The sequence below is a fragment of the Paenibacillus sp. A3 genome (genome assembly GCF_001399685.1).
Taxonomy (GTDB): Bacteria; Bacillota; Bacilli; order Paenibacillales; family NBRC-103111; genus Paenibacillus_G.
In genome coordinates this window covers 1-52,868 of record NZ_JTHN01000040.1, presented here as the reverse complement: position 1 = coordinate 52,868, position 52,868 = coordinate 1, and the positions used below count along the sequence as shown (strand labels likewise).

Annotated in this window: 45 protein-coding genes and 4 pseudogenes; 24 read left to right on the top strand and 25 right to left on the bottom strand. The window is 54.1% G+C overall.

Annotated features, from left to right (window positions below; genetic code table 11):
- Positions 1–289 (bottom strand): annotated as a pseudogene (locus QJ48_RS05800) (GNAT family N-acetyltransferase); the annotation flags it as partial.
- Positions 290–473: 184 nt separating this feature from the next.
- Here QJ48_RS05800 and QJ48_RS05795 point away from each other — a divergent pair.
- The 5 genes from QJ48_RS05795 to QJ48_RS05775 all read left to right on the top strand — a co-directional run bounded on the left by QJ48_RS05795 (position 474) and on the right by QJ48_RS05775 (position 5,162).
- Positions 474–1,385 carry a polysaccharide deacetylase family protein gene (locus QJ48_RS05795; RefSeq protein ID WP_054972698.1) on the top strand — a complete coding sequence of 304 codons (912 nt, stop codon included), beginning with the start codon at positions 474–476 and terminating at the stop codon, positions 1,383–1,385.
- Between the two features lie 247 nt (positions 1,386–1,632).
- Positions 1,633–2,499 (top strand): polysaccharide deacetylase family protein, encoded by an 867-nt coding sequence (locus QJ48_RS05790; RefSeq protein ID WP_054972697.1) that lies wholly within the window; start codon positions 1,633–1,635, stop codon positions 2,497–2,499.
- A gap of 88 nt (positions 2,500–2,587) precedes the next feature.
- Positions 2,588–3,151: an RNA polymerase sigma factor gene (locus QJ48_RS05785; protein WP_054972696.1), complete on the top strand. Its 564-nt coding sequence runs from the start codon at positions 2,588–2,590 to the stop codon at positions 3,149–3,151.
- Positions 3,145–4,710, top strand: a complete 1,566-nt coding sequence (locus QJ48_RS05780) for a hypothetical protein (protein ID WP_054972695.1) — start codon at positions 3,145–3,147, stop codon at positions 4,708–4,710. Before QJ48_RS05785 ends, QJ48_RS05780 begins: the two co-directional genes overlap by 7 nt.
- Before the next feature lie 233 nt (positions 4,711–4,943).
- Positions 4,944–5,162: a helix-turn-helix domain-containing protein gene (locus QJ48_RS05775; protein ID WP_054972694.1), complete on the top strand. Its 219-nt coding sequence runs from the start codon at positions 4,944–4,946 to the stop codon at positions 5,160–5,162.
- Positions 5,163–5,234: 72 nt separating this feature from the next.
- Here the strand turns inward: QJ48_RS05775 and QJ48_RS05770 are convergent, their stop codons facing one another.
- Positions 5,235–6,314 carry a copper amine oxidase N-terminal domain-containing protein gene (locus tag QJ48_RS05770; RefSeq protein WP_054972693.1) on the bottom strand — a complete coding sequence of 360 codons (1,080 nt, stop codon included), beginning with the start codon at positions 6,312–6,314 and terminating at the stop codon, positions 5,235–5,237.
- A 196-nt stretch (positions 6,315–6,510) separates the two neighbouring features.
- Between QJ48_RS05770 and QJ48_RS05765 the strand changes: the two genes are divergently transcribed.
- The gene (locus QJ48_RS05765) at positions 6,511–7,356 is read left to right on the top strand and encodes a DUF5643 domain-containing protein (protein ID WP_054972692.1); all 846 of its coding nucleotides are present in this window, start codon (positions 6,511–6,513) and stop codon (positions 7,354–7,356) included.
- A gap of 118 nt (positions 7,357–7,474) precedes the next feature.
- On the opposite strand, the gene QJ48_RS05760 is transcribed toward QJ48_RS05765, so the two are convergent.
- The 3 genes from QJ48_RS05760 to QJ48_RS05750 form a co-directional block, all read right to left on the bottom strand.
- Positions 7,475–8,488, bottom strand: coding sequence for an iron ABC transporter permease (locus QJ48_RS05760; protein WP_054972691.1), 1,014 nt, complete (start codon positions 8,486–8,488; stop codon positions 7,475–7,477).
- Positions 8,485–9,447 (bottom strand): iron ABC transporter permease, encoded by a 963-nt coding sequence (locus QJ48_RS05755; protein WP_157261532.1) that lies wholly within the window; start codon positions 9,445–9,447, stop codon positions 8,485–8,487. Before QJ48_RS05755 ends, QJ48_RS05760 begins: the two co-directional genes overlap by 4 nt.
- 149 nt (positions 9,448–9,596) lie before the next feature.
- Positions 9,597–10,622: an ABC transporter substrate-binding protein gene (locus QJ48_RS05750; RefSeq protein ID WP_054972689.1), complete on the bottom strand. Its 1,026-nt coding sequence runs from the start codon at positions 10,620–10,622 to the stop codon at positions 9,597–9,599.
- A 223-nt stretch (positions 10,623–10,845) separates the two neighbouring features.
- Here QJ48_RS05750 and QJ48_RS05745 point away from each other — a divergent pair, with 223 nt between their 5' ends.
- A complete protein-coding gene (locus tag QJ48_RS05745) occupies positions 10,846–12,498 on the top strand; it encodes a stalk domain-containing protein (protein ID WP_054972688.1) in 1,653 nt (550 codons plus the stop codon).
- A gap of 91 nt (positions 12,499–12,589) precedes the next feature.
- Here QJ48_RS05745 and QJ48_RS05740 read toward each other — a convergent pair whose 3' ends face one another.
- The 11 genes from QJ48_RS05740 to QJ48_RS05695 all read right to left on the bottom strand — a co-directional run bounded on the left by QJ48_RS05740 (position 12,590) and on the right by QJ48_RS05695 (position 24,866).
- Positions 12,590–14,674, bottom strand: a complete 2,085-nt coding sequence (locus tag QJ48_RS05740) for a septation ring formation regulator EzrA (RefSeq protein WP_054972687.1) — start codon at positions 14,672–14,674, stop codon at positions 12,590–12,592.
- 167 nt (positions 14,675–14,841) lie between these two features.
- Positions 14,842–15,861: an AI-2E family transporter gene (locus QJ48_RS05735; protein ID WP_054972686.1), complete on the bottom strand. Its 1,020-nt coding sequence runs from the start codon at positions 15,859–15,861 to the stop codon at positions 14,842–14,844.
- 168 nt (positions 15,862–16,029) lie between these two features.
- Entirely contained in the window at positions 16,030–17,037 is a 1,008-nt protein-coding gene (locus tag QJ48_RS05730) for an S-layer homology domain-containing protein (RefSeq protein WP_054972685.1), read from the bottom strand.
- 44 nt (positions 17,038–17,081) lie between these two features.
- Complete coding sequence (locus tag QJ48_RS05725) at positions 17,082–18,116, bottom strand: hypothetical protein (RefSeq protein ID WP_054972684.1); 1,035 nt, start codon at positions 18,114–18,116, stop codon at positions 17,082–17,084.
- Positions 18,117–18,142: 26 nt separating this feature from the next.
- Positions 18,143–18,286, bottom strand: coding sequence for a hypothetical protein (locus tag QJ48_RS39345; protein ID WP_157261531.1), 144 nt, complete (start codon positions 18,284–18,286; stop codon positions 18,143–18,145).
- Between the two features lie 198 nt (positions 18,287–18,484).
- Positions 18,485–19,903: an ATP-binding protein gene (locus QJ48_RS05720; RefSeq protein WP_054972683.1), complete on the bottom strand. Its 1,419-nt coding sequence runs from the start codon at positions 19,901–19,903 to the stop codon at positions 18,485–18,487.
- Between the two features lie 3 nt (positions 19,904–19,906).
- Positions 19,907–20,782, bottom strand: coding sequence for a tetratricopeptide repeat protein (locus QJ48_RS05715; protein ID WP_054972682.1), 876 nt, complete (start codon positions 20,780–20,782; stop codon positions 19,907–19,909).
- A gap of 19 nt (positions 20,783–20,801) precedes the next feature.
- Positions 20,802–21,248, bottom strand: coding sequence for a hypothetical protein (locus QJ48_RS05710; protein WP_010493105.1), 447 nt, complete (start codon positions 21,246–21,248; stop codon positions 20,802–20,804).
- Positions 21,249–21,357: 109 nt separating this feature from the next.
- Positions 21,358–22,530 carry an acyl-CoA dehydrogenase family protein gene (locus QJ48_RS05705; RefSeq protein ID WP_237762820.1) on the bottom strand — a complete coding sequence of 391 codons (1,173 nt, stop codon included), beginning with the start codon at positions 22,528–22,530 and terminating at the stop codon, positions 21,358–21,360.
- 348 nt (positions 22,531–22,878) lie between these two features.
- Positions 22,879–23,346 carry a DinB family protein gene (locus QJ48_RS05700; protein ID WP_054972680.1) on the bottom strand — a complete coding sequence of 156 codons (468 nt, stop codon included), beginning with the start codon at positions 23,344–23,346 and terminating at the stop codon, positions 22,879–22,881.
- Positions 23,347–23,396: 50 nt separating this feature from the next.
- Positions 23,397–24,866, bottom strand: a complete 1,470-nt coding sequence (locus tag QJ48_RS05695) for a glycosyl hydrolase (RefSeq protein WP_054972679.1) — start codon at positions 24,864–24,866, stop codon at positions 23,397–23,399.
- 225 nt (positions 24,867–25,091) lie between these two features.
- Here QJ48_RS05695 and QJ48_RS05690 point away from each other — a divergent pair, with 225 nt between their 5' ends.
- Positions 25,092–27,083, top strand: a complete 1,992-nt coding sequence (locus QJ48_RS05690; protein ID WP_054972678.1) for a methyl-accepting chemotaxis protein — start codon at positions 25,092–25,094, stop codon at positions 27,081–27,083.
- 174 nt (positions 27,084–27,257) lie between these two features.
- On the opposite strand, the gene QJ48_RS05685 is transcribed toward QJ48_RS05690, so the two are convergent.
- Positions 27,258–27,584, bottom strand: a complete 327-nt coding sequence (locus QJ48_RS05685; RefSeq protein WP_025845022.1) for a helix-turn-helix domain-containing protein — start codon at positions 27,582–27,584, stop codon at positions 27,258–27,260.
- Between the two features lie 410 nt (positions 27,585–27,994).
- On the opposite strand from QJ48_RS05685, the gene QJ48_RS05680 reads away from it, so the two are divergent.
- The 4 genes from QJ48_RS05680 to QJ48_RS05675 all read left to right on the top strand — a co-directional run bounded on the left by QJ48_RS05680 (position 27,995) and on the right by QJ48_RS05675 (position 30,036).
- A complete protein-coding gene (locus QJ48_RS05680) occupies positions 27,995–29,344 on the top strand; it encodes a helix-turn-helix transcriptional regulator (protein WP_054972677.1) in 1,350 nt (449 codons plus the stop codon).
- A 1-nt stretch (position 29,345) separates the two neighbouring features.
- Entirely contained in the window at positions 29,346–29,489 is a 144-nt protein-coding gene (locus QJ48_RS36690; protein ID WP_157261529.1) for a hypothetical protein, read from the top strand.
- 137 nt (positions 29,490–29,626) lie between these two features.
- On the top strand, positions 29,627–29,794 hold the full coding sequence (locus QJ48_RS35650) for an aspartyl-phosphate phosphatase Spo0E family protein (RefSeq protein WP_082420366.1): 168 nt from the start codon (positions 29,627–29,629) through the stop codon (positions 29,792–29,794).
- Positions 29,794–30,036 (top strand): hypothetical protein, encoded by a 243-nt coding sequence (locus QJ48_RS05675; RefSeq protein WP_054972676.1) that lies wholly within the window; start codon positions 29,794–29,796, stop codon positions 30,034–30,036. The genes QJ48_RS35650 and QJ48_RS05675 overlap by 1 nt, the downstream gene beginning before the upstream one ends.
- 451 nt (positions 30,037–30,487) lie before the next feature.
- Here QJ48_RS05675 and QJ48_RS38545 read toward each other — a convergent pair whose 3' ends face one another.
- From QJ48_RS38545 to QJ48_RS05660, 3 genes are all read right to left on the bottom strand, one after another.
- Positions 30,488–30,643, bottom strand: coding sequence for an IS3 family transposase (locus QJ48_RS38545; RefSeq protein WP_237762821.1), 156 nt, complete (start codon positions 30,641–30,643; stop codon positions 30,488–30,490).
- 518 nt (positions 30,644–31,161) lie between these two features.
- Positions 31,162–31,782 carry a PH domain-containing protein gene (locus tag QJ48_RS05665; protein ID WP_054972674.1) on the bottom strand — a complete coding sequence of 207 codons (621 nt, stop codon included), beginning with the start codon at positions 31,780–31,782 and terminating at the stop codon, positions 31,162–31,164.
- A 122-nt stretch (positions 31,783–31,904) separates the two neighbouring features.
- Positions 31,905–32,906, bottom strand: coding sequence for an ABC transporter substrate-binding protein (locus QJ48_RS05660; RefSeq protein WP_054972673.1), 1,002 nt, complete (start codon positions 32,904–32,906; stop codon positions 31,905–31,907).
- A gap of 245 nt (positions 32,907–33,151) precedes the next feature.
- On the opposite strand from QJ48_RS05660, the gene QJ48_RS05655 reads away from it, so the two are divergent.
- The gene (locus tag QJ48_RS05655) at positions 33,152–33,952 is read left to right on the top strand and encodes a M48 family metallopeptidase (RefSeq protein WP_237762819.1); all 801 of its coding nucleotides are present in this window, start codon (positions 33,152–33,154) and stop codon (positions 33,950–33,952) included.
- Between the two features lie 262 nt (positions 33,953–34,214).
- Positions 34,215–35,714, top strand: coding sequence for a stalk domain-containing protein (locus QJ48_RS05650; protein ID WP_054972672.1), 1,500 nt, complete (start codon positions 34,215–34,217; stop codon positions 35,712–35,714).
- Positions 35,715–35,793: 79 nt separating this feature from the next.
- Here QJ48_RS05650 and QJ48_RS05645 read toward each other — a convergent pair whose 3' ends face one another.
- Positions 35,794–36,591, bottom strand: a complete 798-nt coding sequence (locus QJ48_RS05645; protein WP_054972671.1) for a helix-turn-helix domain-containing protein — start codon at positions 36,589–36,591, stop codon at positions 35,794–35,796.
- 269 nt (positions 36,592–36,860) lie between these two features.
- On the opposite strand from QJ48_RS05645, the gene QJ48_RS05640 reads away from it, so the two are divergent.
- From QJ48_RS05640 to opp4C, 6 genes are all read left to right on the top strand, one after another.
- The gene (locus tag QJ48_RS05640) at positions 36,861–37,271 is read left to right on the top strand and encodes a VOC family protein (protein WP_054972670.1); all 411 of its coding nucleotides are present in this window, start codon (positions 36,861–36,863) and stop codon (positions 37,269–37,271) included.
- Between the two features lie 492 nt (positions 37,272–37,763).
- Entirely contained in the window at positions 37,764–38,780 is a 1,017-nt protein-coding gene (locus QJ48_RS05635) for an ABC transporter ATP-binding protein (RefSeq protein ID WP_054972669.1), read from the top strand.
- The gene (locus QJ48_RS05630; RefSeq protein WP_054972668.1) at positions 38,777–39,763 is read left to right on the top strand and encodes an ABC transporter ATP-binding protein; all 987 of its coding nucleotides are present in this window, start codon (positions 38,777–38,779) and stop codon (positions 39,761–39,763) included. Before QJ48_RS05635 ends, QJ48_RS05630 begins: the two co-directional genes overlap by 4 nt.
- Positions 39,764–39,787: 24 nt before the next feature.
- Positions 39,788–41,524, top strand: a complete 1,737-nt coding sequence (gene opp4A / locus QJ48_RS05625) for an oligopeptide ABC transporter substrate-binding protein (RefSeq protein WP_054972667.1) — start codon at positions 39,788–39,790, stop codon at positions 41,522–41,524.
- Between the two features lie 22 nt (positions 41,525–41,546).
- Positions 41,547–42,512 carry an oligopeptide ABC transporter permease gene (gene opp4B / locus QJ48_RS05620; RefSeq protein WP_054972666.1) on the top strand — a complete coding sequence of 322 codons (966 nt, stop codon included), beginning with the start codon at positions 41,547–41,549 and terminating at the stop codon, positions 42,510–42,512.
- Between the two features lie 18 nt (positions 42,513–42,530).
- A complete protein-coding gene (gene opp4C / locus QJ48_RS05615; protein ID WP_054972665.1) occupies positions 42,531–43,430 on the top strand; it encodes an oligopeptide ABC transporter permease in 900 nt (299 codons plus the stop codon).
- Positions 43,431–43,631: 201 nt separating this feature from the next.
- Here opp4C and QJ48_RS36685 read toward each other — a convergent pair.
- A pseudogene (locus QJ48_RS36685) lies at positions 43,632–43,748 on the bottom strand (transcriptional regulator); the annotation flags it as partial.
- A gap of 207 nt (positions 43,749–43,955) precedes the next feature.
- On the opposite strand from QJ48_RS36685, the pseudogene QJ48_RS36680 reads away from it, so the two are divergent.
- From QJ48_RS36680 to QJ48_RS05600, 4 genes and pseudogenes are all read left to right on the top strand, one after another.
- Positions 43,956–44,114: pseudogene (locus QJ48_RS36680) on the top strand (DUF6530 family protein); the annotation flags it as partial.
- A 69-nt stretch (positions 44,115–44,183) separates the two neighbouring features.
- On the top strand, positions 44,184–45,392 hold the full coding sequence (locus QJ48_RS05605; RefSeq protein ID WP_054972663.1) for an MFS transporter: 1,209 nt from the start codon (positions 44,184–44,186) through the stop codon (positions 45,390–45,392).
- A 99-nt stretch (positions 45,393–45,491) separates the two neighbouring features.
- Positions 45,492–45,729, top strand: a pseudogene (locus QJ48_RS38540) (hypothetical protein); the annotation flags it as partial.
- 279 nt (positions 45,730–46,008) lie between these two features.
- Positions 46,009–46,488, top strand: a complete 480-nt coding sequence (locus tag QJ48_RS05600) for a DUF6530 family protein (protein ID WP_054972662.1) — start codon at positions 46,009–46,011, stop codon at positions 46,486–46,488.
- A 259-nt stretch (positions 46,489–46,747) separates the two neighbouring features.
- Here QJ48_RS05600 and QJ48_RS05595 read toward each other — a convergent pair whose 3' ends face one another.
- From QJ48_RS05595 to QJ48_RS05585, 3 genes are all read right to left on the bottom strand, one after another.
- Positions 46,748–50,116, bottom strand: coding sequence for a GH36-type glycosyl hydrolase domain-containing protein (locus QJ48_RS05595; RefSeq protein WP_054972661.1), 3,369 nt, complete (start codon positions 50,114–50,116; stop codon positions 46,748–46,750).
- 102 nt (positions 50,117–50,218) lie between these two features.
- Positions 50,219–51,172 carry an acetylxylan esterase gene (locus QJ48_RS05590; RefSeq protein ID WP_054972660.1) on the bottom strand — a complete coding sequence of 318 codons (954 nt, stop codon included), beginning with the start codon at positions 51,170–51,172 and terminating at the stop codon, positions 50,219–50,221.
- A gap of 28 nt (positions 51,173–51,200) precedes the next feature.
- A complete protein-coding gene (locus QJ48_RS05585) occupies positions 51,201–52,721 on the bottom strand; it encodes an extracellular solute-binding protein (protein ID WP_054972659.1) in 1,521 nt (506 codons plus the stop codon).
- Positions 52,722–52,868: the final 147 nt, after the last annotated feature.

The following is a 52,868-nucleotide window of genomic DNA, read 5'->3' as shown; positions in this document are numbered from 1 at the left end:
GCTTGGCGACGCCAAGCCTACGGTGCGACACAGTGACGGCTGTTCCTCCGTTCCAGACCGTTTTGACGCCGTTCATCGTACGGATACCGTTCAGAATGATCCCCACCGGCTCGTCCCCGTCAAACGCGACAAAGGAATAGTCCGCCGACAAGCTTTCGGCCACCATTCGCGCCAAGAATGCATCGACCGTCATGACGATCTGGACATAGTAATCCTCGAATCCTTTGTTCCATACCTCTACCGCTTGATTCAACGTACATTCGGACAGCCGCTTCACCGAAAGCTCCATTGCCATTCCCCCATTACGTATGACTTAGGCGGAACATCACGTTCCCCTCTCTACTCCCTAGATTCTCACACCGCTCCCTGAATTGCAAGATGCTGGAATTCTCTTTTCCTGTAAGGGAACAGCGGAGCGCTTTCCCGCGTCTAAACCATGTGCGCACAACATATCAATGCATAGGAGACCACGCATGAAAAGATTTATCCTAAGTATCGCTATCCTTCTGGGTATCGTTTTCCTTCTGCTCTTGCTGATCGCAAACAAGCTATCCGACATCACAGTGACCGGGCAGCCGGAAGCCAAAATCCATTATGAAAACAAAGTGATTGTCCTGCTGTACCATGACGTCCAAGAACCGGATGCGGCCGGCATGCCCCGCCTCTTGACGGTCACGCCAAACCAGTTCGATGCTCATCTCAAGGCCCTGAAAGATCACGGTTATCAGATCATCGGCATGGAAGACTACGTCCGCTTCGCCCGGCAAGGAAAACCAGTTCCCCCGAATGCCGTCGTCCTCACCTTCGATGACGGATACGAATCGTTTTATACCCGCGCGTACCCGATTCTGCAAAAGCACAGCGTCCCCGCATCCAATTTCGTGATCGGAGCGCCGTCGGATACGAACGATCCCAAAAAGGGACAGTATTTGACGTGGAGCCAGATGCGCGAGCTGATCCGGGCCGGGCATGGCATTTACAGCCATACCTACGATTCGCACCGCATGGTCGATACTGCGCCGAAAGGCCCGCAGCAGCCGGCTCTCACGCATCCCGTCTATCTGGCTCAAATGAAACGGGCAGAATCGGCCGAAGAATTCCGCAAGCGAATTCTCAGCGATTTGACCTTCATGAACGAGCGGCTCCGCACCGAGCTTGGCGACCGTTCGAAGTTGCTCGCTTTTCCGTACGGGGCGTACGATAGAGAAACGCTGCAAGCGGCGGATGAAGCAGGCATCGAGCTGCTGTTCACCACCCGCGAAGGCATTAATACCGCCGCAGATCGGCTGGTGCACCGGATCGACGCAGGCGAGCCGTATATAACCGCGGACGCCTTGATCGCAACGATAAGCAAGTACCACAAAATGAATGATAACAATCTTTAAAAATATGGAGGATGTCCGGAAGCCGGCAGTAAAAGTCTTAACCTTGCCGGCGCTGGCACATTCGCTTTTATTAAAGCTTCCCCGTGTTTTGAACGGCGGTCATGACGGAATCGATAAGGTAAGTTTTGACCGTCATGACACGTTCCCCTCTCTGCCCCCCTTGATTCTCATTTGAACATTTGAACCGCCCGCCGCTTTCGTTCGCCTATATCACGTGCGCACACCACATCAAGCTTAGGAGGCACGCATGAGAAGGCTTATCCCGGGCATCGCCTTTCTGCTGCTCTTGCTGACCGGGGTCACGCTGACCGGACACACGCTGCAGTCGGAGGTCGAAGTCCATTATCAAAATAAAGTTATCGTTCTGCTGTACCATGACGTCCAAGAGCCGGAAGCCGCCGGTTTTCCGCAGCCGTCGACGGTTACGACCGTCCAACTCGACGCTCATCTGCAAGCGCTGAAGGGCCACGGCTACCAGATCATCGGCATGGAAGACTACGTCCGCTTCGCCCTACAAGGAAAATCCGTTCCCGCCAACGCCGTCGTCCTCACCTTCGATGACGGGTACGAGTCGTTCTATACCCGCGCGTATCCGATTCTGCAAAAGCACGGCGTTCCCGCATCCAACTTTATGATCGGAGCGCTATCGGATACGTATCATCCCGACGCGGAGCCGCATCTGACGTGGGACCAAATGCGGGAGCTGGTACGGGCGGGATACGGCATTTACAGCCATACCTACGATTCGCACCGCATGCTCCATACCGCTCCCAGCGGCCAGCCGCAGCCAGCGCTCACCCATCCCGCCTATCTAACCCAGCGGAAGCGGGCCGAAGCGACCGAAGAGTACCGCAGGCGGATTCGCAGCGACTTGACGTTTATGAACGAGCGGCTCCGCGCCGAGCTTGGCAATCATTCGAAGTTGCTTGCTTTTCCGTACGGGGCGTACAATGAAGAGACGCTGCAAGCGGCGGAGGAAGCAGGCATCGGGCTGCTGTTTACGATTCGCGAAGGCATCAATACCGCCGCGGACCGGCTGGTATACCGGATCAATGCGGGCGAGCCGTACATGACGGCGGACGCCTTGATCGCGACGATACGCAAGTATCATTAAAGAAAACTCAAAATTTTTTGCGGAATCAATGAACCGGAGCCCCGTTTCGTTCGCCTATAAGGTAGAGGAAGTCAGGAAGGTGACGTAAATGGATCAGGAAAAGCTATATATGAAGCAGTGCAGGAACGGAGATAAAGAAGCTTTTTTCAAGCTGATCGAGCCGTTGTTAAGCCGCGTCTACAGCACGTCGGCCGCGATACTGCGTTCCTCGCATCTGGCGGAGGATGCGGTACAGAATGCGTTGCTCGAGGCGTATCAAGCCATTATGAACGGCAAAAATATCCGCAATTTCAAGAGCTGGTTCAATCATTTGACCGCCTGCCGCGCGCTCGATCTGGCCAGGCAGCGTTCGAAATTGGCCAGCCGGACCGGCGATCTGGAGGAGATTGAAGTCCCGGACGAGCACGCCTCCCCGATCGACGCGCTCATCCGCAAGGAAGCGGGCCATGAGCTGCTGGAATCGGTGATGTCGCTGGACATCAACCACCGGACGGTCGTTATTTTGTACTATTACCAAGAACTGTCTCTTGACGAAATCGCCAATGTGCTTAGCGTGAAGAAGGGCACGATCAAATCGCGGCTGCACGCCGCCCGCTTGAAATTGAACGAAAAAATGATGCAACCTAATCCAAAGCAGGTGATGGAATGTTGAAATCGGTACGCGATAAACAAGTCAAAGAAGAGCTCACCCAATCGCTTCAAGAGCTTCCGGTCCCGGCATCGCTGCTTCAATTCGCCAAGGACGTTCCGGACATGACGGAATCGATGCCTACAGTCCCGGCCGGCAGGCCGATCCGACGGCGCAGCAGGAAGGCGCGTTTCACCGTCGCCGCAGCCTGTGCCTTGGCCGTAGTCGCTTCGGTCGGCGCGACGCAAGTTTCCCCAACGTTCGCCAATATGGTAAAGGGCCTTCCGGGCTTTTCCGGCGTGTTAGGCTGGCTGGATGAAGTACGGGGCTATGACGGCGTCCGCAATGCGCACTCCTATGGTTATGAACCGACCGAGCCCGTCGTGAAGCAGTTCGGCGACGTCACCATCGGCATCAGCGATGTTTATTTAACCGGCGATAAGCTTTCCTACAAGACGTTCATCAAATCCGACGAAATCAAGAAAAACGCGATCAAACGGGATAACGGCTATTTGGATGTGGACCAGAGAAAAATCACGAATTATACCATCAGTAGCTATGACTTCGAGGAAGCTATCGGTCAAGGCAGCGGGGGCACCATCGAGTCCGTTGACGCAACCAAGGAACCAACCCAAGTCGAAACTTCCGAATTGTCCCTAACGCCGCAGCAAGTCATGGATTTTATAAACAAGAACCCGAAGGAGCTGCGGTTCCGCGTATCCAAGGTTCAACCGGGACAACAAAATTCGGAGTTCTTGTTCGAACTCAGCGTGCCGTTCGATAAGTCGCAATGGCGCGAAGACCTTATTGTTCCGCTTCGTCAGCAGGTTGAGGTGGCCGGGGACTCGGATCTTCCGTCGTTTACCTTGGATCAGATCAAGATTACGCCTACGAATACGCACCTTGATGTGAAGATCCAGCAGGGTGCAAACCATTATTTGGAGTTTAGGCAGACTGGCGATAATGAGAATAAATTGCAACCTTATCTTACCGATGACAAGGGGAACAAATACCCGTTAAAGGTGGATAATGTGCAGAAAATGTATGACAGCCTTGCTCGGCCTGGCGATTGGGACGGCAACAAGATGGAGTTCATGTCTTCGCCTTATTTCGACCCGTCCGTGAAGCGGCTAACCTTGCACCTGAACGGCTTCCAGCTTACCGAAAAAACGCCGAGCGCCTCATTTACGCTCTCGCCCGGCGAGAAGCTGCCGAAAACGGTACGCTTTAAGGATAAACAATTTACGATCGTCGGGACCTCTTATAAAAAGGGTTACCTGTGGCTCAAAATCAAGAAGGATCGTCCGGAAGACGTCCGCTTGGGCGTCCAGTTCGGCATTCCTCGGGACCTCGGGCAAGCATATCAAGAGAAAATAAAAAATACACCGGAATTGAAGGAATTGTACGAACCGCGTCCCGGCGTTGCGTTAATCGACGGGGTGGCGCGGTCCGAGCGGCCGGAGGAAGACTATTTCGAAGCCGGCATCATGACGCCCGAGCAGGACTCTTACGAAATTACGATGCTGCGTAACGCCAACCCGATCCCGCTGAAAAAAGAGATCACGTTTGAAATTAGAAAGTAACAGTTTTAATGTTGCCGATACTCGGCGCCACCACTTTTGTTGAAGCTTCCCCGTGTTTTGAACGCGTTCATGACGGAATCACACCGGCATGATGCGATCAAGACACGGGTGTTTTTTTGGGGAAATAGCAGCATTACGGTTCCATAATAATGGCTACCCATGGATGTTCTCCAGTACCGGCTCTACCTTTTGAATATGGTAAGAGATGCCTTTATGCTATTAAGGAGAATCTTATGCCTACCATTGCCGAACGACTAAAAGATCTACGCGAGCAAAATCAAGTCAAACGAGAGGAACTCGCCCAAGTCCTCGGGGTTTCCGTTCGTTCAATCAGCCATTATGAGTCGGGCAACAGACGGCCGGATTATGAAGGTCTTCTTGCTCTTGCAGATTATTTCAACGTTAGCCTGGATTATCTCGTTGGCCGCTCCAATGATCCAGAGAAGCACTAACGGATGTGAAAAAACCTTGATTCGGGTACGACCAGCTGCGACCCAAACCAAGGTTTTATTTATTTTACCTCGTTATTTATTCGTAATAATAACTGTTTGGGACGAAGGCTCCCACTTCACTTCCGCCCCCAGCGCCTCGCCGATGAAACGGACCGGAACCATCGTATGGCCGTTCACGATCTGCGCCGGCACTTCCAGCGTTTTGGCCGAACCGCCGACCGTGACATTTTTATCGCCGATTTTCAAATACACCGTCGTCGTTCCTTTTTTGGCGGTCACGGACTGTTCCTTTTCGTTCCAATCGATCGTGGCGCCCAGCTTTTCAAAAATCGCCCTTAGCGGCACAAGCGTGCTTCCTTCGACGATAACCGGCGGCTGTTCGAAGCTTTGCGCGGCACCGTCAATGGTTACCTTAATGGCGTCGGTGCCGCCTGTGGACGCTTCGAAACGGAAGGTATCGCTACCGAATACCGGCGTGAAATCAACTGACGTTACGACACTCTCGCTGCTGCCGCCACGCGGATCGGTTTTGGTTTCTTTCAGCAATATGCCGGTTTCTTTGTCGAACCATTGCTCTCTGGCCGGGGCGATCCCCTTTTCCACTCTCTCGATCCCTTCGGCATCCGTGAATTTTCGATTCAATGGCTTGCTTGCACCCGACAGGTGATAGGCGGTCCGGCCAAGGAGCGTTTCTTCTCCTTTAAAAACCGGAGCTTCGTTATATTCTAACAACGCCTTCAGTTCTCGCTTGGACATCTTGGAGAAGCCGTCCCATTCCATCCCGTTCAGCTTTACTTTGCTTGTTTTCCCTTCCGTGATGAAAACTCCGTCGTCTCCGTTGATGATCGAAGTGCTCATCGTTTTGTCGCTTCCGTCATAGTTGACCTCCGATCGGTACCGGGCATTCGGCACATCCTCCCATTGCTTGTATGACACAACCTTGCTCGTTCCATTTTCGATCGTGGACGTCTCCTTCCATTCCAAGTAAAACGGGCTCGGCTTCTTCCCTTCGATTTCCTTGGCGACCTGCTTAAGGGTTAATGCGCCGGTTCCGGCTCCTGCCGGGGCAGCCGTCGCTCCGTAAAGAGGCAGCGCCATGGCAAGCAATGCGAGACCTAGTCCTGCGGACACCCATTTTCGATTGTTCAACATCATCATATCCTCCATCTTTCCATATAGGATTGCGGCGGTGCTGAGATTTCGCCCCGAATCATCGCCACTTGGGCCGGACGAAAACACCTCCTTATCTTAAGGCGAAGCAAAATCGAATTCGGTTCACCCATGAACCGACTCGCCGGTTCGTTCGCCTATAAGGTGTACGACCCAAAAAGAGGAGGAGCAAACCACAATGAAAAAAACAACCATTGCCGTATTAAGCGCAGCCGTATTATTAGGAGGACTCGCACCGCTGGCCGTTCGAGCCGATGCAACCGCCGTTTCCGCAAACCAAACCGCCGCAGTGCCAGTTGCGACGCAAGACGCAGAAACCTTCAAGTTGAACCCGGCCATCCAAAAGCAGTACCGCGGGGCCACGTTCACGTTGAAGTCGCTGTCGGCCTCTCCGGAGACGACCGAATTTGTCTTGGCCCGCCACGTCCCGGACGGGATTGCAAAAGAAGTCGATGAACAGCTCATGAAAATGAGTTATTTGGTCACGGACGACAACGGATGGATTTACGAATACCAAAAGGCTAAAGAGCAATTCCAAGAGCAGCCGGACGGCTCTTTCGTCCCCCACTATACCGAAAATGTGATGCCTTTGCAGGGGAAGCCCAAGGAACTGAACATTAGGCCGTATGTAGGAGGCTGGTACGACGATACAAGCACGATGTTCTCGGATAAAGCAAATGTGACCGCACCATTGACCGGCCAATATCCGCTGACGCTCGATCAAGGCAAAATCGGCAGCATGTCGGTAACCGGCGTGGACTTCGGCAAGGATAAAACCATTCTGAAACTGGCGATCGCCGGAGAAACGGCATCCGTTCAGAAGACGGGCACTTGGCTTGTACAAAACGGGAAACAGCTTGATGTGACCCGCACCGAATTAGTTGGAGTAAAGGACGGCGTCTACCAGTACGAGCTGGAATTTCCGGCCGTGGACCCGGCAGCACAGCTTGAGGTGCTGACCAAGCGCATGACGCCTGTGACGTTCCTGAAGGAACTGGAGATGAAGGTTCAGCTTCCGCAATAACGACAACAACCCGCGAGGAGGTTACGCTCCGCGCGGGTTGTTGTTATGCTGCTTCGTGAAAATGTTGGCGAGACCCCAATGAAAGCCACGGAACATTTACCTGATCGTCAACTATCCCTCATCGTCTCGACTGACGCCAAAGCAGATACAGAAAATAAGGGCCGCCGACGGCCGAAACGACCAGTCCGGCGGGAACTTCCACCGGCGGTACGAGCCCCCGGCCGAGCGCGTCTGCGACGAGAACGAGCAGCCCGCCCAGGAGAGCCGCCGTGGGGATCAAGATGCGATGACGCCCCCCTACAAGCTGCCTGGCGGCATGAGGCACGATCAGTCCGACGAACCCGATGGTGCCCACCACGGCTACGGCCGAACCGGTCAGCGCGACAGCCATCGCCAGCAGAGACGCCCGCAGAAGCTCGACTTTGACACCGAGTCCGAGGGCTACCGGGTCTCCGAGACGGATCACGTCCAGATGAACAGCCAGCAGCCAGGCGAGCGGAATAAGGAGCAGCATCCAAGGCAGCACTTGCAGCACCTGGTCCCATGACCTGCCCCACAAGCTTCCGCTGAGCCAAATAAGCGCCGTGTTCACGTTGGGCGTGGCCCGCGACACCAGCAGGTGAACGCCTGAGGAGCAAAACGCGCTGACGGCCACCCCCACGAGTGCCAGCCGGACGGGAGCGACGCCTCTGCGATAAGCAAGCAAATATACGGCAAATGCGGCGGCGATACCGCCGCCGAAGGCCGCTGCCATGAGCGCGGAAGGCGCAGACAGCGGAAACAGCAGCGTCACGACGACCGCAGCCAGCCCCGCGCCTCCCGTAATGCCAAGCGTATCGGGAGCGGCGAGCGGATTGCGCATGACGCCTTGGGCGATGACGCCGGCGACGGCCAGACCGGCACCGGCCAGCAGCGCGAGCGCGATGCGGGGCAGCCGGTAGTCGAAAATAATCGCAGCCGTATTCGGATCGCCTTGGCCGACGAGCGACGCCAGGATCGGCCCGATTCCAAGCTTCGCATCCCCGATGCCGATATTGGCGATGGCGAGAAGCAGGGTCGCGAGCGCCAGCAGGCCGAGGACGCCGGCGTTTCGCCGTCTGCCTGCCGCAACCGGAGCATGCTGTCGATTCATTCGGCATTCCCCTCCTTGCGCCTGCGACGGGCCAGATAAATAAAGAACGGCGTGCCGATCAGCGCCGTGACGACGCCCACCGGGGTCTCATACGGAAACAGCACGAAGCGGGAAGCGAGGTCCGCGAGCAGCAGCAGCACCGCCCCGAGCAGGGCGGACAGCGGGATCACCGCCCGGTAGTCCGCGCCGGTCAAGTAACGCACGATATGCGGTACCATCAGCCCGACAAAGCCGATCGGACCGGCGACGGCTACGGACACGCCGGCCAGCAAGATCACAACAAGCGTGATCAGGCTCCGGGTCTTCCATACGCGCTGGCCCAGTCCGCGGGCCATATCTTCGCCCAAGCTGAGGATGGAAGCGGAGCGTCCGAGCGCGAAGGCGGCAGCAAGCGCGGGAACGCCCCACCAGAGGAGCGTTTGGACGTGCTCCCACTTTCTCCCCGACACCGATCCCGCGAGCCAGAACAGCACGCTATCGGTTTTCGTTTCGTTGAAAATAAGCAGCGCCTGCGTTGCCGCCGACAGGATCGCTTGGATGGCCACCCCCGTCAGGGCCAGGTTGACCTCCATATGTGCTCCTTTAAAGGCGGAAGCCATCGCGAAGACGACGACCGCCGCTGCGGCTCCCCCTGCAAAAGCGGCAGCCACCGTATATCCGCCCGCCACAAACGGATACGTGACGGCCAGAAAGACGACCGCCACCGATGCCCCGGCGTTGATCCCGAAGACGCCCGGAGAAGCAAGCGGATTGCGCGTCACGGCTTGCATCAATGCGCCCGCAACGGCTAGATTCGCCCCGGCGAACGCCGTGACAACCGTGCGGGGAATCCGGATGTTCCGGATAATACTGTGCGTCCGCGACCCGTCATCGTGAAGCAGCGAGGCCAGAACGGACGATATCGGCATCGACGTTGAGCCGACGGCGACGGACAGCAAGAGCGCCGCCGCCAGCAGCATGAAACCGGCCGCCGCCACCAGAGCGATCCGAGCCGCGCGCCTGCGGAGCGCTTTGGTTTCCGTGAGCGGCTGTACGGAATAATCCACTAGTACCCGACCCCTTCGCTATCGAATCTGACGAACTCGTTCCAGAGAGCATCAGGCCGAGGTTATTTGGCTGCGAATAGCAGCTTATCCGCTTGGTCGATCATCACATTCGCCCCCTGCACACTGCGGCGGAGCGACCAGGCATACCGGTCCACTTCATATACCTGCTTGTTCTTCACCGCCTTGAGGTCCTTCCACAGCGGGTCTTTCTGAATGGGCCGGCCGCCCTCCTTGTCGCGCTTGTCGCTGTCGGCGGACATCAGCACGATCGTGTCGGGATCGATTTCGAGAAGCTGCTCCAATGTCAAATTGGCGTTCGTCGAGGTAGCCGCATATTTCGAAACATCCTTCAAAGCATACGTATACCCGAATTGCATCAGCAGCTGCGAGGTGAAAAATTCCGGGCTGCGCACGGCGATTTCGTTGTCCGTATTGCCGATGAGCAGCACGCTCGGCTTCCCTTGCGGCGCCTTGGCCTGCAGCGCTTTGAGCTTGGCCTTGTGGGCTTCGATCACCTTCTCCATCTCGCTGCGTTTCCCGACCGCCTCGGCGACCGTAAGCGCCGTCTTCAGCGTATCGTCGTAATTGGCGTTCAAGTTTTTCAAGGCGATCGTCGGCGCGATTTTGGACAATTCCGCATATACGTTTTTATGCCGGTCCGTGTCTGCGACAATCAGATCGGGCTGCAGTATCTTGATCTTCTCCAAGCTGGGCTGGGCGCGGGTGCCTACCGGGGTGTAGCCCTCGATTTTTTTCAGCACCTCGGCAGCGATCAGATTCGGTTTATTGTCGTCGGCGACGCCGGTCGGCTTCACGCCGACATCCAGCAGCGCGTCGATGAAGCCCAGCTCCAGCACGACAATCTTCTGCGGGGAGCTTGGAACCGGCGTTTCGCCTAGGTCATGCTTGATGGTTAGAGCGGCAGCGGAGCCTGCGTTTTTCGTCTCGGCCGATGCGGATTTCGTCTCTGTCGAAGCCGGTTTGGCTTCGGCCGACTTGTCCGGTGTGCCTTCTTTGGAGCAGCCGAACAGCAAGGCGCTGATCAAGGCGATAACAGCCAGCAGGAAAAGAGGCTTAAGAAGTTTCACGTTATGTATCCCCTTTGCATAGGTATGATATTCCGGTCGGCACTCATTATAGCAAATCGCCATTCCAGTGACAATGATAATCATTATCATAATTTTCCGCGACCTTTTATCCCCACCCTTCGTTCCCCCATTTTTTTTGAAGAAGGGTTTCCCCAGCAAATGCCGAATAATTTAAGAGAGAAGTCCGCACCCCTAAAATTCATTGAGTAAGGAGGAATTTCCCTTGAATTCAACCGCCCGCCTGGGCAAATCTCTGATGCTCTTATCCTTGGCGCTGATGCTCTGGTGTATCGGTCTTACGCTTCCCGTACCCCAAGCCCAAGCGTCCTCCTATTCTTACGAGGCGGCTCCCAAAGGAATCGTCGGCGTCACCAAGCCGAATCTCACGTTTTATTTCGATACCGATTTGGCCTTTGCGCCCTCGTCTTACACCATGACGCTGAACGGGCAGAGCGTGCCTGCCAGTTACGACCATGACAAAGGGACGTTCGCGTATACGCCCGACAAAGATCTCGCGCCCGGAAATTACAACGTGCAAATGTCGATCACCTATCCCGGCTATAAGCCTATCGAGCAATCGTGGTCGTTTACCATAGCGAAAGACGCGGTCAGCCGCTTTGAGGCTCCTACCCCGGAGGACCAGACTGGGCTCGCCGCCATAAACGACTACCGGGTGCTGTACGGACTCCCCCAGCTTCAAATGAACGAGCGGCTTTTCGCTATGGCGAAGGCGCATGCGAAATATTTGGATACCAACAAAATCGCCCAAAGCGAAAAAAGCCAAGAGAGCCTGCATGATCAGAACCCGAACAAAACCGGATTTTTCGGCCAATCGCCGCTGGAGCGCGCCGCTTACTACGGGTATTCGGCCAAGCTCGGGGAAGACGCCGCGTATCACGTGGGATCGATCGGCGAGACGGTCGACGTGCTGTTTGACGCGCCGTACCACCGTTCTCCGTTCTTGAACCCGGATGCCAAAGAAGTCGGTATTGCCAAAGTGGGGGATTACACGATCATCGAATTCGGCTTCGGAACGAGCGACTCCTCGCCCATCGTCGTCTCGCCGGCGGACGGGGAACGGTATGTGCCAACGTCCTTTGACGGGAACGAAGCTCCAGACCCGCTGCGTATGCATACGAGCGGCAAATACCCTGTCGGCTACCCGATCATGGCTCAATATTTCGGCGAGAATGTGGACAAAATCAAGCTGCTGAGCGCCGAACTGACCGATAATGCCAAGCAGAAGATCGACTTGTTTACGAATTCGCCCGAAAACGATGACAAATTGACCAATGCCGTCATTATGCTGCCGCGCAAGCCTCTGCAAGCGGATCAGACTTATCTCGTCAAGCTGAGCCTGCAGGTGACCAAAAAAGACGGCACCACGACCACCGAGTCGAAAGAATGGAATTTCACGACGGAACCGGTGCCGCAGCTCGGAAAAACGAAGCTGCACCGGAATGCGTCCGATTACCTCAAGCAGGCGGTCACCGTCCTGCCGATTCAGCGTAAAGCAAGCTTCGGGCTGGACGACAGCAGCTATTCGGTCGACGGCGTCTCCTTCCCGATGCAGCGGACGCCGGTCATCGTCGACGGCTCCTCGTACTTGTATATCCGCGACTTGGCCGCGGCGCTCGGAGCGAACGTGGAATGGGACGAGCAGCAGCGCGCAGCCGTGTATACGAAAGGAACGCTTAAGGTCACGCTGCACACGACGAAAAACGCGTACGAAGTGAACGGCGACCTGCGGCAAACCGATACGCCTGCCCGGCTGGTCGGCGATAACACGATGGTCCCGGTGCGACTGCTGGCCGAAGTGCTGGGGGCTAAGGTAGATTACGCCGAAGCCACTCGGACGGTCATGATTACTTACTGATAGGGGCGGCCCTGTCAGAACCGGACCCATCCATGCAAAAGACACCGCATCCTGCCACAGCAGGAGCGGTGCCTTTTTTTTCATGCGCATTCTATTCGTCTTCGTCTCCGCTATCCCCTCCGCCGTCATCGTCATCGGAAGCGCGGGAAGTGCGGGAGGAGCCGGAAGAACCGGAAGAACCGAAGAAGCCCGAGCTTGAGCTTGAAGCGCTTGCCCGGCGTGCCGCCGCTTCTCTTCTTTCTTCGTCGATTTCCCGCTGATACAGCCGTTTCATCTCGCCTACGATTCTATCGATATCATGGCATTCATTGACAGCTTCGATGTAACGGCCTCCGGCAATATGGCCTTCTACGCGCTGAATAACAGATGTATAAGGACCTTCGAACCTTCGAATCTCGATCCTGGATCTTACCTTGGCGCGTGTAGAGCGGTAGCTCGATTGCGCTCGATTGAGCGCTTTCTCCGCCTGCCGTTTCTGATCCAGCCTCTGATTGACGGTTCCGGCAAACTCATTCGCGAGATCGGTTAAGCGGACAACGTGCTGCTCAATCGCTCCGAGACGATAAGGCGGGACGAACAGCCGCTGATTCAGCTCGTTATTTAACGAATCCGCCCTTGCGAGCATCATGTCGATCTGGTCTGCCCCGAGGAAGCGCAGGCTGTTTTGCTTCACCAGCTTCACTGCCGCGTCAAGCGCCGACCGCGCCTGCTCCTGCCTGCTTTTCAAGCTGCCGTAGCCCCGGTCCAACTGCTCGATGGCGCTGCGGCAATTCCGCTGCATCTCCTCGGCCTCGCGAAGCCGTGCAAGCATGTCGTCCAAGGAGCTTCGGGCGGTATCGTAATCCTGGTGCTCTTCGTCGGATTGCCGTTTCACCTCGGGCAACTGCTGTTCCATCTGCTTCACATGCCGATCGATTATCCCGTAACGACTCCACATGTCCTGCCAATGCTCTTGAGCATAGCATTGGCGCGTTCTCGCAAGCGCCGGCGCGAGCGCCGCGTCCGTTGTCCGGTATTCCCACAGCTTCTTCTGCACATGCTGAATGTCTTTCGGGTTCTTCCGCCGGAACGCCGCATGCCGCTGCGTCATCTCGACTGCAGCCTTTAAAAGGCTGCTGACTTGCGCGGCGGTAGTTCTGACTTGTTCAAGGTTGCCGGCCTTGAGCTCTTCCAGCATGTCCTCGGATAGCCTCCGGGCGTCGGCAAGGCTCCCGTAAGGATCGATATGAAGCAAATTCAGACGATGCTCTTCCACGAGCTTCTTCACTTTGGCCTTAGCTTGGTCCAGTCGGCCCGGGAAAGCCCGGTATTCGTTCAAATAGACACCAATGTCCTTCACGTCCCGACTGATGCTTTGCAGCCGGGCTTCGGCTTGCGACGCGATCCGCTGCGCTCCGACCGGGTCGGGCCGCGATGTATCGGACGCTTGCTGCAGCTCCTGCCGAAGCCGCTCCAGCTCTTCGTACGTTTGGTTCAGCGGAAACGCAAGCTCCGCCGTCCGGGTCTTCGCCTCAGCTTCTACGGCGGCGCGCTGATCGGCAAGCCGCTGAAACCGCGGCGACAGGGCTTGGGCCGCTTCCAGAACGCGGCGGACCTCGGCACGAACCTCCTTGAAGGACGCCCTCAGCCGTTTGAGTTCGCCCTTCGAATCACGGATAAACCGCGAGAGCTTAATGAAGCGGAGAAAGAAAATCTTCGTCTCCATTAACACAGTCAACCGCCGACTGACGGCCACCGTCAGATTCGCCAACCGTTCGTCCGCCTGCTTCACGATCGATTTGGTGTTCCCCTCTGCATTCCCTTCGTAAGGTCTTAATTTCTCCGCTGCGCTCATCACGTTCACCAGCAGCCGCTGCGCCCTGCGGCGAAGCCATCCGATCCTCAGCTTGTAGACAAGTCCGCATCCGAGCACAACAAGTAAAACCGGTACAGTAACCAGTACCAGGAAGAACGTGCCGGCGGAGATGGTAATCTTCCCCGAATGCGGGGCATCCGCCGGAGCAGGAACTGCAGCCGGCGGCTCCTGCGGCTTCTCTGCGGGCGGCTGCACCGCCTGAGCAGGCTCGGCCGGAGCGTTCTCCGAAAGCACGCCGCCTGCAGGAACCGGGTCGGCCAGCGCGTTCTGGTGGATCAGCAAACCTAGCGCCAGTATGACGCCGAGTAGTATTTTTTTCATCCTTCCACCTCATCCGTATCGGTGCTTTTAGGAAGATTATACTAGAAACGGCGGCCGGCCAACATCCTTTTTGTCGGATTATGGCACTTTTAGAGTAACAAAAAAGGCACCCGAAGGCGCCTTGTCTTTAGTTCAAGTTTTATGGCTCTACCCGACCGGCTTACCGCTCATCCCTTGCCGGAGCGTTCATCCACGTTCACGTCGAGAATGTCCAGCAGGAAGACGAATACCGGAATCCCGATAATGAGCCCCCATACCCCGAAATAATGCTCGGAGAAGATGAGGATGATGAACGTGTAGAACATCGGAAGATTCGTTTTGGACGACATCAGCTTCGGGTTCAGGAAGTATCCTTCCAGGAAGTGCAGGATGGTAATCATCACGATCACATAAACGACCATCAGCAGGCCGCCCAGCGTGTAGCCGATAATGCAAAGCGGAATAAGCGAAATAATAACGCCCGCCACTGGAATCAAGCTGAGCAGGAACACCATGATCGACAGCGCGAATAAATACGGATAACCCAGTATCCATAACCCGATCATCGTAAAAATCGTATTAAACACGGCGATCAGCAGCTGCGCTTCGATCACCTTGCCGAAGGAAAGCACGAACTTCCGACCGAAATACTCCAGCTCGTTATAGAGCCACGCGATTCTGCTCGTTTGAAATTTGGAGGTAAACCGGACGATGCGGTTCTTTTCCAGGATGAAGAAGAGGCTGAGCAGCAGCGCGAAAATAAACGTCGTTCCCCAGTTGCTAATCTTGAGCACATATTCGAAGCCTTGCTTCACATAAGATTGCAGGTTCAATTCCTTCAAGATGCCCGCGATCCATCTGGACAGCTCGTCATCCGGCTGAGGCGAGTTCATCAGTGTAAACACGACGTCGTACAGCTGCTTGATTTGGACGATAACCTTAGGCAGATTGTAAGCAATCGCCCAGCCCAACAGGCTGCAAATGATCAAATACAGCAAGATCACGACCGTCTTGCTGTTGATCCGGATGACGCGGTTCAACTGTGCCGTGACATACCCTTGCAGACGGTACATGATGAAGGTGAACAGGAAGGTCAGCAGCACCAAATTCAGCATATCCCGAATTTGGAACAGCAAAAAGCAAAGTATGAGCAATATGGCGAATCGTCTTACCGTCAGATTGGAAAACATCGTTTTAAGCCATTCCATACATCTAATCTCCTGTCGCCGCCGGAATAAGGAATAAAACTTCCCATGCAGTATACGAAGCAAAGGGAGCGAAAGTTTCAGGGAAACGCACCCGATTCGACATAAATATTTCAAAAGGCAACAAGAGACAGCATGGGAACGTGTCCCGCTGTCTGGGTATCGCTGCTGCTAGAACCGGATTTTTTTCGCCAAATCGTTAATCGGCTTCACGTCTCCGGCTTGCACCGATCCGGTAAAATATTTGTCCGCCTTGCCGAGCCGGACGCTCCGGGCGTCGGCAGCCAGCAGATCGCCGGTCGATTGAAAATAGTAATAGGTCGTATCCAAGCCTTGGAATACCGCGGCCCCGGTCAATGCTTTCTTGCCGGCATACAGCTCGGCGTCGGCCGCTTTGTACGTTACCTCCTTCACCTGATCGTCCATATAGATCACGATGAAATTTTTGTACATTTCCATGGGATTGTTGTTCACTTCGTCCTCGCCTTGGAAGAAAGGCGTGCCGAGGACGGCTTTCACCTGGGCGCGGCTCTGGCCCAGAGCCAAACCGCCCACCGATACGGTCCCTTGATCCGCCTTCACAGCCGCCGTGTCGAACCGCTTGCCGTATTTGCCGTTCTTCTCGAACAGACGGTCGATGATGACCGCCGACTCCGCGCGCGTGACCTTCTCCTTCAGCGCCAGGTCTCCGCCGCTGCGGCCCTGCAGAATGCCCGCGTCCTTGGCGATGGAAGCCGCCTTCGCCTCGTCTACCTCCTTGAACCGCAGGGAAGTATCGAGCAGCCGGGCAACGATCCGGGCGATATCGAGCCGCGTAATCGGTCGGTCGAGCGCCTCCTTGGACAGCGAGCCGTCTACGAACCCTTTGCTTTTCTGCGCTTCGTTCACGTACGGCTCCCACCATTGTTCGGACGGCGCGCCCGGCCGATAGGCCGGATTGTCGGTCATCACGATCATTTTGACGAACTGCGCCCAGGTGACGCTGCTCTCCGGATCGAACCGGTCCTCGGATACCCCGTCGACGACCTGCATCTGATACGCGTTAATAATGCTATTCTGTGCCCAAGTGACGTTATCGATATCTTGGAACAGCCAGTGGGCTTGCGTGCCCGAGGAGAAAGAACCCCATAAGATCCCGCAGCCGGCCAACGTGATAATCGCCTTCTTCAAAGGTTTCATTAGCTTTTATCGTCCTTTTTTCGTTTTTTATTCAGTTTTGTTGTTTATTCCGCCCCCGAGTGCTGCTTCGCTGCCTGGAATGCGGCATCGATCCGGCCCCGGAGCCCGCTCCAGAACTCGCCGATATTTCGCTTCGGGTCGCCGATGAGACTCTCGCCTTTTTTGCCGGGATGGTAGATGACGTCCTTGTTCCGGTTGATCTCCTCCAGGTAATCCTGCACAATCTGCGCCGTCTTCGTATCCGGGTGCTGCTTCACCAACTGCTCGTAGCTGCGCTTGACCGCCGGAAGCAGCTTCATCGTGCTTTCATCGATGGAATCGTACCGGTATCCATGAATGTACTGCTCCATATAATCGACATACAGCGCTTTGATTTCGGTCCTTCGATGGCCGGAGGGGTAGCCCGTCAAGTAATTCTCCGCCTGCAGGATGCGATCCGCAAGCTCGCTGCGTCCGATCAGCAGACGGCCGTCGTCGAAGAACGTCTTGTTCGACTCCGCCGCCCGGATGGCGAGGTAAGCCTTCACATCGTCGGACGCGAAAGAAGCGTACGCTTTCTTCAAAGCCTCATAGTCAATTTTCCAATAAAAATCGCCTTCGCCGCTCATGTCCAGCGCAAGCTTCCCTTCGGTTTGCCGCAGGAGCCACTGCTTCAGCGTGTCGTCGTTTTGGATTTTATTGAAATCGAGAGGAAACCCGAGCTCGCGCAGCTTCTCGGCCGTTCCCGGCTGCTCCAGCATCCGCTTGAAATTGGCGTTCACGCCCGGCAGCAGTTGATCGTAATACTGCTCCAGCCGCAGCAGCATTCTGTCCGCCGTCTTCACGTCGGCCTTCTTCAAGTTGGCGTCCAGAAACGCCGTGATTTCCCGGGCTTCCTTCGCCCCAGAAGCGTTCATGTCCAGCTGCTTCAGCAAGTCCTTGCCGCGAACCGGTTCCGAACCGGGCGTCCCCGGCTGCGGGGAAATTGGCTGCCCTTGCGGCTCCTTCACGGTCAACGAGTTGTCGCCGCTTCCGCACCCCGTCATGACCGTCACAGCAAGCAGCGCCTGAACGGCCATCTTTCCAGCACGTTTCAACATCTGTACTCCACCTCATGTTGTTTTCTCTACGATTTCAAATCATACACCATGGTAAAGGCGTCTTCACCGGACTTTCCGGTCACCCGCTCGGCGACCAACAGCCGGCGGCCGAGGTCTTTGCGGCGCTCCAGCTTCCGGCACAGCTCGAAGCCGCTTAATCGGGGCATCATGACGTCGAGCACCAGCGCATGCGGGCGGAACGTCTAAGCACTCTGAAGTCCATGCGCCGCCTCCTCCCGGGCCGGTTTTACAAAAAAGAGAAGCCCGAACGACGCACAATCGGGCTCCTCTTCCATAGATGATGAGAGTACTTAAATGATAGCATTCCGGACTTCCACTTTCAACTGTTTCGGAGCGTGCCAAACCGGTCAAATATGTTTCCCGTGCTTGCGCAAGTACCGCTCGATATCGTTGTACATCCCGCCCTGATTGGCGTATTTGACGTAGTTTTTAGCCGTCCGCAGCCAGTCCAGCGTCGAGGGCTGCACCTCCGCCAGCGCTTCCTCCATATCCCGCATCCGGACCGGACGCTCGACGCCGGTTTCGAGAATTTCAATCAGCACCTGCTCTACCGCACGCTCGCACACGTTCGCGATGTCCGCGCCGGAGAAAAATTCCGTCGCCTTCGCCAGCTTGGCCGTGTCCAGCTTCTCGGCATACCGACCCTGCATCTGCAGCGCGAACATGTGCTGCCGCGCCTCCACATCGGGAGGCTCGACGAAGACGAGACGGTCGAACCGGCCGGGACGCTTCAGCGCGTTGTCGACGTCCCACGGCATATTGGTCGCGCCGATGATCAGCAGGTGGTCCGTATCGCTGTCGATGCCGTCCATCTCGTGCAGAAACGTATCGACCAAGCCTCTCGTGAGCGAGGACGACTTGGAACGGTTGAAGCCGATGGCGTCGACTTCGTCGAAAAACATGACGCTAGGCCGCTGCGCCCGCGCTTTATCGAACATTTCCTTCAGATTGCGTTCGCTTATCCCGATGTACGGGTCTAAAATATCCGTAATGTGAACCGTAATAAACTTCGCCCGGCATTCTCCCGCGGTCGCCCGGGCCATATAGGTCTTCCCGCAGCCAGGCGGTCCGTACAGCAGCACGCCGCCCCCCGTCTTCTTCCGAAACTTGGCGAACAAGCCTTGATTGAAAAACGGGCTGATGATCTTCATCTGGATCGTTTTCTTCAAGTCCTTGAGGCCCGCCACGTGCTCGAACGTAATGACCGGAACGTCGGCTTTCCGCTCGGGAGCCGGTTCCTTGCCGCCGGCCACCACCTGCAGGCCCGGGTGGACCTTCGGACGGAACGCCGTCGACTGCCTGCCCGGAACGCTGGGGAAATTCGCCGCGTCCGCCTCGTCTTCGTCCGGGCCGTCTTCCTCCGGCTTCGGCTCCCCGAACAGCTCGTCCTGCCAGTCCGCACGCTCCTCGGACAGGTCCCCGCGCTCCGTGACCTCCGGCCCCCGGCCGGGAAAGAGCTCCGTCACGGTGCCGTCGCCGGAAGTGTCCGGCCGGTCGTCGGCCCAAAACTCCGCCGCCCCCGCCTTCTCCGGTGACGGAGCGCTTGCCGCCGCGCTCTGCTGCAGCCGAGCCGTCACCTGGGACAACGCGGCGACGATTTCGCCGCGCAGGGCGTCGTCCTGGGCATACGTCAAGCCCTTGGAGAACGCCTGAATCGCATCAAGCCAGCGCTCCGCGGCCTCGTATTCCTTGCCGAGCCAGAACCAGGTCTGCGCATCCTCCGGCTGCTTCTGTGTCATTTGCTCCAGCCAATTTATCTTATCCATACGCTACCCTCGGATTCTCGTTAATAATTTCGCCAGCGGCTTGGCCGTCCACGAATAGATCAAGTATGTAAAATACAGAACAAGCAGCACGATCGTCGCCTGCTCCCACCCGAGCGCCCGGGTCCCCAGCATCGCGCCGAGGCCGACCACGTAGACGACCATGGGCCCGCCGATTTTTTCGACCAGCCGCAGCGGGACGAGCACCGGATGCCGCCCCCAATCCAGTTCCTCCAGCAGCGCCGCAAGCTCCTTATTCGTCGGGTCGAGCAGGAACGCTTGCCGGAAATGGTCGCGGGCGTCGGTCAGGCGGTCGCGGTACAAGGCATCCAGCCCGAGATGCACCTCGATGGCGATCTGGTCGCCTGATACCTGCATCAACCGCTCCAGCGATTGGATTTGCTGCAAACGGCTGTCCTTCGTCAGCGCGAACATGTAATGGGAACGCACCACGTAATCGTCCTCCGGGTCCAGTTCAAGCGCCTTCCGCATCAATTGCTCCGCCTTGTCGTTATGCCCCGTCTCCCTCATGAGCATCGCATAAGACGCATGAACCCGCGCGCTCTCGGGGTTATCGCTCAGCGCATCCAAATACGCCCGCTCCGCCTCCACCCAGCGCTTCGTCTTGGTGTAGACGTCTCCGAGCCATTCGAATACCGCTTCTTTATCGTAACCGAGCACCAGAGCTTCCTGCAGATTCTCCTCCGCTTCGCGATAGCGCTCCAGAGAATAGAAGCAGACGCCGAGATAAAAATAATACTTCGGCTGGCCGGGATGATCGGCCAATCCTTCCTTCACCAGCTCGATCACTTTGGCGTAGCGCCGCATACCCAAATAATGGTCGATTTTCGAATCCAACGCCCTGCTTGCTCTCTCGTCCACGAACCGCAGCCCCCCAGCCTTAAAGTGCGATCAACAGCACGATCGAAACGATCTCGATCCCGGCGGAAATCAGGCACCATACGATCCCGCTTTTCTTGAGCGGTTCGCTCTCTCCGACGGTCAGCATATGCTGCCGGTACGGCTGGCGCAGCGCCAGATAGTACCCGCCGAACAGCAGCAGCTCCGCGGCCCGGGCGATATATTTTACATAAACGCGCTCCAGCTCGATCATGTGATGAAAATAAGCGTAGTAGAACCCCATTTTGCCAAGATACAGCAGGGCAGCCACGAGGATGAAGCCCCTTAGGACGTTTGGATTCACATGCAGCCAGCGGCCGGTCCGGTTCGCCAGCACGGTAAGCGCAATGACGCCTCCGAAAAACGCGACATAAAACAAATTGCCGATATCGTAGGATTTGGTGCGGCGTATCGTTTCCTGCGACAAACTGGCTTCGTACAAACTCACTTCGAATGCCCCCATCGTTCGTTCTTGGTTTACGTGTGTTTCTCTTACCAATATCGGCTGGCGGCTTACAAAAATTTACCCGAATTTTGCAGAGGCTCGCCGTCTGCGTTTACTCCGCTAATGCCCGATTGGCCAGCCGCTCCAGCGCGACATCGTCCATCGGCGGATTGTGCAGCCCGGCACGGACGTCGCGGTACATTCGCTCCAGCGGCAGCTTGCGGGACAAGCTCGCGCCGCCTACGATGCGCATCGCGGTATCGACGATCCGGATCGCATGGTTCGTCGCGACGAACTTGACCAGCCCGAGCTCCGGTTTCAGGGCAGGCCGTCCGGCCTCATCCCGGTCCCACCGGTCCGCCATCGCATACAGCAGCGTGCGGGCCGTGATCAGGTCCGCCTCCATCTGGCCGATCTGCTGGCGGATGTGGGGGAGCTCCGCGATCGGTCCGGGCAAGCTGTTCGGCCGGTAATCCCGGGCGAAGCCGACGGCAAAGTCCCTTGCCGCATGAGCGATGCCGATATAGCAGGCGGGAATGTGAAGCAGCCAGCCGTCGCCGTCGTCGACACGCGGTCTGCCCGAGTCCGAGCGGCCAAGCAGCTCGTCCTCCGGCACGAAAGCATGCTCCAGCACGAGGTCGTGGCTGCCCGTCGCCCGCATGCCGATCGTATCCCACGTCTCTTCCACCCGGATGCCAGGACCCCGCCGGACGAAAAACACGCCGGTCGCGTCCTCCCCTTCGATTCCAGCCGTTACCGTAAAATGGTTCAGCGCCGGGCTCAAGGTGCTGTAGGTTTTGCGTCCGCTCAGCAGCCAGCCGCCTTCGGTCCGGACCGCCGTCGTCTGCGGCTTGCCGCCCCGGCTCGGACTGCCGGTCGCCGGCTCCGTCCCGAAGTGGTTGATCATCGCCCCCTCGCGCACCACCTCGCCGCAAAACCGGGCGAACAACGCTTCCGGCCACAACCGGGCACAGCGGAAATGAAGCATCTGCCCAACATGCCAGCCGACCGCCAGCGCCGTCGAACCGTCACCGCGCGCCAAACGCTCCTGGGCCAGCACGAGCTCATAGAGCGAAATCCCATCGCCCCCGTACTCCTGCGGCACGGTTAGCCGAAGGTAACCGCTTTGCCTCAGATCGGCGAAATTGTCAAACGGGAAGCTCCCTTCCCGGTCATGCTCCGGCGCCCGCTGCGCGAAGCGCGCCGCCAATCGGTCCGCCAGCGCGGCAAGTTCAGCCTCACGCTCGCTGCGGATGAACATATCCGAAGGTTGATTTGGGTTCACCTGATGCACACCCCTTTTTACCATTATTCACATGAGAATAATATGCTTTGAGACCGGGTCAGCTTACGGATTTTCTGCGAATGCCCGTCCCGGCTTCTATTCTCCATTATAGTTGGATTTATTTGGATGTCATAGCTGGGCGTTAAACTTTCTTGCCCGCATACGAGAACGGGACGATTGCAATCTTTTATGAGCTCCGGGCGCAAGGAGCGCATAGCCGAAGATACCCGTGACGACGAGCAGCACGCCGAATCGGAGGGTACCACTGCGGACCGTCCGGTTTTCCGTCCGGGAACAGACGAAAGGCCGCCCCATGGCAAAATCTGCTTGCCGGGACAGCCTCTTCTCTTATGTGCCATTTCTTTCTCTAACAAAGGTAATGAAGTCTACGTTCACAGGCTCCGCGCCGCCCGCTCTGAGCATGGCATTGATTTGGCCGCGGTGGTACTGTCCGTGCAGAGCCACGTGAGTCAAAATATCCCCGACCGAATTGTGGAACACTTTGCCGGACTGATTGCCGTAACGAAAAACGCGGTCCCATTCGGCAACGGTCAGGCCCGCCAAATAAGCGGTGTAATCTTCATGATTCCGCTCGGCCGTCCGGCCGCAGAAGTCCAGGTCGGCTTCGGGCCAGACCGTCAGCGCCGAGCTGTCCTTGCCCTGCAGCCGAGTCAGCCAAATCCGCTCCGCCTGCAAGATATGAGCAAAAAGTCCAACCAGCTTCGGATGGCTGCCGGCCTCCCCGCTTCTCAATTTTTCCAAGATCCGAAGATTGGCCCAGTTCAAATGCTCGAACAGCTTTAGAATGTTTTGCATGAATCCCACCCCTTATACGAGAAATTGGAGTTCTTGCCTTGCCGCCCCGCTCAATGAGCGGGAACCGGCTGCGGCGCTTCCTTGCGCGCCGGGTACGGATAGGGCTGCGGCGGCTTGCCGTATACCGTTTGCGACGGGAATTTGTCCAGCGTGACCACATACGGATGATTGTAGACGATTCGCAAGTGATGCTCGGCGTTGACCTTCCCGTCCATCAGAAATTTGCCGTTCCACGTGTTGAAATACATCCAGCCGACCTTATTTTTTTTGAGCTGCCGGGGGTCCGGGATCGGGCCGTTCTCCAAATAGGCGACCAGCTTCTTCCCGCTGGTCATATTCACGAGCGTATCGTACACGCTGAGCAGCGGGCTGTAATCGCCGTCCTTGATATACCGGTCCACCCCGATAATATCGACTTTGTCGTCGCCGGGGTACCAGTCCTTCGAATGGATCGTATCGGACGTCGTCCATACCCAAATCAGGTTATCCAGCCCGTGGTAGCCGGTAAACCGGTCGAACATCAGATTGTACAGCCGCTTCGCGGTTTCCGGCCCCTTGGCTCCCCACCAGAACCAGCCTCCCTCCGCCTCGTGCAGCGGACGCCAGACGACCGGGATGCCCGCCTGCTTGAAGCGGAGAAGCTTCTCCGCCATCTCGTCGAGGTCCCGAAGCAGCAAGCGGTGCTCTTCCGTGCCCGGCGTCACGGCTCTCGCCGCGTCGAAGGTCGTCTTGGAAGCGAAAAACTCATGTCCCCCCATCGGCGCCGGCCAATGCCATTCCACGGACACGATCCCGCCGTACTTCGCCCACTCCAGCGCATTGTCGCCAAAATCCGTCGCGGTAAACCCGGCCATGACCGGCAGCTTCCCCGTCACGCGGTAAATATAGTCCATCTCCTCGGAGGAGGTGTGCTGCTGGCCGGACAATATGTTTTTCCCGTAGCGGGATGTCATATAGTTCATCAGAGCCTGCGCTTCGCGCGAGGGCTTCGGCGTGGCAAGCTTGGGCACTACCTCAGCGATTGCGGGCCGCGGCTGCATGGCTCCGAGCCGAATGTAATCGACATCGAAGTAGCCCCAGTAGGTGGAAATACGGATCTCATTCTCGCCTTCCTCCAGCTGCACCTGACCGAAATCGGTCTCCGTAAACGCTTCCGTCTGTGGAAACAGCTTCTCCCCCGCCGTGCTGCCGTTCACTTCCACATAGTTCGTCTTATCGCCAAACGGCGACGCGTATCCGATCTTGAGCGGGTAGAACCCGTCCGCCTCCACGTTCACCGTAAACCGCACGGCTTCCCCTGCACGCTCGAAGCCCGTGACATAGCCCGTCCCGGAGAACCCGGGCCGTACGGCCGCTATAGCCGTCCCCTCCGTCCGGGCGTCCTCCGCCTCATGCAGCATATCGGGGGGCGCGGCGGCCGCTGCCCCGCTTTCTTTGCCGGCTGCGCCATGCCACAAGCTCAGCGCCAGCGCGGCGGCGATACTCATTTTGCCCGCACACGGAATTGCCGTCCATCGCATCTGGGACCCCTCCTGAACTTTCCATACTATGAGCTTAGCTTGGAAACAGTCGGGGCGCAACGAAAAAAATAATCGTTCCAATTCTAAAATTTGATTAATTTTTTATTTATTGCACACATGGCTATCATTTTGTTTCCTGGCAGCACCGATATAATAACCATGCTTTCGGCCACTGCCGCAAGACGACATAAATTGGGCTCGAACTTACAACCGGGAGGAACTTGCATGCTAAAAAAGTGGGTCAATGCTTCAATCCGTATCAAATTAACCGTATTATTACTGGTGCTTTCTTTATTTCCCTTGCTGTGCAGCACCATCTTTCTGACCAATTATTTGACAGCGGAAATTAAAGAAGAGACCCGCGACAAAGAGAGAAGCCTGGCCTCATCCAATGTGGGATATATGGATTATTGGGTACGCAAGCGAACGGAACTCGTACAAGAGATGATCACAAAAAATCCGGTCCTCAAATCGGGCAATATCGAAGCGATCAAACCGGTGCTGAAGGCGTTCGGGGAAATCGACAGCGAGGTCGAATACTATTCCTACGTGGACGTCAACGGAGGCAGCTACAGCCCGGACGGCGGCGTCAGTCAAATCACCGACCGCGATTACTTCAAGCAGGCTCGTGAAACCAAGAAGCCTGCGATCAGCGACATGATCGTGAGCCGCAAATCCGGGAAAAACGTTATCATTTTGAACGTGCCCATATTGAACGATAAGGGCGAATTTACCGGGGCGATTTCCGCCGTGCTCAACTCCGAGATTTTGTCCGGACTGACGTCGAACATCAAATTCGGGGATACCGGCTTCGGCTTCCTGGTGACCTCCTACGGCACGGTCGTTACATTCCCCGATAAGGCGGCCGTCGGCAAAAAAGTCGAGGAGGCATTCACCGCAGAGCAAGCGGCGGCGTTCCGGTCGGACATCTTGGTCAACGAGAACGGTATGGTGACCTTCGCAGCCTCGGACGGCGAAAATATCGCCGCGTACGATACCGTGCCTTCTACGGGATGGAAAATTATCACGGTCGCTCCGACAGCTGAAGTATACGAAGGAATTAACAAGTCGAGGGTGCTCTCCTGGATTTTAATCGCCGTTTTCGTAGTCATCAACACGTTCCTGGCGCTGCTCATCTCCAGAGCCAATACGAAGCCGATCGTGCTTCTGTCCAAGCTCCTTGAGCGGATTGGTACAGGCGATTTCACAACGAGACTCCCGGTCAAGTCGAAGGACGAAATCGGTCAGCTGTCTCACAACATGAATACGATGCTGACTTCGATCGGAGGCATGGTCCAGCAAGCTCATGCGACCGCCGAGCACGTCGCGGCTTCCTCCGAGGAGCTGAACGCGATTGCGGATCAATCGGTCGAAACCTCGAATCACGTCGCCGGGGCGATACAGCAAGTCGTCAACGGCTCGGAGGCGCAGGCCACCGCTGCGGAACAGACGTCGAAGGCGATGGAGGAAATGGCCGTCGGCGTGCAGAGAATCGCCGAATCCTCTTCCAACGTCTCGGAGCTGTCCTTCGCCTCGGCACAGGAAGCGCGGGAAGGAAACCAGCTCGTCACTTCGGCGATTCGCCAGATGAAGTCGATTCAAGATTCGGTCGGACAGACGGCATCCGATTTGGCGGCGCTCAACGAACTGTCCCAAAAAATCGGCAACATCGTCGAAGTCATCGCGGATATCTCGAATCAAACGCAGCTTTTGTCGCTCAACGCCTCCATCGAGGCGGCGCGTGCCGGGGAGCACGGGCGGGGCTTCGCCGTCGTCGGCAATGAAGTCAAGAAGCTGGCGGAGCAGGCGAAGCAATCCGCCGACGATATTGCCAGCCTGGTGAAAGAGGTGCAGGGCTCGACCCGTGCGGCCGTGACCTCGATGAATCAAGGGGTTACCGACGTCGGTCAAGGCTCCAAGCTGATCACCGAAGCGGGGTCGCTGTTCCAAAACATTTACGCGTCCGTACAAAGCATTTCGGAGCAAATTCAGGAAATTTCCGCCGCTTCCGAGCAAATGTCAGCAGGAACGGAGGAAGTCAGCGCTTCGATGACCGAGCTGGTCACCATCTCGCAAGCTTCCCTGCAGAACGCGCAGGAAATTTTGGCTGCTTCCGAGCAGCAGCTTGCTTCAATGGAGGAAATCTCGTCTTCCTCCAAATCGCTGAGCTCGATGTCGCAGGAGCTCAACGAAGAGCTGCTGAAGTTCAAGGTATAAAACGGCAAAATCGGCAGATCCAAGGGCCTTCCTGGAGCAGCCGATTTTTTTTTATTTTAGGTTCGATGGTCGTTTTCTTTCGCAAGGGTTCTGAAATGTTATTTTTCTTGAATTCCCGAAGCTGCCGCTGCTCGACCCGGCCGCCACCGTTCCGTCACGTCATTACTGCTTATTTCATGTCGTAAACATTTCTTTTAGTACGCGATAGGCCCGTTTTTGATCGACTTCTTGCTGCTCCTGCAGCAGTAACACGGTGCGCCATATCCATTCTTGATTTTTCAGGTGATCGAACTGATCATGGTTAAAAAGGGCGAATACGCTAATATGTAAGGCTTCCGCTATTTTTTCAAGTGTTGCGAGCTGTACGTTTTGCTCCCCGCGTTCCAGACGACCGATATAAGTTCCGTGGGAGTCCAGCGCTTCTGCTAGTTGTTCTTGAGTTAATCCTTTAAGATTGCGGAAATGCCGAATTTGTTCTCCTATCATTTTGGCAAGGTTCATGTCCAGTTTCGTCACCTCTCTTTACATAGAAGTGTAGACCAATGTATCTGCATGATTGGAGGCAATTTAAAATTCATTATCGATATATTTAATTGAACTTTTAAATTCTATTCGATATACTTTTTTCCATAATCCCTATATTTCTACCTACAAAAATGAACTCTGCCTAGGGTAAACCTCAGCAAGAAGAGAATTTTTTGACGTTTTATGCAATTCAAGTCGAGGGGGGGATATGGGGGCAGATCCTCGGTAAAATGTGTCTCAGGCCTACTTGCTTAGAATGAAAACTGAGACTGGATGTTCTTTGTTCCATATAGAAATTTTTTGCTTATTTTTAAATAATTGCTTTATAATTACCAAATGGTATATTATGGAAAGACCATTTTACGTTTTTGTGGGAGGTAATTTTGGTGCAGGTTGTCGCTCGTTGTTTGCGCTCCGAGATTGAACACCAGCTAAAACTACATGGCTATAGTCTTACGAAGTTAGCTGAATTAACTCGTATCCCCGTCGGAAATTTAAGCAGGATTTTGAGTTTGAACGAAACTTCCCGATCGATGACCATTGGCCAGCTCGACACTTTGGCCATGGTTTTTAATCAAGCCCCTGGCTGGCTCTATGAACTATATCCTGATGAATGCTACTCGGAAGAGCGGTTATCGCGAAAACGGTTGGTTCCGTACCTGGTTCGATGTGCCGAGATCGGCCGGTACGATTGCATTGAACCGATCGTCTCTAAGATGCTGGATAATCCAAAAAATGTATCGATTCTTTTTGCTGTTGCGGAAAGGCTGTTTCAAAATGAGTGGGCAAATGAATCCGCCTATTTTTACAATCTAGTGATCGACAGCGAAAAAGATTGCTTTTCTGAACCATTCGTGATTAGTCAGTACCGGTTATTTTTGATCTCGCAGGGGACGAATGCCGAAGAAAATCAAGAAGCCGTTGTACGCTTCGCTCCTTATCGTAAACGTTTGCCTGAAAATCTTCAGCTCGATGGTTTAACAAAGCTTGTGAAAGTTTGTTTTACGTTGCAGAAATGGGACAAGGTTGAGCAATATGCGGACGAGCTGAGAGAGCTTGCCGAAACTCAATATGAGCTACAAAAGCGCGGCTATTCCTCTGAATCTTTATTTGAACGTCCTTTAGTGTACTATTACGGGATGGGAAGTTTGCTTAAAGGGGTTGCCTTGGAACGGCAAGAGCTGTACGAAGCTGCTGCCGAGTATGTCCGAAAATATGCCGATTTGGGATGGTTTGAATCCCTTGATGATGCGGGAAAAAAAGTAGTTGAAGATTTTAAAGTCTTCGCGAAGGCAAACTCCTATACGCTTGATGTGCTGATGGGAAAGGAAACTGTTCTCGCCGATTATGCGGCCTATCTGGCTGATCACCCTGACGAAATTTTACCCGGCTTAGTAACGATTTTGAAGTCGGTTAATCAATACGGTTTTTGTATCGATAAGGTATTGTTACTGTTCTCCGATCAGATCGACCTCTTCGATAATTTCCAAGACATGATTGGAATGGATCAGCACGTCCGATTCAGGTATCATAAAGCGCTATATGAATTTTCCAAGGAGAGGTTTAAAGAAGGGATCGAGGAAACTTTATACTGTTTGGTTTTAGCATATAGGATGAGGCGATACGAGGACTGTTTCCGTTGTTCTGCCTTGTTTGAAAAACACAGAAAATACGCAACAGGGGAACAAATTCAGCGCTTTCAAGCTATTATGATAGGAGGGGAGGAGGTGTATTGAGATGAAAGGCGTTTTCTTTGCTGTACTCGTCGTAGCTGCATTATTTAGCGGTTTTAGTACTGCCGAAGAAGTAGGGCATAAAGTTGCTGATGAACACGGCGTGGGTTACCTTGCTACATTGGATGAGCACGGCGTAGGTTATTAAAGCAAGTGATTACATCACCTTAGAAAACAGCACCCTCAAAGCATTTCCGGGTCATTTCCGGAAATGCTTTTTTATCAAAAAAACCAAAAACCTTATTTTGGATAAATAGTATTATTATAGGTTTAGAGGGGTGCTTTATGAATATAAAACTAAGACGCAAAATTAAGAGTTTACGGCAGCAGTTGATACTACTGGTTGAACAAAAAGGTTCATTTACAGACGAGGAGGTGGTAAAGCTTAGTCAATGTTTGGATCAGTATATTCTTATTGCTCAAAAGTCTTCTAAGCTAAAGGTGTGTGGCTAATGCAGCATGAATATTTACTAGCCGGGGAAAGTGAAGAACGGATTCGCTACCTTGCCAAGATCGGTGCGATCTTTGAGCGATTATACGGCATCAAAGATTTACACGATGCTGAATTCAGAGCGACCACGAATGCCGGTGTCACGGCCAAAATGTTGTCTGAGCTTGGTTACAGTAATGAGCGGATCGAAAATCTTTTACGCGAGCGCCTGTTTTTTTATAGGGTAAACAAAGTGGGAAATTAGAACCATTTTGGGATCTCCCCCTTTTTTATGCAACATTTCCAAACCATCGTACGTAAATACATTTAGATATATCCAAAAATTAAAAATGTAGAAAAAAATGAAAAATAAAATTGCATCTGTTATTTTGTCCGCCGCTTTAGTTTGTTTTTACTCTTATCTCTAAACGGTCAAAGCAGCCCAATAAAAGAAAAGCACAGTTTCTTTTTGCTCTCACAGTGGTTCTTATCATTATTACTTATTTTAACGGCTCGCTTGGACTTTGGTCTGCAGCAATTGCAATACCTATGTTTGCATTCTGTGCTAGGTATATGAAAAAACAGGGTTAGCTGGAGCAGCCCTGTTGCAAAAAATCCGAATTTTTAGCCTTGCGCGGCAATTTTGATTTCGTGAAACAATGAAAAAATGAACTGTGACCCGAATTATGAAGAGTTTTGAAAAAGGGACCCATATGTTAATCTGCTATGAGATGACTTCTGAATTCATCAGGAGTCATCATTTTTAATGTCCATTCACACCGATCGGAGTTGTAAAACGATATGTAATTATTAATTCGCTCGTTCAATTCCCGAAGTGTCTCGCAGTCTTCATATTCCAATTCGTCTTTCATATGACCAAAGAACGTTTCCATGGAGGCATATCCCAACAGTTTCCCTTCCGTGACATTGACTGTTTGAAACCGGCATTGCGGATCAGGAAGCGGATTCTGGGATGCGTGTAGTGCATGACTTGGTCGAAGTGGATTATGGCGTCAGGATGTATATTTCCGTCCAGTCGTTCGAGCAATTGCTGTGTTTAGATCTCCGCGGGCGACGGAACAATAGCCGCTCTAAAAAGGAGGGTCGTTTAATGAAACTGATGGTGAAGATTTTGTTGATAGCGGTTTTTGTTCTTATTGTGGTGGGGTTAGTTCATTTCTTTTGGTCCCCGAGCTTAGAGCTGAAGGCTTAGCCGAAGCCGTCACCGCCAAAATGCTGACTGAGCTTGGCTACAGCTACGAGCAAATTGAACAAATTTTGCGTAAGCGGTTGTTTACTAAGGCTTCGCAACAAAGCCGGCTGATCGCCAAAAAAACTGCCCAAGATTATGACTCTTGAGCAGTTTTTTGCAAGTGCGACAGCCCGCCGCCTATTGATTAATATACTTCTCGAACACGAAGCCGAAGTCTTTGATTTTATACTGCTTGCGGGCATTGGTCAGCCAATCGAATGCCGCCTGGTTGATTTCCTTGAACTGTCCGGCGGTATCGATGTCGTGCTTGACCACGCGGTTCAAGGTAGAAGATGCCAGCTCAAGGCTTTCCTTCGCGTACGCCATCGCCACTTCGTTCTCATGCGTGAGCTCGGAAATCTTGATGAGCGCTTTGTACAGGTCTTTGACCTCGGCAATATGCTTCTTATGCACATCGATGGAGAACGCCGCGGAACCGGAGCCCATCGTAAATTTGATTTCGACGTCCAGATCCACCGTTCCGGCCGTTTCCAGCAGAACGTCCGAGATGTTGTAGCTGCTGTAGCTGTAGCGGTGAAGCGTGCGCTTCTTACTGATGGCGCTCGTGCCGTCCAGATGAATCAGTGCAAGATTAGTGAAGCAGTATTCGTCCGTCTTGGACTTGATAAGGAAGTAAATTTTCTCATTGTCTTCGTGCATCACGTAATCGTCGGAGTCTACCTTGTCGTAATCCTGCGGTTTAATGACCGACCCGATGTCGCTGATTCCCAAGATGTCGGCGGCTACTTTCCCAAACATGTCATCATCCCTCTCCCTGATCTGCTGGCTATGGTCAATCCAACACGATTATATCATTCCGCGCTGTGGAACGGTATGCTACTTTAATCGCAGTCGAAAAGCTTATCGCCATGGTGCGCCTGTTATTTCATCATGAGCTTCGGCATCTCGTCGAGCAGCCAATCTAATGTAATGGGATCGTAAAACGACCATTTACTGCCGACCACATAAGCTTTCCCATTTTTCACCGCGGGGAGGTTGCGCCATACGGGGCTGTTCATGAGCTCCTCCGCCCCTTTTTTGGCGTTCTCGTTATTGTCCAAAGTGACTAAAAAAATCCGGTCCCCGGCATAGTCGGGCAGCGCTTCATTCGAGATCGACTGCCACAGAAGGGTCGGCTTATCTTTGAAAAGAGCCGCCACTTTCTCCGGACGCGAAAATCCGAGCGCGTCATAGAGCGTGGAGCTAAGCCGCTGATTCCCGTACACATAGAGCAGCTTATCCTGGAAAAAGACGAAGGCCGAAGCCGTTTCTCCCTCCTTGATGTAAGGCTTGAGCTGCTCCCGCTTCTGCTGGGCTTTTGCTTTGTACCGGGCCGTCCAGGCTTCCGCTTCCTTGCTTTTTCCCAGCACGTCGCCCATCGTTTTCATGCGCGTAAAAACATCGTCCGTATAGCTCACCGCTACGGTAGGAGCTACCTTGGATAAGGCATCCAGGCTGGTCTGCTCCAGAAAATCAGGGACAATAATAAGATCCGGACTGAGCGAAAGGACTTTCTCCACATTGGGGTTCACTCCCTCCCCTCCGATATCTTCGATCCCCTGCAATTGATCTTTGGTCAGAATCAGATTGGCATTGATCCAATTCGTGGCGACCGGCTTTACGCCCAAAGATATCGCCTCGGCGGCATAATAATGGACGACAGCCCTTTGAGGGGCGGCCGGAATGGTAACCTCGCGTCCTTTGGCATCTTTAAACAATCGGGTTGCCGCTTCCTTTTTCCCTTGTCCCGTTTCCTTATTGGCAGATTCTTGCCCCTGCTGGGCGGCGTCCGGAGTCCCCGCAGTACTAGCGCAAGCCAGCAGCAGAGAGGCCATCAGAATGAAGGCGCCGATTAGGCAAATGACTTTTTTGACAGGCAGCATGGTTTCCTCCTAGATGAGATTGATAATCGTTATCATATCCATCATCTTACATTACTCGCACCGGCCCGGCAACGAATATTTTCAACGATCGGACAAGGTTTCTACAGGCCGGTATTCCCCGCAATCCCTGCATCCGGGCGAAATTTCCAATAACGTCTAAACAAATCGTGGGGTAATGCCGACAATTAGGAATGAGCCTTGGACACACGGCACATTATTCATCTGAGAAAAGGAACGTGCACTGCATGAACCCCATGAATCCGCGGTTAATTCACAGCAAAGAAACATCGTATTTCATTATTAGCCTGCTCTTTAGCATCATGGTCTATTTCGGCCTGATCGTTTCGCTGATCGGCATCTTTTATCTATTGATCGGTCTTGGCATCACGTTTTTCCTTCACGGCCTTATGATCGGCCACATCAAAAGCAACGGGGTCAAGCTGACGGAGCATCAGTTCCCGGCCGTGCACCGGAAGGTGCGCGAGCTGTGCGAGCGAATGGATATCCGGCAGGTTCCCGATGTGTTCGTCCTTCAATCGGACGGGATGCTGAATGCTTTCGCCTCGCGTTTTTTCGGCCGCAACTTCGTCGTGCTGTACTCCAATTTGTTCGAAATGGCGGACACCGAAGAAGACGAGCTGGCTTATGTTATCGCGCACGAACTGGCGCATATCAAGCGGAATCACATGTCCAAAAGCCTGCTGCTGCTGCCCGCCCAATGGATGCCTTTCCTGGGCAAAGCTTATTCGAGAGCCTGCGAATATACCTGCGACCGGATGGCGGCGGCGTATACGGGTAACGCCCCGGCGGCGATCTCCGCCCTGACCATTCTGGCCATCGGCCGAACGATGTACGCCAAGGTGAACGTCGCCGAATACGTGGCCGAGAGCCGCAAAGAAACGGGCTTCTTCGTCTGGTTCAGCTACGCCCTGTCGACCCATCCGCCGCTGCCCAAGCGCATCGAGCAGATGGAACTGATGCAGGCGCAGCCGCAGCTGTTCGGCTATGCCTCGCCCGCCTTCGAGCGGGAGCCCTTCGCCTCCTGATCGAACCAACGGGCAGCGAATGTCCTGCACCAAGCCCGAGAAGCCTGCCATTTAGGATGGCGGGCTTTTTTTTGCAACATTTTTCCACGTTGTGCCGTATTAACCGATAAGATATGACAAATTTCCTAAAAATCTCTTTATTTACCCGGTAGGATAAGTCGAATTTCCTAGAAAATTGTCGACAATGCAGGAAATAACTCTTATACTATTTGTAATATTTTGTTATCTGCTATCGAAAAAACACCCAAAGGAGCAACCCGCTATGAAAATCAAATTTCGGCTGTCCCAAACCGTTTCCGCTACGCTGGCTTCCGCCATGCTCGTTACGGCTGTCCCCGCTTTTGCCGCAAACAGCGCCAAACCTGGCGTCAATATGGATATCGGCATTCAAGTCGACGGAAGAGTGCTTGTTCCGCTGCGCGATATCTCCGACGAATTAGGAGCCAAGCTAAGCTGGGAAGAAAGCACGAAATCGATCACCCTGACGAAAGACAGTACTACCGTCCAATTAAAAATCGGCGACCCGACCGTCCAGGTGAACGGCAAGTCTCAAACGCTCGATGTCCCGCCGCAGATCAAGGGCGATCAAACGTTCGTTCCCGTCCGTTTCGTGGCGGAAGCCTTCGGCGCCAAAGTCGAATGGGACACCGAGGCCCAATCGACGCATATCGACACCAAGGAGAAAGATATGTATATTAGCGCCCGGCCATATTTCGAGCTGGACGGCGTGCCGCTTGTGTACGATGGCGAGATGAAGAACGGTCTGCCCGACGGGAAAGGCTTTGCTGCTAAAGGAACCTCCATCTACGGCGAAAAATGGTACGAGGGCCAATGGAAGGACGGAAAACCGGTCCGGGAAGAAGCGCCTCCAGGGACCGAAGGCTATAAAATCTACGTTAACGGAAGCTACTTGAAGTCCGATTATGCTCCGATCGTTCGCAATAACGCCGTCTATGTGCCTTTATGGGCCGTACTTGGCAAGGTGAACGCCTCGGCCCAAGCCGTAGACGGGGTCATCCGGATCAATCATCCGAGCCGCATTTTGCTGCTGCGCGCCAATAGCAACCTGCTGACGTATTACGGCGGCAAGATGGACTCGCACACAGTACGTCTGGATTTTCCGCCGATCTCGGAGAACGATGTCATTTATGTGCCGCTTGTCTTTTTGACGGATTATATGGACATGAAAATCGTTTGGGGAGAACAACAGCGGGTGGATCTCACCGTCGGGGACTTGTCGAAAAACAATACTTGGGGCCAACAAGGCATCATTTCCGATGGAATCAAAAAGCTGAGACTCGATTCGGACGCCGAAGCGATATGGAAGAACTATCCCAACCTCTGGGTAGATTCCCTGCCCCGCGGCAGCGATGGCGCCATGAACGGCGGATTCGAAAGATTCGAGCAGTTGGCCGTCATCAGCTACAGCGGACCGACCGTCGTCTTAAGCAACGGGAGCAAGAACGTCCAGTTTAATTTCGATTCGATCGAAGCTATCCATAGATCGTTCTTCACCGCCGATCCGCTGGCCCAATTCGACTGGCCAGAAAGCGTGAAGTCGGTCATTCGCCAACAAAAAGTCAGGATCGGTATGACCCAGGAACAAGTCCTGATGTCTTGGGGCAAGCCGGACGATGTCAATAAAACGACCGGCAGCTTCGGTACGTTCGAGCAATGGGTATACCGCGGTTCGAGCATCGGCAGCGGCAATTATTTGTACTTCACCGACGGCGTGCTCACCTCGAGTCAAACTTTAAAGTAAGGCTGTTCCAAGAGGCCGTCTCTGTCAGGAGGCGATCAAGGCTCTATCCGGCTCCATTAACGGATAGAGCCTTTTCCGCTTAGCGGTAGCTCGTTTGCAGCCGCTCGCTCAGGAACCTGTTCATCAACAAGGGCAAAGAAATGAGGATGGGCGGATCGTCCAGCCGGGGGACATGAAGCATCACTTGCTGATAAGGAACGGAGGAATACGGTTGGACGACGATCGGCTCCCTTGAACGGGTGCGCAAGGTGTTATGCGGGAGCAAAAAGTCCACCGCCTGCATCCCCCAGGAGACCGATGTGGCCATAAGGTAATAGGTGCCCGGTTTCACGCCCGTAAAGCAAAATTCCCCTAGCGAGGAGAGCAGCGTGCCGTGCAGCGGAATTCCTTCGGGAATCGGCTTCGGAAACAAGCCGATCAGAATAACGCCTTCGAAAGGGATCTCCGCCTGCACGGTCCCTTCGATTCTGGCATAGTGATCGAAAACAGGACGCCCCGACGTCCAATCGCTGAGCTGCTGCAACGTCCGGAAATGGCTGTCCGCCTGAGGCGTCGAGTTGCGGAAGTCGGACGGCGTCACGCCGACTCGTTCGGTAAACCTCGTTGTGAAGGTTCCCAGACTCTGCTGCCCGATCTCCAGTCCGATATCGCGAATGCTGAGATTCGTACGCAGCAGCAAATCTTTTGCCTTTTGCAGACGGAGGGAAGAAACATAATATAACGGCGGGAGGCCGATCCTTTCCTTGAAAATGCGCGTGAAATGAAACGGACTGTAGCCTGCATAAGCAGCCAAGCGGGCGAGCGGCAGCGGATCATAAATATTCCGATGAATATAGGCGATCACCGCGTCAATCTCCGGATACTTGTCGGTCGCCATTCCTTCACTTCCTTCCAATCACGTTCCTCTAGTCAAACGCTTCCAATTAACGGAACAAACGTTCGCTTTCATATTATCATAATTTTTATAGGCATGGAACAGCAAATTTCAATTTATATCCTCTTTTACGCCTCGAAAGTTACATAATATGTTAGATTCAAGAAATGAATTTCTCGCCAAAACAGCAATCCGTAAGAAACCGGAAGTCCAGCAGAATGCTATACTCAGGATGAAATCGACAAAACCAACGGATGAAAGGATGTTATGGAATGGCAAAGCTTACGCCTTATCTGGTCTCGGAGGATGCAAGAGCTCAAGCGGATTTCTACATCAACGCGCTCGGCGGAGAGATTCTGTCCGTAATGACGCATGGACAGCTTCCGGATGCAAGCGAAGCGGTGAAAGACAAAGTGCTGCACATGAGTTTGGTGGCCGGCGGGATTAACTTCTTTATGAGCGATTCCGTCTATGCGCCGCTTAACCGGGGGAACGGCCTTCAACTGAGTTTGGAGTTCCCTACGGAAGCCGAAGCCCGCGAGGCATTCACCAAGCTTGGGGAAGACGGCACTGTAAAGCACCCGCTGGAGCCGGCATTCTGGGGCAGCCTGTTCGGCCAGATCGAAGATAAGTACGGCGTGATCTGGATGATCACCAACGAAGCCCAAACAAGCCAAGCCTAACACTCTCATTAGCTGTTCGCATATGCCCCATACAAGGATGATACAGACCGCAGGCACAGCCTTGCGGTCTTTTTGCGTGTCAATAGATAACATACGATGTTATATTTATCCGTCATAAAAAGAACATGCCATCGATAAAATTCAACAATCCATGCGAACAAAAAAAGGGGGGTGACAAAAAAAGGGAGTGTATGTAAAATGTGTAGTAATGTCATTGCTTTTAATTGTCGCAATTTTTCGCCAACGGTTTAATACCTACCTGCGACAACTTCCACATCATACACCATCGGATTTGGTGACCTCACGAATCTCATACCTATCACGATCGTCCATACGACGCCATGATCCAGGGACGATCCCCTTTCCACTATTCAAAACGCCTGAGTCTAGTACATAAGCATTCGATTGGTCTTAAAAATTTAATCTGGCAGCCATAGTGTTGGAAGCGTTTTCCAAACCACTGCAAATCGGCAAACTTCTCGAGGTGATCCTATGAACAATCCGTCGAGCGCCTTGCTTGACATCCGTCATTTGAGTGCGGGATTTTCCATTGAAGGGAATTATTATCGCGCAGTCGACGATGTGTCTCTCCGCTTGTTGCCCGGGCAGGTGCTCGGCATCGTCGGGGAATCCGGCTGCGGCAAATCCGTCATGTCCTTATCCATCATGAAATTGCTGCCCAAAAAAATAAGCCGGATGGATAGCGGGGAAATATGGTTTGACGGCAGCAACCTGATGAATTTATCCGAGAACGAGCTGCTGAAGCTGCGGGGCAGCGATATCGGAATGGTGTTTCAAGAGCCGATGACCGCGCTTAATCCGGTATTTACCATCGGGTATCAAATCGAGGAAGTACTGGGGAATCATCTTGTCATGAGCAAGAAAGAAAAACGCAGACGCATCATCGAATTGCTTAAGTCCGTCGGCATCCCTCATGCCGAGCGCATTGTCGGCGAATATCCGCATCAGCTATCGGGCGGCATGCGTCAGCGCGTCATGATAGCGATGGCGATCGCTTGCAACCCGAAGCTGCTGATCGCCGACGAGCCGACGACCGCTCTGGACGTCACGATCCAAGCGCAAATTATTGAGCTGCTTAAAGATATTCAGCAGCAGAGGGGCATGTCCATGATTTTGATCACGCACGACCTCGGCGTTGTCGCCGAGATGGCCGATACGGTCGCTGTCATGTACGCCGGTCAAATCGTGGAACAAGGGCATGTCACGCAAATTTTCTACGAGCCCAAGCATCCGTATTTGCAGCTGCTTCTGCAATCGCTCCCCCGTCTTGACGAGGAGCAGGAACGATTGAAATCGATTAGCGGCATCGTCCCGTCGCTTGTCCATATGCCCCGCACCGGCTGCCGGTTTGCCGGACGCTGTCCGAGCACCAGCGACGATTGCCGGAGGCTGACGCCGCAGCTCGCCAATGTAGGCGGCGGCCATTACGTTCGCTGTCTGAACTTTTCAGCGTGTGTGCCTACAGCCAGAGAGGAGGAAACCGTATGATTGACGTGACCGCTGATGACCGCCCACTGCTGCAAGTTCTCAATTTGAAAAAGCATTATCCGATTCACGGCGGGCTCTTTCGGAGGCAGGTCGGCTCGATTCAGGCGGTGAACGACTTCTCGCTCACGATGCGGCGGGGCGAAACCGTCGGACTTGTGGGAGAATCCGGCTGCGGTAAATCGACAACCGGCCGCGCGATCATGCGTCTCATCGAGCCGACGGCGGGCACAATCCTTTTTGAAGGCGAGGATATTACCCGGCTCAAGGGCGAAAGGCTGCGGCAAATCCGCAAGGATATGCAAATGGTGTTCCAAGACCCGTTCAGCTCGCTGAATCCGAAAATGATGGTCGGCCATCTCGTCTCCGAGCCGATTCGCAATTATGAATCGCATTCCGGGAAAGAGCTGGAGGAGCGCGTCGCCGAGCTGCTCGTGAAGGTCGGACTTGCCGAGGACTCCTATTACAAATATCCGCATGAGTTTTCCGGCGGGCAGCGGCAGCGGATCAGTATCGCGAGAACGCTAGCGTTAAAGCCCAAGCTCGTCGTCGCCGACGAACCCGTGTCTGCGCTCGATGTATCGATTCAATCGCAAGTGCTGAACCTGCTGCAGGACATTCAAGCCGATTTCGGGCTGTCCTATCTGTTCATCGCTCACGATCTGAGCGTCGTGAAGCATATCAGCGACCGGATCGGCGTCATGTACTTGGGGCGGCTCGTCGAGATTACGGATAAGAAAAGCTTGTATCAACAGCCGCTCCATCCTTACACCCAGGCTTTATTGTCTGCCGTGCCGATCCCCGACCCGAACGCCAAGCGGGAGCGAATCGTGCTGCAAGGCGATGTGCCGAGTCCGGCCAATCCGCCCGCCGGCTGCGCCTTTCATCCGCGCTGCCGCTATGCCGTTGCCTCTTGCCGGGAACAGCAGCCCACGCTTAAACAGGTTGCGCCTCAACACGAGGTCGCCTGTCATTTATACGAATGATCTCATAAAAGGAGGATGCGTTCCATGGAAAAAAAAGCTTCAATGATTTTATCCGCCCTGCTGTTTCTTGCTGTGTCCCTTACCGGCTGCACGGATAAAGCGCCGGAGGGAACGGATACGCCGAAAAAGGTCGAAGAGAACAAAGCCGCGACAAGCGAGCCGAAACCGGGGGGCATTGTAAAGTACGGCTATACGCAGCCGTTCAAAGGCGTGCTTGACCGTGCATTTTACGGCGGTCAGGACGACGATTTGATATTGCGGTTCATGATGGACGACCTGCTCAAAACCGGCGATGACCTCAAGACGTATCCCAATATTGCCGAATGGACGGAGTCGGACGATCATAAGACGTTTACGTTCAAGATCAAGCCGGGCGTCAAATGGCACAATGGCGATGAGCTGACGATGGAGGACTGGAAGTTCGCGCTGGAGACCATTGCCCACAAAGACTATACGGCGGCCGGGGGCAGCCGGTACAGCAACGTGGAGATGGTTGTCGGCGTCGAGGATTACCGCGAGGGCAAAGCCAAAGATATTGCCGGCATCAAGCTGATCGACAACTATACGATGTCGGTTACCGTCAAAAGCGCTGCGCCGAATACGATCTCGAACCTGTGGTCGTATCCGATGCCGAAAAAGTATTTTGCCGGTGTTGCCGTCAAAGATATGCTGAATTCCGAGCAAGTCCGCAAAAAGCCGATCGGCATCGGGCCGTTCAAAGTAAAAAAGATTCAGCCGGGCGAGTATGTCGAGATGGAGCGGTTCGACGACTATTGGGGAGGCAAGCCGCTGCTCGACGGCGTGATCTACAAGGTAGTTGCCGGCAATATGGCGACCAGTCTGCTGGAAAACGGCGAAATCGACATCATGGAAGTGCCGAACAGTCAATTTAAAGACGTTGAAAAGCTGAAAAACGTCAATATCGATAAACAAGATGCGCTTTCCTACGCCTATATCGGCTTCAAGCTGGGGACGTGGGACAAGAAATCCGAGAAAATTGTTGCGAACCCGAAATCCAAGTTCGCCGACAAGCGCCTGCGGCAAGCGATGTATTACGCGCTGGACCGGCAAGCGCTGATCGATGCGTTCGCCAACGGTCTGTCCAAGACGATCTCCGCCCCCATGCCGGGAGTAAGCTGGGCGAAGATTCCGGACGATCAATTGAATCCGTACGAATACAATCCCGATAAAGCGAAGAAATTGCTCGACGAAGCGGGTTATAAAGATACGAACGGCGACGGATTGCGTGAAGATCCGCAAGGGAACAAGCTCACGTTTAACTTCGACGCCATGTCCGGCACGGAGGTTGCCGCGCCGCGCGCCCAAACGATGATGCAGATGTGGAAGGATGTGGGACTTGACGTAAAGCTAAACGGAGGCGCATTGAAAGAGTTCAACGCCTTCTACGATGTGGTCGAGAATGACGATCCGTCTGTCGAGCTGTTCGCCGGCGCATGGTCGCTTGCCAGCGATCCCGACCCGAAGGCATTATGGAAGAGCAACGTGCTCTGGAATTTCCCGCGCTGGAACTCGGCCGAATCCGACCGCCTGATTGACGAAGGGATCAGCGAGAAGGCTTTTGATCAGAACTACCGCAAGGACGTGTATCACAAGTGGCAGAAGCTCGTGAATGAAGAAGTGCCGATGATGTTCCTGTATTCTCCGATCGATGTGACGGTGAGCAACAAACGACTGCAGAACGTCAAGGCGAACTCGTTCACGAATCAAATCGACGTTCATAAGTGGTGGGTCACGCAATGACCGTATCCGGGAGGCTGGGCTTATGCTGACTTATACGTTGCGCAGACTACTGGGCATGATTCCGCTGCTCCTGCTCATCTCCGTTGTGGTGTTCACCCTGGCAAAATTAATGCCGGGGGACGCCCTGACGGGGATGATCGATCCGGCCAACGTGAAGCCGGAATATATTGCCGAAATGCGCCAGCAGTTGGGATATAACGACCCGATTCCGCAGCAGTTCATCCGTTGGTTCGGCAACATGCTGCAGGGCGATTTCGGCCAATCGTTCATTCACAAGATGCCCGTGAGCGACCTGTTTTTCCAGCGGCTTCAAAATACGGCCATCCTGGCCACGATGGCCATATGCATAACCTACGCGATCGCTTTCCTGACCGGGATGATCGCGGGCAGACGTCCGAATACGCCGATCGATTATTCGATCCAGACGGTCAGCTACATCGTCTATGCCCTTCCGAGCTTTATTATCGGAATCGTCTGCATCTACATCTTCGCGATCAAGCTCGGCTGGGTGCCCGCCAGCGGATCGCGCAGCGTCGGGGTGGCCGACGGCACGGTTGCGTATTACTTGAACGTATTGAAAAATTCGCTGCTGCCCGCGTTCGTACTCGGCTCTTTGGGCACGGCCGCTTATACGCAATTTCTGCGCAATGACATTATCGAGAGCAGCCGCAAGGATTACGTCAGGACGGCACGGGCGAAAGGGACAAGCGAGCGGCATATTTACAACCGGCACATCCTGCGCAATTCGCTGATCCCCATGGTTACGTTTCTCGGTATCGATATCGGGGGATTGTTCGGCGGGGCGGTCATTACCGAGACGCTGTTCGTTTATCCGGGAATGGGCGAGTTATTCGTCTCCTCGATCAGCAGCCGCGATTATTCCGTCGTGATGACGATAACGATGTTCGCGTCCGTCATGACGCTGATCGGCAACTTGGTTTCCGATTTGCTGTACGGCTACGTCGATCCGCGTATCCGGCTTCGCTAGCATGAGAGGAGGATGGCTATGAATACCGCGACGAAGCCGTTGAATCAAACGATGCCCATCGGCAAAAAACGAAGCGCCTCTCCATGGGTGACGGGCTGGAGCCGCTTTTTTCACAACAAGCTGGCGATCGCCAGCCTCGCGTTTCTGGTCCTCATTGCGCTCCTGTGCGCTCTGGCACCGCTGCTGACGTCTTATGACCCTGTTAAAATCAACCTGCGTCTCATCCATAAGCCTCCGTCGGCGGAGCATCTGTTGGGAACGGACAAGGGCGGGCGCGACATTATCGCAAGATTGCTGTACGGCGGGCGCACGACGCTGATGATTGCCGTAAGTATCAGCTTTTTGGTGACGTTTATCGGGGTGACCATCGGTTCGGTCGCCGGCTATTTTGGAGGCAAGATCGATAACATGCTAATGCGCTTCACCGATTTTATTATGATTTTCCCGTTTCTTATTTTTGTCATCGTCCTGAAAACGGTTATTGCGGACTCGGGCATCCTGGTGCTGATTGTCGTCATCAGTGTGCTTGGCTGGGGCGGGATCGCCCGCCTTGTCCGAAGCAAGGTGTTGGCGGAGAAAGAGAACGAGTATATCATGAGCGCCGTCGCGATCGGCTGCAAGCCGTTCCAGGTGATCGTCAAGCATTTGCTGCCCAATGTGGCCTCCACCATTATCGTACAGGCGATCGTCGTCATGGCCGTTATGATCGGCGTAGAGACGGGGCTTAGCTTCCTTGGCTTCGGCGTGCCGGCCAATGTGCCAAGCTGGGGAAATATGATGTCGGATGCGATATCGCCCCAAGTGATCAAAAACCAATGGTGGGTCTGGCTTCCGTCCGCCGTCGTGATTACTTCTACGATTCTGGCCATTAATTTTATCGGAGAAGGCGCAAAGGAAGCGTTCGATCCAAAAGGGTAATTTGCAGGCGAGACGATTTTCATTTCGTGGAAATGCAAAAAAAAAACGGCTCTTGTTCGCATTCAGCGGCAAGGGCCGTTTTTTATTTTTCTCCGGATTTCTCCAATGTCGGATGACAAGAACACATTCCCGACAGATACCTGCGCCCCGCCCCCCTGATGTCGTTGCATTGTCGTCACAAAGTTAAGCCCGATCCGGCGGCTCGGCCTTCGGTTGCGACAGCTCCATGATCGCAAGAAACAGTTTCGCCTGCTTCTTCTTTTCGCGCAGCGTAAAGCGGTGATTGCGAATCGTCGATGTGCTGCCGCCATCAAGCTCCGCAAACAACGCTATTTGCGTTGATTCTTCTATTTTTTTGTTGTCGAGCATAATTCCCCCTAGCTTACTGAACGTATTTGCTTTTATTCGGCAGGCGTCAAAAAAGGGTTGACTAACGATAAAATCCAAGATACACTGAGTCAGTAATTTAGTAAATTACTAAATCATAAATTAAGTAAATCAGTAAAATAAAAGAGGAGGGGTAAAATGGAAATACCCACTACTTTGAAGCATACGCCTGTTGTTGTATCGGAAAACTATGAGCAGGTTGACGGCCGATTCGCCGGGAACACAGATACGAAAGGTTTTTCTTTGGGATTGGCCCAGTGGAACGATAGAGGAAAGGTCAATATTTCAGCCAAGCTCTGAGCGACGACGATGAGATGATCGGCGAACGTCGTTATCAAAAATATTAACGGAAATGGGGTATTAAAAATGTTTTCCAATCGTTATGTTCGAACGATTATCCTCTCCCGGGTGCTGCTGCAGCTGGGAATTTGGATCCGGAATTATGCGGTCCTTCTTTATGTTACCGATTTGACGAATAATAATCCGGTTTATGTATCCCTGATTTCGGTTGCGGAATTCGCTCCGATCTTTCTATTCGGCCTTATTGGCGGAACCTTTGCCGACCGATGGCGGCCGAAGCGGACAATGCTATGGAGCGATCTGCTGTCTGCCTTGTCCGTTGTGGCTGTGCTGCTTGCCGTCATGAACGACGGATGGATTGCACTTCTCGTCGGATCATTTATTTCCGCCAGCCTGTCTCAATTCTCTCAGCCTTCAGCCATGAAACTATACAAACGGCATGTGCCAGTTGAACAATTGCAAGGCGTGATGGCGATGTCCCAAACTCTTGTCGCTGTCTTTACGGTTTTGGGTCCGGTCATCGGCACGTTTATTTTTATACAATTTGGAATTAACATATCTCTGATCCTGACGGCAGTTCTGTTTTTAGGGTCTTCGCTAATACTATCATCGCTTTCACGTGACGCGGAGGAACCGAAGTCTGGGGATGCCGGCGGCTTCATAAAGGAATTGACGGCCGGGCTGCGCTATATCGGGTCAAATCAATCCTTGAGAACACTCAGCTTTACTTTCTCGGCTGTCGGATTGGCGTCAGGACTGACTCAGCCGCTTCAGATCTTCCTTGTCATCGAGAAATTGGGACAGAACAAACAATTTCTGCAGTGGTTGGTTATGGCCAATGGGGCAGCCATGTTGGTAGGCGGAATTGCCATCATGGGGATAGCCAGAAAGGTGAAGCCGCAGTTGTTGCTCATGGTAGGCTTGCTTGTCGCCGCCGTCTGTACGATTGGAATAGGTGCGTCTGCCATGATCTGGCTGACAATCGTTCTTTTGGTGATCAGCGGTTTGTTTTACCCTTGTATTCAAGGCGGAATCCAGACGCTTATTGTGCGGAACACGGAAGGGGCATTTATTGGCCGGGTATCCGGCGCGATCACGCCTGTTTTTATGGGGATGATGGTGATTGGCATGTTCATATCCGGCTATTTGAAGGAATCGTTGTCCCTGCTGGCGGTATATGTGGTGAGCGGTGGTTTGATTATTGCCGGTGCACTTTTGCTACTCCCTCTTATTGTTGAGAGAAGAAAAAAAGCTGAGAGAGGCTCGGCATCATGACGGATAGGGGAACAAACTGACAGATGAAGAAAAAAAGCTTGTTTCGAAGAAGCCACTAACTCATAAGGTCAGTGAAGAAGAACGACGCATTAGTAAAGATACCGATTTTACCCATCGGAGATCGTCAGAGCTTATCAAAAGGTTATCTTCTGGAAATACAAGAACCAAACGTTATTCGGGATGTCTTCCCACTGAAATCATACGCAGACACCCGGACTTCATAGCGGTCATCACAACAAATTGCAGCTATGCGGGGATGTCATTATTATTTTGGACAAAACAGCCGTCCAGATTACGATCAAGAAAATCAACAGGATTTCTTAATAAGCCTGTTAAAAATTAAACTACAGCAATTGGCGGAGAGGTATCTCCGTCCTTTTTCATATATTCGAAAGGATAATCAATTTAAGATCAAACGCTGAGAACTGTATACAAATCATTGCAATGGGAAATGATAGCTCAATAAAACAGCGGTAGTCTAGGACTTTATTTTCCCGTCTAAGACTACCGCTCTTCATTTATTGGCAAAACGGATTGACTAACGTTGAAATCCAAGATAAGATGAAACAGTCATTTAGTGAATCAGTAAATCAGTAAATGAAAAGAGGGAAAGAAAATGAAAATACCAACTACGTTAAAGCATAAGCCTGTTGTCGTGTCGGAAAATTATGAGCAGATTGACGGCCGACTCGCTCGAAATACAGATGCAAAAGGCCTTTCTTTAGGATTGGCCCAGTGGAACGATAGAGGGAAGATCGATATTTCTGCCAAAGTATGGAGATACACGGGAGAAAAATGGTCAAGGCAATCAGAGGAACTGCCTCTCCATCGCGTTCTTGATTTGTCCATTCTGATTTGTCGGTCCCTGGCACATTTTCGCGAAGCCTATAGATATGAGCATCTATATGATCCGCAGCAGCCCGTCATCGACCGGGTTGGCCTTCAAGGGGATGCCATGACCGTAGCGATATGTACGGACAATGAGAGAATTAATGAAGATATTAAGCTGTTCAGCCAAGCTTTAAGCAACGACGATGAGATGATCGGCGAACGTCTGCGCACGTTATCAAAAATATTAAAGGATATGGGATATTAAAACGTTTCCAATCGTTAGTTCGAACTGTTACCCTGAGCGATATATAAGCCCTCGCGATTTGGGGAACTGCTGTTGCGTTGCATCGAGACGCCTTCCATCAAGTTTGCCGTCTTTCCCGGAATCTCCAACAATCGCTATAAGCGAACTTCATTTGTTGTTTACACAATACGGCGGCCGTCCGAACATGAAGCTCATGTTCCGGACGGCCGCCGTGTCCATTAGAGGGGGGCCGGTGCTTGAGAGCTAGCCCCTCCCTTTATTACATGAAAATTTCGATGACATTGCCGGCTTCCGACCGGTTGTCTGCAAATTCCTGCTTCCCGATGCGCACGCCGCCTTCCCGGTAACGGTTGGCAAGGGGCTTTACAGTCAGCTCGCGGCCGTTCATCGTCACCCGGCTCAGCCCTTGACCGGTCAGACGATACACGAACGTGACCGGAGCTCCCAGCACCTCGAAATCGAACTGCAGCCCGTCCAGCGACGGCGGCAGCACTGGATCGATAATCAAGTCGCCCTCGACCAAACGAATCCCCAAGGCATTGGCAATCAGCTGGTTCATGTAGATTCCCGGACCGCTGGAGTAAATTCTCCAGCCGCCCTTCACCGGTACCGAACCGTCGCGCAATTCGTCGAAGCGTTCCTGCGCCTCGTAGCGGGTGCTGAACTTCGCATCGGAGCTGCTGAAGTAAGCATTGCTTTGACGAAGCTCCGCGTTAGGCACGACGCTCCGCAGGCCGACCGGGTTAATCGTGGCCAGCCCCTTCCACACCTCGTCCGATTTGCCGAGCTTGGCCATCGCCTCGATAAAACGGATATGGGCATGAACGTACTGCAGGCCGATTTCCCTGCCTACGTTAGCCGCCTGCTCCGCCCGCTTGAACTGCTTGCTGACGCCCCCGGCATAATTCGCCGGGCGATCCATCAGCCGGACGCCGTCCGGATAGAACAGCTTCTCCTTGATGATCCGGTAATGGGCCTCCGCCTGCTCCTTCGTCAGCAGCTCGCCGATCATGCTGCGCGTCATCGGCAGCAGCCGGTAGCGGATGCCGGTTTTCGTATCCGACGGATGCAGCATCAGCTCGGCTTCGCCCGGCTTCTCCATGTACACGAATCCGGGAATGACGTCGGATCGCAGCATATACCGGTTAAAGTCCTCCCGGATGCCGTCGCCAAGCCTTTTCAGCTCGGCCGCCGTCTCCGCGTCTGCCTCCGCCAAGGCCGCAGCGAGCTGACTGAATACCTGATACGTCAAAGCTACCGTCCAACTGCTGATCAAATAGCGTTTCAACTGGGCGTTCGCCGGCTGGAGCGTATCGTCCCAGTCCCCGTCACCGTACGAAGACAAGTGCGTGCCGTGCAGAAAGTGCCGCTTGATATAGTCAAGCTGCTTCTTGGCATGCTCCAGCACCGTCTCGGACTGTTCCGTGAACGTAAAGCCGCCCCGCTTCGTATAAGGCAGCCGGACTTCCAGAATGGAAGCGTCCCCGGTCGCCGTCAAATAATCGCTCAGCACCTTGAGCGGCCACACGATAATATCGCCATGGCTTTCTTCCTGCTGAATGAAGGCGTATCGGTCGAACATGAACCATTGCGGCCAGTTTCCGTCATCCTCGTATTGATGCGAATACACGGTGGTCAGAATATCGTGCACCACGTCATATTTTTGCGTCGCCAAAAAGTATTCCGCCGGCCCTTGGCACACGTCGCGCGTCCCCCATGCCGCCCCGCCATACTGCTCCAGACCGTGCGGTACCGAGAAATGTACCAGCATATTGTGCGTATACCACCATGCGAGCGTATTAAGCTTATTCAGCTCGTCCGGCTGTTCACCGCGCCGGGTCAAGCGGAAGCCGTTCATAACCGATCGGTAAAACTCGCGGTACCGCTCGATTTCCGCATCGGCATCCCGCTGGACAAACGGCAGCTCTTCCCCATGCAGCAGGCCCTGTACCGTTACGGTCCATTCGCTGCTTGCGCTGAGTGAGAGGACGACCAGAGAAGCCGAGCCCGGCTCTGCGTTCGAGGCCAGCAGCCGTTCATCCCCCGCCTGCACATCCGCGCCTTCGATCCTCATGCGGTAGCATAGACTCGGATAAGCGCGGGCGCTGAGCGACTGGGCGTCCGCATAGAAAGCGAGCGTCCGGCCGTCGTCCTGCTGCTCCATGCGGAACGGCAGCTCGTATTCGGCCACGTTCATGCACACCTGGTTCGAGAGCAGGAAGCGGTAAGGCTTGCCGCTGGCCGAACGGACGTGCAGCACGACCTCCGACGTATCCAACGTCGTATAGTTCGTGATCACAAACAGCTCGTCCGCCGTTTTGTAATACCAACGGGCATAGTTGAAGCCCATCTCGAACAAGGACGGCATCGCAAGCAGACGGTACTGCCCGTCCAATTCCACGTAAATGCGCTGCCCTGACGTCTTCGGCACGTTCAGCGCATTGCGGGCGTTCGTCAGCATTTTGTTGAAGGACGTATTGCCGACCACCAGCTGCGCATTGAACATCCCGTACATGTACGAGGTCGTCGTGATGACCTGCTCGTTCATCCGGTCGTTGTTCCCGGTCATGAGGATATGTCCGTGCGGACGCTCCATGCGCAGCTCTTTTTCCTTCAGCACAACATGCTCATGGGTATCGGTGAAGAAGGACAACAGCTCTTCTCCATCCCGCTCCTCTTGTTGACGGTTCGGGAAGAGGTCCTCGACCTCCTGCCGCGTCATGGACAAGGTTCGCAGCGGCGCTCCGATCTGGGGCGATACGCTGACCTTCGCCTGCCAAGGGCCGGAGGTAGGTACCAGAGCCGCAGACTCCCGCTCCCCGCTCTCGCGCCAAGCATCCTGTACGTCGGCCTCGTATTCCAGTGCCGTTACCGCCTCCGGGTGGTTGTCCCGGAACAAGCCGTAGAATACGAATCTCGCTTCGCCGGCCAGCTTGACCCGTTCGGATTGCAGCGCGATATATGCAAATTCGTATTGGTATACTTCATTAGCCAGCGAAGCGTTGGTCAAAGCTTCCGGTTCGTCTGTTTCCTTGTAGGACAAGCCGAAAAATTGGAAGCCGTCCGTCGAATAACCGGCCGCTTTCGTCAGACAGCCCTGCTGAAGATAAGGAAATTTCCCCTGCTGCGGCTGATTTTGCCGGGAACAGATAACATACCCTTTCTGCGCGTCCTCGAATACCGCATGGTCGATATACTGGGACAAGTAAGCCTCGTTGCTGCGGACAGCGCCCGGATGGGCGATACCCACGTCCTGGCCGTAGACGATGTCGACTTCCGCCTCCTGCCCGTACACGGCAACGTCCCAGAACCATACCCCTTGCACCGTTAAGCGAAAGGTCACTTGATAACGAAGCGCGCCGGCCTCGCCTTCCCAGATCACCCGGCTGCCGCCCGCATGACGCACACGGCTTGCGGAACGAACGCCAAGCAAAGGTGTCGCTTCTATGCCGGAGGCCCGGTGCTGCCGCAAATATAAATTGTTCAACGATCCGGTCACCGGGTCGGACAGCCATTGATTGATCATCGTATCTTGGCAAGCCGCTTCATACAGATCGCCGCTGTTCAAGAAGGTAAACCGTAAATTCCCCGCCTCCGCCCGAAACCGGGACGTCTTCAGCATGGTCATCGTCTCCACTCCATTTTCTTTTTATTTATGGGTGAAAAAAACCGCCGGACACCATCGCTCCAGCGGTCCTTTTTCGAAATAAGTTTAAACCCGCAACCCGCGCTAAAAGGAAAGATGCTTTCGGATAAATTCAACCGTGCGGCGGTTCTGGTAGCCGCTCGTCGCATGTCCCGCAAACGGATGCACTCCGATCTCCTTCGTCGACCGGATCCGGTTATATGCTGCAAAAACGGTCTCCGGCAGGCATACGGTATCCTTCAAGCCGACCGAGACGAGCACCGGAATCCGGATGCGCTCCGCCAAATTCATGATGTCGAAATAGCTTAGCGTATCCATGACCTTGTCCAAATGTTCCGGAAACCGGCTCACGAATTCCGCCGCTTCGGAGAGCGAGCTGACCGAATTCAAAATGCCGAAGTCCATATGGCACATATTCGGAATATTCGCGATGGACAGCGCCGGCTTGTCGCTTAAGGCCGAGACCAGCAACGACAGGCCGCCTCCCTGGCTGTCGCCGGCCACGACGATACGGCCCGGGTCGACCTCCGGCTGCGCTGCCACCCATTCGACGGCTTGCAGCGCATCGACGGCGACGGCTTTGTAGTAGCAGGTCTCCTTATCCAGAATGCCCTGCGTGATCCAGCCTTTCGTCATCCCGTACGTATTGTCCAGCCGGTTGCCCGTCTCGCCGCCTTGTCCCCGGATGTCGACAGCGAACACCGCCATCCCCATCAGCAGCCAGGAGGCATACTGTTCGGGATACCCCCGACCTCCCGTGTACCCGTGAAACAAGACGACGCACGGCAACTTTCCTCGGACCGGAAACTTCGGAAGCAGATACCATCCTTTGATCGGCGTATCGGCGAGGCCTTGGTACGTGACATCGTAAGTGTCCATATACGGGAACGGCGTTTCCTGCCGTGTCCGCTGCGCTTGAACCGGCTTGTCGATCACATCGGCCAGCGTCCGGTTCCAGAATGCCTCCAGGTCGGCCGGAGCGGTCGACTCGGGCGCATACCGGTGAAGCTCTTCGATCCGTTTTTGAACTGCGTTCATGGGCTACCGCCTCGCCTTATATCCAAAATTATTTTTGCTGCTGCTTATACCATTCGTTGACTTCCTTCGTCCAAGCTTCGCCGCCCCGTTTGTTCCACTCTGCGGCGAATTTGTCAAAGTCTTTATCGGTCGCTTCGCCAATGACCATCTTCACGGAAAGCCCGCGTGCCAATTGATCCAGATCGGCGAAGTTTTTCGAAACGTTGGTCGACGGCATATATGCCACGGCCGGGCTGACGACGCCAAGCTTGGACACGACAGTCAAATTGTTCTTCACCGCTTCCTGAATGTCTTTCGGAGCGCTCAGCGGAACGGAGACGAGCGGATCGTTCGGCACGTTCCAGATCAGATAGGCGATACCGTCCTGGGCATATTTATCCCCAAGCATCTCTACGGTGCCATCGGCATTTTTCTTGTGGTGAACCCCTTCTACGCCCAGCTTACGAAGCACGTGGGCCTCCTGACCGGCCTGCCAATCGAGCAGCTCGATCGCTTTCTTCGCCTTTTCCTTGGAGATGTTGGCCGGCAGCACGAACTGTCCGAACATGCCTACGCCGTCCGGGAAACCGGTTTTGCCGTCCTTGCCTACCGGAGGAGCGATCATGATCAGCTCGACCTTCGGATCGACCTTCTTCAGATTCGTCACAAAACGGCTGTAATCGCTTGTCTGGGCGCCGAAGAAGATCCCGGCTTTGCCGCTTTCCAACGTTTCCCACATTTGGTTGTCTTTCATTACCGTGAAGTTTTTATCGATTCCGCCGTCTTTATACAGCTTCCCCAGCCACATCAGCGCTTCCTTCCGCTGCGGCGTAATGGCGGCGTTCATCAATGTGCCGTCTTCCATTTTACGCCAGCCGTTGCCGGTATCGAACGCCATGAAGACCGGGTCCAAGTGATAACCGAGCGTTTGGTTCAGCACGATGCCGACCGTATCCTCCTTGCCGTTCTTGTCCGGATCGCCTTTGGCGAATTTAACTGCGGTCTGGTAAAACTCATCCAGCGTCTTCGGAATCGGCAGACCGAGGTTGTCCAGCCAGTCTTTGCGGATGACCACGGCACGCTCCATCTGCGCCGGACGCGGAATTCCGTACGTTTTGCCGTCGATTTTGATGAAATCCCACATCGACTGCGGCATGTTCTTCAGATGTTTCGTATCTTTAATGTAATCGTCGAGCTGCAGGAAAGCCCCTTGCTTCGCATATTGCGTAAAGTTCGGGTCCGGGAAGGACATGTAATGCGTAATGTCCGGCAGGCTGTTGGCGGCAATGGAAGCTTTCAGCTTTTCCGGATATTGAGCTGAAGGAATCGCCATAGATTCGTATTCGATCCCGACCGCTTCCTCCATCTTTTTCCACACTTCCGTCTTTTGCGGAGGATTGCCGTAAAGCGGGTACATCATGCTGATCTTCTGCTTTTTCCCGGAATCCCCGGACGATGCGCCCTCTTTCCCCGTACCGCCCGATTTATCGCCGCAGCCGGTCACCGCGACCAAAGCTGTGACAAGGGCCAAAGACGAGATTTGTTTCCAGCGTTTTCCCGATACTTTCATGTGTGAACCCCTCCGTTTTATGTGTTCATTACCGCCATAACTATATGGTCAGAACCGCGCCGCAGCGCCGCTCGTAAACCCAACCGCCGATGCCGCTCAGCCCTTCACGGAGCCGAGAAGCACGCCTTTGGCAAAATGCTTTTGCAG

Coding starts and splice junctions, on each gene's coding strand:
- QJ48_RS05740 (WP_054972687.1), bottom strand. CDS start 14,674: ATGAAAAAAATACTACTCGGCGTCATACTGGCGCTAGGTTTGCTGATC.
- QJ48_RS05640 (WP_054972670.1), top strand. CDS start 36,861: ATGGCAAAGCTTACGCCTTATCTGGTCTCGGAGGATGCAAGAGCTCAA.
- QJ48_RS05685 (WP_025845022.1), bottom strand. CDS start 27,584: ATGAACCTTGCCAAAATGATAGGAGAACAAATTCGGCATTTCCGCAAT.
- opp4B (WP_054972666.1), top strand. CDS start 41,547: ATGCTGACTTATACGTTGCGCAGACTACTGGGCATGATTCCGCTGCTC.
- QJ48_RS05590 (WP_054972660.1), bottom strand. CDS start 51,172: ATGAACGCAGTTCAAAAACGGATCGAAGAGCTTCACCGGTATGCGCCC.
- QJ48_RS05790 (WP_054972697.1), top strand. CDS start 1,633: ATGAGAAGGCTTATCCCGGGCATCGCCTTTCTGCTGCTCTTGCTGACC.
- QJ48_RS05725 (WP_054972684.1), bottom strand. CDS start 18,116: ATGTTGAAACGTGCTGGAAAGATGGCCGTTCAGGCGCTGCTTGCTGTG.
- QJ48_RS05600 (WP_054972662.1), top strand. CDS start 46,009: ATGAAAATACCAACTACGTTAAAGCATAAGCCTGTTGTCGTGTCGGAA.
- QJ48_RS05690 (WP_054972678.1), top strand. CDS start 25,092: ATGCTAAAAAAGTGGGTCAATGCTTCAATCCGTATCAAATTAACCGTA.
- QJ48_RS05765 (WP_054972692.1), top strand. CDS start 6,511: ATGAAAAAAACAACCATTGCCGTATTAAGCGCAGCCGTATTATTAGGA.
- QJ48_RS05695 (WP_054972679.1), bottom strand. CDS start 24,866: ATGCGATGGACGGCAATTCCGTGTGCGGGCAAAATGAGTATCGCCGCC.
- QJ48_RS05605 (WP_054972663.1), top strand. CDS start 44,184: ATGTTTTCCAATCGTTATGTTCGAACGATTATCCTCTCCCGGGTGCTG.
- QJ48_RS05675 (WP_054972676.1), top strand. CDS start 29,794: ATGCAGCATGAATATTTACTAGCCGGGGAAAGTGAAGAACGGATTCGC.
- QJ48_RS05720 (WP_054972683.1), bottom strand. CDS start 19,903: ATGGATAAGATAAATTGGCTGGAGCAAATGACACAGAAGCAGCCGGAG.
- QJ48_RS05635 (WP_054972669.1), top strand. CDS start 37,764: ATGAACAATCCGTCGAGCGCCTTGCTTGACATCCGTCATTTGAGTGCG.
- QJ48_RS39345 (WP_157261531.1), bottom strand. CDS start 18,286: ATGATGCCCCGATTAAGCGGCTTCGAGCTGTGCCGGAAGCTGGAGCGC.
- QJ48_RS05700 (WP_054972680.1), bottom strand. CDS start 23,346: ATGCAAAACATTCTAAAGCTGTTCGAGCATTTGAACTGGGCCAATCTT.
- QJ48_RS05595 (WP_054972661.1), bottom strand. CDS start 50,116: ATGACCATGCTGAAGACGTCCCGGTTTCGGGCGGAGGCGGGGAATTTA.
- QJ48_RS05650 (WP_054972672.1), top strand. CDS start 34,215: ATGAAAATCAAATTTCGGCTGTCCCAAACCGTTTCCGCTACGCTGGCT.
- QJ48_RS05630 (WP_054972668.1), top strand. CDS start 38,777: ATGATTGACGTGACCGCTGATGACCGCCCACTGCTGCAAGTTCTCAAT.
- QJ48_RS05795 (WP_054972698.1), top strand. CDS start 474: ATGAAAAGATTTATCCTAAGTATCGCTATCCTTCTGGGTATCGTTTTC.
- opp4A (WP_054972667.1), top strand. CDS start 39,788: ATGGAAAAAAAAGCTTCAATGATTTTATCCGCCCTGCTGTTTCTTGCT.
- QJ48_RS05770 (WP_054972693.1), bottom strand. CDS start 6,314: ATGTTGAACAATCGAAAATGGGTGTCCGCAGGACTAGGTCTCGCATTG.
- QJ48_RS05760 (WP_054972691.1), bottom strand. CDS start 8,488: ATGAATCGACAGCATGCTCCGGTTGCGGCAGGCAGACGGCGAAACGCC.
- QJ48_RS05735 (WP_054972686.1), bottom strand. CDS start 15,861: ATGGAATGGCTTAAAACGATGTTTTCCAATCTGACGGTAAGACGATTC.
- QJ48_RS36690 (WP_157261529.1), top strand. CDS start 29,346: ATGAAAGGCGTTTTCTTTGCTGTACTCGTCGTAGCTGCATTATTTAGC.
- QJ48_RS05645 (WP_054972671.1), bottom strand. CDS start 36,591: ATGGCGACCGACAAGTATCCGGAGATTGACGCGGTGATCGCCTATATT.
- QJ48_RS05780 (WP_054972695.1), top strand. CDS start 3,145: ATGTTGAAATCGGTACGCGATAAACAAGTCAAAGAAGAGCTCACCCAA.
- QJ48_RS05660 (WP_054972673.1), bottom strand. CDS start 32,906: ATGCTGCCTGTCAAAAAAGTCATTTGCCTAATCGGCGCCTTCATTCTG.
- QJ48_RS05785 (WP_054972696.1), top strand. CDS start 2,588: ATGGATCAGGAAAAGCTATATATGAAGCAGTGCAGGAACGGAGATAAA.
- QJ48_RS38545 (WP_237762821.1), bottom strand. CDS start 30,643: ATGAAAGACGAATTGGAATATGAAGACTGCGAGACACTTCGGGAATTG.
- QJ48_RS35650 (WP_082420366.1), top strand. CDS start 29,627: ATGAATATAAAACTAAGACGCAAAATTAAGAGTTTACGGCAGCAGTTG.
- QJ48_RS05665 (WP_054972674.1), bottom strand. CDS start 31,782: ATGTTTGGGAAAGTAGCCGCCGACATCTTGGGAATCAGCGACATCGGG.
- QJ48_RS05655 (WP_237762819.1), top strand. CDS start 33,152: ATGAACCCCATGAATCCGCGGTTAATTCACAGCAAAGAAACATCGTAT.
- QJ48_RS05775 (WP_054972694.1), top strand. CDS start 4,944: ATGCCTACCATTGCCGAACGACTAAAAGATCTACGCGAGCAAAATCAA.
- QJ48_RS05730 (WP_054972685.1), bottom strand. CDS start 17,037: ATGAAACCTTTGAAGAAGGCGATTATCACGTTGGCCGGCTGCGGGATC.
- QJ48_RS05585 (WP_054972659.1), bottom strand. CDS start 52,721: ATGAAAGTATCGGGAAAACGCTGGAAACAAATCTCGTCTTTGGCCCTT.
- QJ48_RS05755 (WP_157261532.1), bottom strand. CDS start 9,447: ATGCTGCTGGCGGCGGCGCTCTTGCTGTCCGTCGCCGTCGGCTCAACG.
- opp4C (WP_054972665.1), top strand. CDS start 42,531: ATGAATACCGCGACGAAGCCGTTGAATCAAACGATGCCCATCGGCAAA.